Origin of the sequence: Pseudomonas sp. W2Aug9, assembly GCF_023127755.1 — a bacterium.
Lineage (GTDB): Bacteria > Pseudomonadota > Gammaproteobacteria > Pseudomonadales > Pseudomonadaceae > Aquipseudomonas > Aquipseudomonas synxantha_A.
Genome location: NZ_SPKL01000020.1, coordinates 472,373 through 530,043 on the forward strand (window position 1 = coordinate 472,373; position 57,671 = coordinate 530,043).

Sequence of the window (57,671 nt, forward strand, 5' to 3'; positions counted from 1 at the left end):
GGGTTTCTTTCTGCTGAACCACGACATAATCAATCTCCCGAGGCCTCAGCCCTTCTCGCCAATCTGCATGATCAGCGCCACGGCCTTGGAGATCACCGCGTTGGAAATCTGATTCATCGCCTGCTGGCTGTTGACCGCGTTCTGCAACGACAGGCCCGCCGCACTGCTGGCCACCTGGTACAGCGACGCGATGGCCTGGGCCGGCGCCTCGGCCACCACCTTGACGTTGGTTTGAGTGACCGCGTCGGTGATCTGGCTGTTGACCTCTGTCATACATCTCTCCTTGATGGCATTCACCCAGGTTTGGGTGTGGATAGCGGCGGCGTGCTGCGCTCATATCACTAGAACGCCCCACGCCAACGTCTGTGAATCACCTTCAGCGCAAAGCACTGCGCAGCAGTTGCACACGCTTGCGCACCAGCGGCAGCTTGACGTGCAACTCGGCGGCGATTTGCGGGTAAGGCAGGTCGTCGACAAAACGCATCTCGAACAAGCGCTGCTGCAACAGCGGTAACCGTGCGACGTGCGCCTCGATCTGCTCCAGGCGCTCATAACATTCCACCCGCTCCAGCACCGAAGCGCAGGGCGCGGCGAGCGCGGCCAGGTGATCGTGTTCAAGATCCACCGAATCATCGAACAGCCGCCCCTCGCGCTTGCTGCGCCGCAAGCTGTCGAGAAACACATGATCGAGCACCAGAAACAGAAACCCCTCAGGGTCACGAATGCGCTCCGGCGAACGCCGAAAAAACAGCAGGGCCTTGATCGCCGTGGCCGACAACCACTCCTGGCCCTGATCCAGATTGCCCTTGGCCCGCCGCAACGCCCGGCGCTTTAGCTCGTCCTGCACGGCGCGCCAACTCGCTTCGAACAAACGGTCATCGGCGGCCCATTGATCCTTGAACTCAACAGTCATCCCCATCGCCAGCACTCCTGTGCATCCTTGATGAAGGGCCAGTCTGCGAGGGCTCGACGGGGGTACGCTGTTACCTGGGGAACACTGCGGCAACTAATTCAAGGCAAACGCCTTGCGCCGCAAATGCTCAAGATCGTTGATCACCATGCGCTCCAGATTGCCGCTGATCACGCCATTGCGGCGCCACACTTGCAGTTGCACATTCAGCTTGGGGCGGCTGGTATTCAGCATCGACGCCAACACCCCTTGGCTTGCGGGCAGCGACACACTGGGCAAAGCCAACGCCAGGTCGATCTCGCCCAGGTTGGCCAACAGAAACCGCGCCAACCGCGACTCCAGCCGATGCAGGCACACCAACTCCAGCAACTCGATGGCCTGCAGCAAACGCAGCATCATCAGCATCAACAAACGCCGCAGAAACGCCGGCTCCTCAAACAACACACCAAAATGCCGACTGCCCAACTGCAACAAGCGCGTAGGGCCACTGGCGAAGGTGGAAGACTCGCGCCCATGATCCTTGATCAACGCCGTCTCCCCCACCACCTGCCCGGCCCCGGTGCTGCCGATGATCTGCTCGCGCCCATCCGGCCCATGCACCACCGAATAAATCCGGCCCTCCACCACCAGCGCAATGAATTCGAGGGTGTCGTCCTTGAAATACAACAGCTCACGATCATCCAGCACACGCTCCACCATATGGGTGGCCACGTAGCGCAAGAGGTGCTCCGGCATACCTCGAAACAAATCGGAGCGAGCCAGCAGGGTTTGTCTGAGCGGGAGATCGAGCATCACGGTTCCTTTGGAATGCATGCGTTCACCTGGGGAATTGCGGCGTGGAAGCGGGTTAAAGCCACAAGAGCAAAGCAAACAAAGGGACGTGCGGCGCGGTGAGTTGTGAATGAGGGTGGCGATTAGCCATTTTTTGTCGGAAATGGACGACAGGGGGCGGGGCAAATGCCGGAATGGACGCATCAGGTCGACATGGGTATGATGTCGCCCGCACAAGCATCCGTAGCTCAGCTGGATAGAGTACTGCCCTCCGAAGGCAGGGGTCGTGGGTTCGAATCCCGCCGGGTGCACCAGATATCAAATGAAAAAGCCTCAGGTTGAGAGATCTGGGGCTTTTTTGTGGGTGGTGATTCAGTGCCTATGCAATACCTCAAACCGAGCGAACAAATCCTCGTTCGGAAAGCGCTTAGGCAGCGCCAGTAGCTTCTCATCGGCTGCCTTGGTTTACCCGCCTTACGAGGCTTCACGACGACATATGATTTCTTCTCCAACGGTCGCAATGCAACCGGCCCCCTAAGTTCCGCCAGGCAAATACATCAATACCTCCGCAATATCAGCCTATGAGAGAAATCTGTAACATTTTCCTTTTTGGCTAGGCTTGTCAGAGCCACGTGTAGCTTGACCTCGGCAAAAGATCTGCTATTCATGCATAATGCTGCCCACAGAATAGGCTGCTCACGTGAGGAGTAACGACGTTTGCTTTGACCTCTTCACTCGAAACCCACGGGGTAGCCAAGGATTTGTTGTAATGAGCATGACCCTTAAGACTTTCGATAATAGCCAACAGTCTGCAATTGCAAGACTATTCTCCGCTGCTGTTTTACGGGAGCTTGCGACTAAAGGTCGCTCTCCTATTTTTTCCCGTCTACTGCTCGAAAGTCGATTACTAGAAGATCTTAAGCTTTCGGACTCCGTGAGTACTGCATTTGAAGCAGCCTTTAATGTTCTCAGAAAAAAAAACTATAGAACTGAATACTCGTACAAATCTGCGATAACTAATAAATTATTGCTAGGGCGGCATTCTTTAAAGACAGCATCACTGCTAACAGAGTTCAGAGTTGAAACATGCAAAGTCGATGTGGCAATTTTTAACGGCACTGCTACAGCATATGAAATCAAGTCCGAAAGAGACCGACTTGACCGGCTAGCAAACCAAGTAACCTCATATCGAAAAGTATTTTCAAAAGTTTATGTGGTCACTGGAGAGAATCATGCTGACGAAGTCATGAAGAGAACCGGAGACGAAATAGGCGTTCTATTACTAAGTGACAGGTTTACCATCTCCACCGTACGAGAGGCCGTAGACAGGCCAGACCTAGTTCGACCTGAAGTAATATTTGATTCTTTAAAAATTGGAGAAGCTGTTAGCCTGCTCTCGGAGTTAGGAGTGGCAGCCCCTAACGTCCCCAATACTGAAATACATAGCGCGCTACGAAATATATTCAGCGAGCTAGATCCATACGAAGTTCATACAAAAATGGTCAATGTCATGAGGCATTCCAGAAGCTCACATACGTTGGCAAATTTCTTATCACAACTTCCGCAATCGTTAGTAGCGGCCATTTTTTCTGCACCTATAAAAGAAAAGGACCAGCCCAAGCTATTAAGGGCTATCAACACTCAAATTGGGGAGGCCCTAGCCTGGGCATAACTGAATGTACTATCCATATTTCAGGGGCAAGCAATTTGATCTACTAGCTATTCGCGAGTGCGCGGATATTTTTTCAGAAAGTAATTTTACACCTATAATTGAGCCAGTTAGAGAATCCCTCAACGGGCTAAAACGAGCAGTCGACCAACTCAGTCAAGCAAAGGCCAACGCGATATTAATCGCCAACCCAACCTATGGCGACCATACGGAAAAGGCGGATGCCATTGACTCCTTCATTAAGGGAGAACTGAAATCCAGCCAAAACATATCTGTCGGTGTGCTTCTAAATTCCTCCAGTACTACCTGGATGGCTATTGAGCTGGCAGAAAAATTTAAGGGACGCCAACTCAGCTTTATTCATGCTGGTTTTTCCGACCCTAAAGATCTTTCGATCGCTATAAACAACGAAAACATTCACGCAGATCATATCTTCTTTGAAGCCCATTGCGGAAAACTTTATCGCAGGCATTTTGAATCACCAAACCGAATTCTGCTACGAGATGGATTTAGAAAACAAGCAAATAGCAAATACCCTGACACAGAGCCTTTCTCAGATTTGCATGTAACCTTTGCAGAGGAAGGAATGAATGGTTTTGGCGACTTCTTAATCGTCGGGGATGAATATTCAGAAACTGGGGGACCAGCTTATGCCGTGGCTATCCACCTAACATTTATCGATCCAGAAATGGATGATGCTATGTTTATTCATCACTTCAAATCCGATAGACAGGACACCCCAACAGACCCTGCGGGAAAGTTTTACGAAGCTCTCACAAAACTTGTCAATGAAGTAGAAAAGCCTGACACAAAAATCTTTCGAAGCTCCGCTGTTGAAGAATTCCTCCAGCTTCATAGAGAGAAACACTTTCCTGGCTTAGGGTCTATTAAAAAAATCTCCATGAAGCACCACATAGAAACTCTCGCGCAATATTTCAGGGGCTGACTCATGCCGAAATGTTGCTCGTTGTGTTTTGAAGACCGGCAAATCTCTCGAGAAATTGCTGCTAAAGCCTCAGAGACAGGGACCTGTTCCTTTTGCAAGGCAGAAAATGTACCTTTAATCGCCCCTATACTTTTAAGGGAATTTTTTGAGCAACTGCAGGGAAGTTACATAGTAACGGAGGACGGCGGAAAAAACCTAGCTGAGTGGTTTAAATTAGATTGGAGGCTATGTGACTCTCTTTCCATTTTACAAACCAAAGAGTTGCTAGGAGAAATCTTTGATGATGCAAATCTTCTCAGAACAAACTTTGTCCCAATTTCTCAGCCCACATCCACCAACCTTAACTTATGGGCTCGACTCAGAACGGAGTTAATGGAGGAAAACCGATTCTTTCCTAAAGGCACAATTAGTGACGAGCGTATGCATTTCTTAGCAACTCAGTTAATTTTGCAGAATGCTGATATACCAGCTGTGTGGTATCGTGCACGAATACAGGAAACATCCGTTCCATATACTGCCGATCAGATGGGCCCTCCTCCCAAGGAAAAAGCAACTCACGGCAGGGCGAACCCGGCAGGCATTTCCTATCTTTATATTGCCTCGGATCTAAATACAGCCATTTCGGAAATCAGGCCCCACACAGGGGAGCTAGTTACGGTTGCTGAGTTTGAACTAACTGAGCAAGTTAATCTGGTTGATCTTCGATTCCCAAGGAAACTAGTTACTCCATTCATCTGCGAAAATGAGAGTGACATTATCCAGCTGCGGGGCGATGTAGAATTTTTAGAGCGCCTTGGAGAGGAGCTAACACGACCTGTTCTACCAAGGGCAGCAGCAATTGACTACATCCCCAGTCAATATTTATGCGAAATGATTAAAAAATTTGGCTTTGATGGAGTTATTTACAGAAGCTCTGTAGGAAGTGAGATGAATATGGCACTTTTTTATCCGCACAAGGCGCGTGCGAGAGGCGCATCGATGCACTATGTTTCTAAAGTAGAGGTTCAAGCAGTGCTGGCGGATGTGGCCGGCCTTCGTTGACCGCCATGTGTCCCGATGTGTATCCCAGCAAAAACAAATAGCAATTTTTACCTTTAAAATCATGAATCTAAAGGCCTAATTCTAGGCCCGCCAGGCACCAGATATGAATGAAAAAGCCCCAGATCGAGAGATCTAGGGCTTTTTTGTAGGCCAAAGGCACGCGCAATTTCAGTTGCTACGAACAGCTGAGCTTCTATATCTCGATGGGTTGGATATCAAGAAAACCTCGATGAGCTCCTAAAATGCTACTTTTCCAAGCTCGATATTTCGTCCCGCAACACCCCCTCCAACACCCCAAAAAACCCCTGAATATGCCCCTGCCTCAACGCCTGCGGCCGCGTCACCAAATAAACCTCCATCGCCGGCAGTTCCATCTCTGGAAAAACCTCACTCAACCCCGTCGCCAAAATACGCGGCAACACCGCCACCCCCATCCCCCGCCTCACCGATTCAAGCTGCACCGCAAACGAACTCACCCTGATCGGCGCATGGTCCAGCCCCGCAGCTTTCGCGGCGCGCATTTGCGGTAGCAGGTCCAGCGGTGGCAGCAAGGCGATACTTGCGGCATTGGCTGGCGTTAGCGCAGGAAACCGTTGCAGGTATTCGGCGGTTGCGAACACGCCGTAAGCGAGTTTGCCGAGCCCTCTGTAGATCAGGGAAGGTTCGCCCAGGTGTGCGGTGCGTATGGCGATGTCGGCCACGCCTCGTACGATTTTGTGGAAGTCGGTGGTGACCTGGAGTTCTACGGAGCAGCCTGGGTGCTGCGCTGTGAAGCGGCTGGCGGCTTCGAGCACGCTGGCAGAAAACCCTTCGCCGGCACTCACCAACACGGTGCCGCTGAGGGTTGCTGGCGCGCCGTCGACGGGGGCCTGGCGTCGCAGGCCGGATTCGGCTGCCAGGGCGACGTCCACCAGCGCTTGGCCTCGGGAGGTGAGTCGGCAGCCTTCCACGCCGCGCTCCACCAGTGGCTCGCCCAAGGCGGTTTCCAGTTGGGTGAGGCGGCGGGAGACGGTAGAGGCCGCGATACCGAGCAACTGGCCTGCCTGTAAAAAGCTGCCGCGCCGTGAGACTGCCAGCAGCAGTCGAAGATCGTCCCAATTTGCCTGCAATGCCATATCTCCGCGCTTCCCTGGTGTGCAGATGTGCAAAGCCATTATGCCGCAGGCGCTGTTTTTGCGGCGCGGGCTGACCGGTATATCTACTGGCCTTCTCAACAAATGGAATGGCCTGTATGAACACGAACCCCAATCGCTTGCGCAGCACCTTTGTGACCGGTGCCACGGGCTTGCTGGGCAACAACCTGGTACGGGAGCTGGTCGCACGGGGGTATGCGGTGAAGGCGCTGGTGCGCTCGGCGGCCAAGGGTGCGCAGCAGTTCGGCGATTTGCCGGGTGTGGAGCAGGTGGTGGGGGACATGGCTGATGTGGATGCCTTCGCGGCGGCGTTGCAAGGCTGCGATACGGTGTTTCACTGCGCGGCGTTTTTTCGGGATAACTACAAGGGCGGCAGCCATTGGGAGGAGCTGGAAAAGATCAATGTCGTCGGTACGCGGGCCCTGCTGCAACAGGCCTATGACGCCGGTGTGCGACGGTTTGTGCATACCTCGTCGATTGCCGTGCTCGACGGTGCCCCCGGTATGCCGATCGACGAGACGTGCCTGCGGGCCGAAGCCGATGCGGATGACTACTACCGCAGCAAGATCCTGGCTGAGCGGGAGGTGTTGAGGTTTCTTGAAAGCCATCCGCAGATGCACGCCTGCATGGTCTTGCCCGGTTGGATGTGGGGGCCGGGTGACCGTGGCCCGACGTCTTCGGGGCAGTTGGTCAGGGACGTTATCAACGGCAAGTTGCCGGGGCTGATTCCTGGCAGCTTTTCTCTGGTCGATGCCCGCGATGTGGCCTGGGCGCACATTGCCGCCGCCCAAAACGGGCGACGGGGCGAGCGTTATCTCGCGGCCGGTCGCAACTTGACCATGCGCCAGCTGATGCCGGTGCTGGGGCGTATTGCCGGGGTCAAGGTGCCCTCGCGCCAACTGCCGCTGCCCGCGCTGTACCTGTTGGCAGCGGTGCAAGAGGCCTACGCCTACCTGACCGGCAAGCCTATCTTGCTGAGCATGGCGACGTTGCGGCTGTTGATACGCGAGGAGCACCGTACCCGCTTCGACCACCGTAAAAGTGAAGAGGAACTGGGGCTGAGCTTTCGCGTGCTGGAGCAGACCCTCACGGACACGGTGGCGTGGTCCCGAGCCTACGGCGGGTTGTAATAAAAAGCCCCAGGTCGACAGGCCTGGGGCTGGTTCGTGGCGTCAGGTTCAATGCTTTTGCAGCGCCTCTAGCCGTGCCGGCAAGTCCTCTTGGGGAAAGCGTTGGTACAGCGCCAGCAGTTTTTCATCCGCTGCCCTGGTTTCACCCGCTCGACGCAGGTTCACAATTTCCTGCAGACCTTCTTCCAACGTAGGCAGCGCCCGCTTGCTGAGTTTCGCCGCTGGCTGATCCGCCACTGCGCTTTCGGCTTGAACCGGCGCACTTTCAACCCGTGGCGCCATCGCCATGCGGGCCATTGGCGCGGGGGCGGAAAACGCTTGCGGCGCTGGCTGAGCGGCTTCTTCGTGGCGCAGCGCGGAGAATGTCGCCGTAGAGATTTCGGGTTGCGGCACGGGGGAGCGCATGAACACGCCGATCATCAGCGCCAACCCGGCGACGGTGGCGAATGCCATTTGCCAGCGCGGGCGTTGGCAGGCTTGCAGCCAGCGTTGCCACAAGCTGGGTTGCGGCTGCGGGGTTTCGCGGCGGGCGGCGTTGAGGATGAAGGCGTCGAGGGACGCGGGCGGTTCGCCGGTGCTGTGTTGACGGTAGTGCTGGAGCAGCGCGTCGTCCGGGGTGTGTCGGGGGTCAGTCATACAGGTACCTCCTCGGCCAGCAGGCGCCGCAATTTTTGTAGGGCGTAGCGCAAGCGGCTTTTTACGGTTTCCAGCGGGGCGCCGGTGAGGGTGGCGATTTGCGGCACTTCGAGGTCGCCATGCAGGCGTAACAAAAACACCTCGCGCTGGTCTTCGGGCAGTTCTTGCAGGGCGGCGTCGAGGCGCGCCTGGTCGCGGCTCAGGCTCAGTTGTTGCTCGGGGCCGGCGCTGTCGTCGGGTTGGGCGTGCAGCTGTTCGTCGTAGCTGTCGTGCAAGGGGTTGTGGATGCCGTGCTTGCGCCAGTGGTCGATCAGGCGGTTGCGGGCGATCTGGAACAGCCAGGTACGAAAACTCGCCCGGCCTTGTGGCTGGGTGGTGCTGCGGATCAGGCTGAGCCAGGTGTCCTGGTAGATTTCTTCGGCCAGTTCGGCTTTGTTGCACAGGGACACGAGAAAGCGGTACAGGCCCTGACGGTGGCGCGTGTAGAGGGCTTCAAATGCGCCAGCGTCGCCGGTTCGGTAGCGGGCCAGCAGCGATTCGTCGCTGGGTGGATCGTCTGGGACGGCCATGTAATGGGCGAACTCCTTTTGTCAGCCGAAGCAGGATTACTGTGGGAGGGGGCTTGCTCCCGATAGCAGTGGGTCATACAGCACATCGGATACTGACACACTGCCATCGGGAGCAAGCCCCCTCCCACATTTGAACATCGTTGTGGGCCAGATCAGGGTTTGAGGCTTTGGGCCAGTTCCACCAGTTGCACGAATTCGTTGCGCAGGCCGAACGGGTCATCGCCGCGGGCCGAGCGGGCAAGTTTGGCGGTGTCTTGCAAACTCATGTTGCCAGTGTAGCGGCCATCCCCCTTGAGCTGTTGGGCGAACGCGGCAACGGCAGAGGAGAAGCGCAGGTCGTCGCTGGCCGGGGTGGCCTGGTTGGCGATAGGGCGCTCGATCAATTGGCTGTTGCCGCCCGCAGCGGGCTTGTAGCGCACCCGTAGCATCGCCAGCTCGGCGGATTTGCCTTCGGTCGTAGGCGCGGCGGCATAGCGTAAAGGCTCCAACCAACCCTTCTCACCCTTGGGCACAATTTCATACAGCGCCGTCACTGTGTGCCCTGCGCCAATCTCGCCGGCATCGACCTTGTCGTTGTTGAAATCCTCACGCTTCAAGGCGCGGTTTTCATAGCCCAGCAGGCGGTATTCGCTGACCTGGGCGGGGTTGAATTCCACCTGCAATTTCACATCCCGTGCCACCACCGCCAGGGTCGAGCTGAGTTGCTCCACCAGCACCTTGCGCGCTTCACGCAGGTTGTCGATGTAGGCGTAATTACCGTCGCCCGCGTCGGCCAGTTGTTCCATCAGGTGTTCGTTGTAGTTATCCACACCGAAGCCGAGGGTGGTCAGGGACACGCCGCTTTTGCGTTGGGTCACCGCCATTTGCTTGAGGCTGTCGAAGTCGCTGATGCCCACGTTGAAGTCACCGTCGGTGGCCAGCAGGATGCGGTTGATACCCTTATCGATAAAGCCTTCGCGGGCCATCTGGTAGGCCAGTTCGATGCCGGACGCGCCTGCGGTGGAGCCACCGGCGGTGAGTTGGTCGATGGCGTTGCGGATCTTGTTTTTTTCAGCGCCCGAGGTGGGCTTGAGCACCACGCGGGATTCACCGGCGTACACCACCAGTGACACGCGGTCCTGATCGCGCAGTTGGTCTACCAGTAATTTCAACGTGCTTTTGACCAACGGTAAGCCTTCGCGGCGGTCCATGGAGCCGGACACGTCCACCAGGAAGACCAGGTTGGCGGGCGCCAATTCTGCCACGGCTTTATCGGAGGCCTTGATACCGATGCGCAGCAGTTTTGTACGCGGGTTCCAGGGCGTGGCGGCCAGCTCGGTAGTCACGCCAAATGGGGAGCCATCAGTGGGCAATGCATAGTTGTACGGGAAGTAGTTGACCATTTCCTCCAGTCGTACCGCACCTTCGGGTGGCAGGCGACCTTGGTTGAGGAAGCGTCTTACGTTGGCGTAGCTGCCGGTATCGACGTCGATGCTGAAGGTGGAGACCGGGGTTTCGGCGACGCGATGCACCGGGTTATCCGGCAGGTTGGCGTATTGCTCGCGGGGTTCGCTGCGGTAATCCATCGTCGCCATTTCTCGCACCGCCATCGGTGCCGGCATCGCCATTCGCTTGACCACTGCATTCTGGATCGGCGCGCTGTGAAGTTCGGCGAGAGGCGCCGCTTCAATCGGTTTGGCGACTTCAGGGGACGATGACAGCCCACACCCGGCCAGCGCCACCAGCAGGGTGACGGCAAAGCCTTGGGCAGCAGGACGCAGCAAGAGCACAGAGCGGGACATGGGCTGAACCTCGTGAATGAATGATCCGTTCAACAGCTCAGACGTAACGCAGCACCGGTACGGGTTAACCACGGATATTTCTTCGCCCAATTGCTGCGTCACACTTCGAGACACAACCGGGTGAACCTGCCATTACCACCAACCACATATCGAGAGTTCGCCTCCCTGTCAGAACAGCCTGTTTCTTGACGTCTTTGGAGCCTTTTTACATCAGAGAAATCGCGATGAACTCCGTAAAAAATAACCTAACACACCGCTATGAGCCGCCCTCATTCGCCGAACGCCCGAGCTATGCCGGGGCCGCTTCAGACAAGCTGTCCTACGCCACCGAACAAGCGGCAGAGCAAATCACTCGAACGGGCTATCGTTGGAAAGTGCAGAACCCAGACGGCACCACACCTATCGGCTACCGTTTTTTCACACCTTCACAAGCCACCTACAGCACACCCACCGGCGCTAACGAGTTCTCCCCGTCGCAAAAAGAGCAGGCCAGGCGCGCCATGCAGTCTTGGGCGGATGTCGCCAATATCTCCTTCACTGAGAATGCACCCGAGGCCAATGGGCAGCTGTTACTGGGTAATGACCCGAACCAGACCGGCCTGTCGGGCCATGCGTCTTATCCGGGCATCTACAGCGATGGCACCCAAGCCTGGTTCGCGTCAGACGGCATGAATCGACCCTTCACTCACGGTAGTTTCAGCCGGTACCTGCTGGCCCATGAGATCGGCCACACCTTGGGCCTCATGCATCCCGGCAAATACAACAATGGCGGCAGCTACGCTGAAAACGCCCGCTACGCCGAGGACAACCGCGCCTACAGCCTGATGAGTTACTGGTGGGCAGGTCATCTGGGCCATGATCACAACAAAAACCGCCAAACCCACTATGCCGGCGCGCCGCTGATGGACGACATCACCGCCATCCAAAAGCTCTACGGTGCCAATTACAAAACCCGCGACACCGACACGGTCTACGGCTTCAACTCCAATACCGGGCGCGACTTTCTCAGCCTCAACTCAGCGGACGACGCACCCGTGTTCAGCGTGTGGGATGGGGGCGGCAACGACACTCTGGATTTCTCGCGATTTCATCAGGACCAGACCATCAACCTGAAGGCTGAACACTTCTCCGATGTGGGCGGCATGAAAGGCAACGTCTCCATTGCCAAAGGCGTGACGCTGGAAAATGCCATTGGCGGCACGGGTGCTGATCGACTCATCGGCAACCACGCCGATAACCGCCTGACCGGTGGCCTGGGCCAGGACACCCTTACCGGCGGGCCGGGCAAGGATACCTTTGTGTATAACAACGCCAGCGAGTCGACCGCGCAACGCCCCGACCTGATCACCGATTTCACCAGCGGGCAGGACAAGATCGATGTGGCTGCCGCGCTGCAGGCCGCGGGTATCAAGGACCTGCAGTTTGTGCGCCGCTTCAGTGGCCGGCCGGGCGAGGCGTTGCTTGGTTATGAGCCGAACACGCGCCAGCACAGCCTGGCGATTGACCTGGATGGCTCGGGCCAAGCCGACCTGTATATCAAGAGCCAAGGGCCAATCAAGCCAGACGACGTGATCAGCCGAGCTTCCCAGCCGAACCGTTTGCCAACCCCACCCGCCCGAGTTACGCCGCAACCGCCAACAACTCCGCAACCGCCGACGCCAGCGCAGACAGCACCGTACAAACCCCGCCCCGAGCCAATGCTCGCCCCACAACAAGCGCCGTTCTCCTTGCAGAACTACGCCAACGCATCCCTTAAGGGCACGCCGATGCATACCGCGGCCAGGGCCGTGGGCAGTATCCGCGAAGTGACGGTCACACGGGACTCATGGGGCTATGAACGGGTGCATACCCGTTCGTTGGGTACCGGCTCGCTGATCAACGATGGCAACAGCGTACTGACCAACCAACATGTGCGCCACGCGCTGGCCAAAGGCAGCAAGCTCGAACTGTGGCTGGGGTATGAACAAGACAGCACCGGCCGGATGAAGGTAGAGCGCAAAGTGCCGCTGGACCCCACGCCACTCAGTGGCGACGCCCGGTTGGACTATGCCGAGCTGCGTGTCGACTTGCCCGCAGGCGAGAAAAAAGCCTTGGCCGAGCAGTTCCCGCCCCTGAAGCTGGCCTCCGGCCCCCAAGCATCGCCTGGGCAGAAAGTCTTTATGCCCAACCATGGGCAAGAGGCCCTCGGCATTTCATTTCTAAATACCAAGGGCCAACCCACCACACTCAAGGGATACGACCAGGACAGCCGTAATCAGGGCACGGTCTACCATGATGCCTTCAAGAAGCCCGGCACCTCCGGCTCACCGCTGATCAGCGTTGATACGGGCGAGATCGTTGCCTTGCACAACGGCTCCATCGGCACCAGTGTGAACGGGCAGCGCGACTCCATGGGCACGGCCACCCGCATCGACTTGATCCAACAGCACCGTCGTCAGAGGTGACGCGGTTCAGTCCGTGCCGTACTTCGGGTTACGCGGCCCATACAGAAGCCCGGTGCGTTGCCCCGCCGACAGCAGGCGCGCACTGGTGATACCGGCAATCGGATGCGCCGCATCGGTAGAGCTGTTGATCACCTGCTTGACCGCGGCCGTGATCAACATGCCCACCAGGCCGCCACCGTTGTTGTTGCCCTCTTCGCTCGACGCCCGCGCCGAACCGGTCCACAAGGTGGTGCCGGTGCGCAGGTCCACCAGTTTGGCCGAGGCCGTCACCGAGGTGTCGCTGGAGATCAGCATGTACTGGGTGCCGTACTCGCTGATGGTGATGTACAGCGCCGCGTCCGCACCAAAGATGTCATGCAGTTTGGCCGGCTGTACGGCCTGGATATCGTTGGCGGTGGTGAGGCCGTTCTGGCGGAAGGTTTCGTCCACCAGGGCAATCGGCAACACGTAGTAGCCGGCTTCGGCCAGCGGGTAGGTGACTTGCGACACCAGGCTGTAAGACGCCTGCACTTCCGGCGATTCATTGATCGGCGGCAGTACCAGGATCGACTTGGGCCGCGCCTGTTTGTACGCCGAATAATCAACTGTCTTGGGCGCGGCGCAACCGCCGAGCAACGCCAGGGCCAGCAAGGCGCCGGTGAGTTTTAACAGGCTCATTTGGTGGCGACTCCGGCTTTGGCGTTTTTCAACAGAAAGTCCATGTACGCAGCAGACTCAGGGAACAGGGCCTTCTCGGTGCGAAACTCCTGCACCATCTGGTCATCCTTGCCCATGTTCATGTACAGCATGCCCAGGTGCGCGTGGTAACCCGGCGGCGCTTTGCGGCCACTGGCGTTGATCTTCTGCAGATCGCGCTCCAGTGCTTCCACCTGCGCTTCCTTGGGCTCACCCTTGAAGTACTCGTAAACCTGCGGCTGGTAGCTCTCCCATTGATACAGGGGCTGGGGCGCCGTCTGGCACCCGGCTACCGTTGCGATTGCTGTCAGCATCAGCGCCAACTTCACTGCCTTGCTCATCCGTGTACTGCTCCTTGTGGTGTGGCTGATCAGTTACGCGGGTTCCAGGCGCCGGCGTTGATGCCGTCGACCAGGCGGTTGATCGCTTCGCGCATGGCCAGGTCCAGCACCTTGCCATTGAGGGTGGAGTCATAGCTGGCGGTGCCGCCGAAGCCGATCACTTCACGGTTGGACAGCGCGTACTCACCGGCGCCCTGGGTGGAATACACCACTTCGGAGGTGTTGATGTTGACGATATTCAACGCGACTTTGGCGTAGGCCACTTGGGTCTTGCCACGGCCGAGGATGCCGAACAGCTGGCGGTCGCCGGTTTCCTTGCGGCCGAATTCGGTCACATCGCCAGTCACCACATAGTCAGCGCCCTTGAGCTTCTGCACGGTGCCTTTGATTTTGGCTTCCTGGGAGATTTCGCCCATGTTGTCGCGGTCCAGCACGCTGAAGCGGTTGGTCTGCTGCAAGTGGGTGATGAGGATGGTCTTGGCCTGGCCGCCGAGACGGTCGACGCCATCGGAGAAGATGCCGCGCATGTAGCTGGAGCGGTTGTCGAACTTGCCCACGGCAATCGGCACACGCACGCCGGAATAGGCGACGTGGGCGCTGGCGACTTGCTCCACCGGCATCGCACGGTTGCTCTCGGTGGCGCAACCGGCCACGGTCAACAGCGCCGCGGCGGTGAGGCCCGACAGCAGGATTTTGGACAGTGTCTTCACAGGGTGCTCCTTGGGTGAGGAAAACAGCGTTGCCGGGTTTTCCAAGGAGATAGGCAGCCTGAAAGCGCGCTGGCCTGAATTCTTCCCTGAAAGACGGTGATGCAACGGCTGCGGCATTTTACGGGGTTGAGAGCGGTTCTCAAGTTGTTTCGGCCGTATGACTGCCGACCGCAATACTCAAAGCAACGAAGATCCAATGTGGGAGCTGGCTTGCCTGCGAAAGCGGTAGTGCAGCAACAGATGCAGCGACTAACCCACCGCCTTCGCGGGCAAGCCCAATGCCGATCAATTAAACGAACGCAATGCCCAAAGCAACGAAGATCAAATGTGGGAGCTGGCTTGCCTGCGAAAGCGGTAGTGCAGCAACAGATGCAGCGACTGACACACCGCCTTCGCGGGCAAGCCCGCTCCCACAGGGGAACTGCGCTTAACCCTGACTGGCATTAGTCCAAGCCCGCCCACCGACAGCAGCCAGCCTTCGCACAGTCCTACTTGAGCTCCTTCACCAGATACTGCGCAGAAATCTGCGTAATCCCTGTCAACGCCCGGCGCAAGGCTTCAGGGTCGGTGCGGTAAGTGAGCGGCGTGTAGCCATAGACGTTCTGGCCATTAAACGGCGTGACCGCCTCAAAGGTGCGCCAGATCATCTCATCGCCGCGATCCATCTGCGCCATCACGTTAAGGGTCGGATAAATCACACTGCTGAAACCCTGGGTCAGGCGAAAGCCCCACTCGGACACGGTCAGCTGAATCTGCGCATCGGCGGGCTCATCGTCGCCGACCACCTTGAGCGTCGAAGTCTTACCCAACTCATCGACAAAGCCCTGCTTGAGCAACACGCCTACATCGAGTTTTTCCGCCTCCATCACCGTCAGGATGGCCACCGGCGTCGGCATCTCGGCCAACTGCCCAAGCTTCATGCCCGCGGCAAACCCGGCGCCACTCAACGCCGCCGTACCCAGCTTGGACGCCCCGCTGGCCATGCCAACACCGGCGCCAACCCCGGCACCCAGGGCCGCGCCCCAGGCCTGTTCGCGGCCGAAGTACACCATGTTTTTTTCCCACTTCACGGGCAGGACTTTGACGGTCTTGATCTGAGCGCGGTTTTCGGGGGTGAGGGGGTGGCTGACGCAACCGCCGAGGATGAGGGTGGCGAAGAGAATGAGGAGGAGGTTTTTCACATTGGTCCTTTAATGTTTGGGGTGAAGCTTTCAGATTTGCATAGTCGTAGTGCGTTTGTTCGTGAGCAGTATGTCGGCAATGGGTGGCAAGACGTTAGTAGCTGCGTACACGCTCCGAAGCGGCGGCATTTTGATGCCTTGCGCGGGCTTGGTGGTGCGGCTTATAGTCCGGCCGTCACTCAAAAGGTGACCGGGTTTGGCGACCCGAAGAACGAGCCCTCAATAATCCAGAGAGCTTAATGATGAATCGATACATTCCCCTAACCGGCCACGACTGCACCGTCCCAGCCCTGATCATCGACACCCAGGCACCTCTCGACGTCCTTCACGACGCCGCCGTGCACCGCATTCGGGCCGTCACCCAACTGCTGGAAAACCTGGCCTTTCGCGAACAACTCAGCAGCGATGCCGTAGTACTTTCAGACTTCGCCCATTTGCTGGCCATTCCGCTGCGCGATGGGTGTGATTTGCTGGATGTCATCAGTCGCAGGCTTAATGCCGATCCGTCTTGAGTGAAAATCGGGCGGCCTTCGTGTCGCCCGCTTTGGCCTCGTGCGGGGAGGGTAAAGGCTAAATAAACCTGCCCTTTCGCACTGCTCCGCCTCGATGACCAAGCGTTTACAAAGAACCTTCACAATTCTTTTTGTTAAATTCAAATCGGCCAATTTCTTTTACATTTTTGCTACCAAAAACATAAACGTAAGTCCCGCCCAGCGAAAAAATGGATTGTTTTTCAAAATTTTGGGGATCACAAAAAATATTTACAACTGCTGACTTGGTAGCTTCCAAGTTAAAACTAGAGACATCAGAATCATAATTCAATAAAGAATAATAAACCGTTATAGTATGACTATTAGTCGCATCCATACGAACAAGCTCTGTATTTTCGTCAACCTTCCGATTACGCGCGTGCGTTCGCGCGGTGACGATTATCAAGTCACTAAGGAAGGTTGGTTTGCTAGGCTCAGGCGTTTCTTCTGTTGCTTGTTTTATCAAGACCGCTGCTATACCAACAAGCAACAGCACAAAACCCCAGCGCCAAAATCCTTTTTTTGTTTCATCAGTCATTATGTATGGCTCCCTTCAACCATTAATTGGTTTTTCTGCGATCTCGAATCAAAATAAATCTATGCCCTTTTCTTCTCTTTGCACCAGCTCAACTTTTTCCTTTGATATGATTTCGCCACGGGACGAGCAGTCCCCTTTTCTCGCGGCAAGGGCCGAGATCAGGAGAAATGGACACCCGAAGAAGGTTAAGTAAGTGCCATTCAAATCCGCCCCCTTTTCTCTTCCTTTTTCTCTCTCGTCCCCTTTTCTCTCTTTTTTCCCTTAAAACAGCAGTTAAAAGACATAACATCCTTTTACGTTAGAAGTTTCGTATCTCCATGACTTTATTAGCCGATCCGCAGCGACAAAAACCGAATATCGGCAATCTCTAATCCAAGTTATGTAATACCGCCTGCCTCCGTTTTCATCAACAACCTTATCAAAGGTCTTATTTTTATTTACAGGCGACCAATATGAGTCGCCACATCCTCGAGTGCAGTCTTTGTAAAGGTGGGAATCGAAATGAGTACCTACCCATAGATTCATTCCATTTTCCCAATTGGAATGGGAAGGTGCGCAGCCAGCCAAGGCCGACAATAATACTACCAAAAGCCATTTATTAATTTTCACGCTTTTTCTCCGACTCAATTGCTGGGCGGTACTTATCGTACAGTGCTCCATAATTTGCAAGCAGAGCAGGCGGCACGAACAAAAGGGGACAGATTTGTTTAATAGATTTTTCAACCCTAATTCAAATAAATCTGCTCCGAATGGCACTTCCTTAACAGCTAACCAGCTGATATGACTACAGAAAAATGAAAAAAGGCCGTCCTTGGTCTACGGTGATAGTTGCGAACACACACCACTCGAACAAGGACAGCCCGCGTGAATCGTAGACGTCAAATCGTCAGGCATCAACAGCAGCGCATTCAGCAGCACGCCAAAAACAGCAACGCCCATGCATTCTTTAAGCTGCTAGCCGATCCGGCGCTGCTACAGCGTGCCGAGTCAGTGATTCCCAAGCATCGTCAACGCTTATTCCCGCCGACTGAAACACTGTCGATGTTTCTGGCTCAGGCCATGAATGCCGACCGTTCTTGTCAGAAGGACGTGAATGATTTTTCGATCAAACGTTGCTGCGATGGGCTAAGCCCCAGCAGTGTCTACACCGGCGCTTATTGCAAAGCACGGGCGCGGTTACCGGTAGAGATGGTTTCAACATTGTTGCGCTCCACGGGATCCTCGATGAGTAACAACGTGCCACCGTCATGGCGCTGGATGGGCCGCCCGGTACGTCTCGTGGATGGCACCACAGTGACCATGCCAGACACTGCGGCCAATCAAGCTGCCTATCCGCAATCTCGTGGCCAGAAAGCAGGGTTGGGCTTTCCCATTTGTCGTTTGGTAGGAATCATTTGCCTGTCCAGTGGTGCCGTTTTAGACGCCTCACTGGGGCGCTTTCGAGGCAAAGGTGGCGATGAGCAGACGTTACTCAGAACGATGCTCGATACACTGAATCGAGGCGATATTGTGCTGGGCGATGCCTACTACGCGACATACTTTTTGCTGTGCGAACTGCGACGTCGCGGGATTGACGGCGTGTTTGAACAATACGGCGCCAGACGGCGCAGTACGGACTTTCGGCTCGGGCAATCGCTTGGGTCGGAGGATCATTTGGTTGAGCTGAAAAAGCCCAAGAAGCGACCTTCTTGGATGAGCCAGGCTTCTTACGAAGAAGCGCCTGAAACACTGACAGTACGTGAACTGAAAACCGATGGAAAAATCCTGGTAACCACTTTGAACTGCCCGCAACAAGTGCCTAAAGCCGGGCTAAAATCATTGTACAAAGACCGTTGGCATGTTGAATTGGATCTGCGCAATATCAAGACAACGCTGGGTCTTGAAACGCTGAGCTGCAAGACGCCTGGCATGGCTGTAAAAGAATTATGGGTGTATCTGCTAGCGCATAATTTGATTCGGATGATCATGGCCCAATCAGCGCTGTTAGCGGATTGTTTGCCACGCGAGCTTAGCTTTAAACATAGCCTCCAATTATGCCTTGCGATGCAGCAGTACGGTGCCGACGAACAAGACGATGGGGTACCGAATTTACTCAGGTTGATCGCCAGGAAACGTGTCGGAAACCGGCCGGGACGGATTGAGCCTCGCGCCATAAAACGAAGGCCCAAGCCTTACCCGATGCTGATGCAGACGCGCTCGACGGCTAGGGCCGAGGTCAGGAGAAATGGACACCCGAAGAAGGTTAAGTAAGTGCCATTCGGGACAGATTTATTTAATAGGTTTTTTACTGCCACCTAAAATAAATTCGTACCATTTTCAGCCCCCTTTTCTGTTCCAAATTCATTCCAACAAATTATAAACAAACAAATAAAATGTATCACATAACTTTTTAACACTCATATCTGCAGAGTCTATTTCCACTACAGCCCATTTATCATTTTTATCAAAACCGACACATCGTCCCTGCATATCATCGCCAAAAATCATGACACCTTCAAATTGCGCCGCAGTCTCCTCATCAAAAATATCACTTGCCTCTATAAGGCCGTTGTAGAGCATGAATCCGACTGTTTCAATTTCCCCACTTCCGAACTCCTGCAAAAACTCTAAGTAATCATCAGGAGCATTTTTCTGCCCTGCCCTTATTGCATTAAGACTCGCATCATCTACAGCAGCCAAGCCATCGAGCAAATGCTCTTCTTTCTTACTCTTTAAAAAAGCTTTAATATCCATCTTCACCCCCTACTTTTTGTCGGAAAAAATCTCTCTGGCCACACCTCCGGCACGGTGTATTCCACCCTGATGCTGATCCGGAAATCTGGCAGGATGCATATTCCACCATTCGTTAGGTCCGCCAAAGCTATTTTCAATAATATGATGTGCGTCAAACGGCTGTCCGGCTTTTCGCGAAATTGTCACCCCGTTTTTTGCGACAACATCCTCCGTGTAGCGCGGCCACACTTGCCCAGTATTTACCTCCCATTGATTTATCAGATCATTTTTTACCTTGTTAAATTCCTTCCTATTGATGTCAGATAACTCTGCAAAAGGGGACAGATTTATTTAATATGCTTTTCAATTCTAATTTAAATAAATCTGTCCCCTTTCCCCCTTTCCCTGAAAATAAATCCGCCCCCATTTCTCCGAAATTTTATCCCGCAGGAACCGCATCGATATCAAACGCACCTTGCTCGTCAATTTCGACGTCTGCTCTCAACACCTCAAAATCGCAGCCCCCTAAATTTAAATGGACATTTATTTCATACACTGCACTTGAGGAGGGTCTTATAAATTCGACCTGAAGAGAATAATCTCCTTCAGGCAGTTCTAGAGGAACCGTACTCGAAATACTACCAACCTCAATATTTCTATCTATTACCGAGAAGGGAACTTTAAAGGCCCGAACCACGTCTGCGCTTATAGCGGGCACTTGTTCGTTAATGAAAAAGCTAATTATATGATCCCCTTCGTCAATCAAAGCTCTAAAAGAGACACTCCCTAACCTCCACGCAAATCCTTGCGCATAACTACGATCACTCCAATCATTATACGGCTGATCAAGCGAACTCAAAAACACGCAAAATTGCGAATAAGACAAATATATACTTTCTCTAAACCTAGCCATTAGTCCACCACCTTAATTCTGACTTTCTCGCCATCGGGCAGTCCGCGACATGCATTACCTATACATGCGCCAGCCCCCATATTATCTTTCGGGCTTATTAGAAAAAGGGGACAGATTTGTTTAAAAGATTTTTCAACCCTAATTCAGATAAATCTGCTCCCTTTTTTCCCGCTCCCTTTTTTCACTTCTCTAGCAAAACAAAAAGGGGACAGATTTATTTAATAGATCCAAGCGCAAATTTAAATAAATCACCCCCCTTTTCTCGCGTCATTTAACGCAGCACACCTGATCATCAGAAAGATAATAAAGTCCCTCCAGCTTTCCGCAAATGGAAGGAAGACCGAAAACCGATTCCGAGGCATAAGAAATAGGCAGCTCGGATCTAATCGAACCGGCAAACTCTGAACTTTCCCACGCGGGAGTTACTATACCGCTCCAAAAATTTACGACGGCTCCCTTATCAGACAATACAACAGGCTTTAAGCATTCAATTGCGGAATTGGAGTTCCAATACAAATAGCCGCGATACACAGAGTGTCTTTCACCAAAAAAATCAGCTCGAACGATAATCTGAAAGTCTGAGCACGTTTCCTGCTCGGCGAGGGGGCGTACAGTTAACTCATCCTCCACGGTATCGTCCATCGGAAAAAACCAAACGCTGTAGCGATCAAGATCATCAATCGTTAGCTCATATACTTGTTTGTCCGACACAAATCGCCCCCCATGTAATTAAACATAACAAAAGGGGGGGGCAGATTTAATCAATGGCCTTTGCACTACCACCACGAATTAAGCAAATTCGCCGCCTTCCCCCAACTACCTGACTAACTAGGTAACGGTTTCTTGATCACCATTAACAGATTCAAACAGTACGCCGACAACACCAGCTGCCACAAGTCGCCGTTTCACTTCTTCACTTACTATGATCGCACCCAAATATTTTTTAAGTCTAAATATATGACTTGATCCGACCCTACCCGGGTCAACCACCAAATTGTAGAAAGCACGATAGTTGCCGGCCATATCTGGCCTAACAGGATCATCTACCTCAAACTTTTTATAGCGAGAGCGCTTTTCATCCACGCAATCGATTTGCGTTTCTATAATCATCAAAAAATAGCTCTGGCAAACCACTTTATTGTTTATCTTAACCGGCTCAAAAACGACATGCTGATAAAGTTCGTCTATCTCTGGCAAACCGGCGAGCGAATTTTTTGCCCTCTCGCTTAAAACAGGAACACTGGCGTATCCAGCGAGGGAATAATCAACTTCTTTACCGTCGAACCTTACATCGAGGGTATATGTGCCTGGCTCCGTAAAATTAACTGCAGGATCACTGAAATGCCAGTTATCTACATGATGTACATCTCCGAGCACCCACCTATCGCAGACAGTTACATCTTGTCGCATTAAGTAATATCTCATTTCAGTCCCTCGTAAGCCATTTATCAACTTCACTACCCACGATTACTGCTTCTGACTTAATCCCTTCCAATATTTTTGTCACGAATCAACGAAAAAAGGGGACTGTCTAGTCCTGAAATAGGTTTACACCTGCTTCAGGACTAAACAGCCTTTAAACTCTAGTCTAGATAAATCTGCCCTCTTTTCTTGTCCCTTTTCTTCAGCCCCCTTTTCTTAAACTTATTCATCATCCCAAAACTGCCCCGGCGGCGCATAGTTGCCATCTTCCAAGATGCTGCACCATCCAAAAAGCCTATAAAACATTTCAAGATCCAATATTTGGTAGATATCAATATCAACTTTTTTTAACGACACCCGACCGTGTGCATAGTGAGAGTATTGCCCACCTACCCCACCTATCGCTCTTTTTTCAAGTTCTGCACGATCCCACTCCAGAACGGTTCCTGCAGCTTCTGGCAAAGGGTCCAAAAATTCAATTTCAAACTCCGTTGCAATTTTGCAAATGCAAGGAATCAGCCTTTGCTCGAGCAGGCTGTGGGTTAACAAATTCTCGGGAAACTTAATGCTTAATTTCATTTCAGAGCATCCTTTGGAACAACAACATAACCTGAAAAATTCTTTTCAAAAGTAGTCGCGGGGCTAAAATACTGCTTACCATGAGGATCACGAATTGCTACGACAGAAATGCCATTTCTGGTCGTAATGCCGTCGACCACAACAAAATGGGAAAATCCGGTACCCGCTGCTTTATCCACCACTTGGACAATAACAGGCGTTCCGTTTGCTGTGTATCTTGCCAAATCAGCAACGTTACGGCTTGCATAAACTGCCGTGTTGACGCCCTCAGACTTCATCAAATTCGCAACGTCCTGAGGGAAAATCCCGTCTTTTCCGGGTGGAAGCTTTTCAATCAGATTTCCTATGTCTACTTTATGTCCCATGGTATCCAAAACCATGCCACATGAGTTGTGACCACATGTAGGTACGGGCCCTTGATTCACAACTAAACGATCACCGCTTCGGGGTAGCGAATCACCAAGAAGTGGATTTTTAGGACCTGCTCCTGAAGGTAAGCTCTTTGCTAGCTCTTCTACCAAATCCGCAGACTCAGCAACCTTTCCTTCCAAATACAGCTTTTTAGCCTTACCTAAAACTTTTTGTGCCGCATCCCCGGCGCCCGGGATGAGTCCAATACTCGCCATGGCATAGTCAAACGGATCCTCAGCCTCATAGAAGCCCTTTGCATCGCCGTAAACCGGAATGAAGTCTGAACCAAATTCAGCGAGCTGCTCAGCCAGGCGCTTTGTCTGAGCAAGCGCAATCGGGCTATCTACTTGCTTAATGCTTCGAAGCTCCGCCTCAATGGAATACGCCGCAAGCTCTTTATTCTGCTCAACTTGCTTAGCCTGCTCTTTAGCCTCAGGGCCAAATCTCGCAACCACAAGGCTTCGAGCAGCCTCCGAAGCTTCTCGCCGTAAAGAACGACAGGTAGCACCTGCACCATTCGCACTGCAGGCTGTGGTTAGCGCCAAATCTCGACTTTTATCTAGAGCATCCAGAGCGTCAGCACGCCCACACGCAGCACTATCTCCTCCCTGGCATTTCTTCTTGGCAGCCCAGCGCTCTTGGTTTTCTTCATGGTTGAGGTAGTTGTACTGTGTCGAACTGCCCGCCACCCATGCTCCAGTTTGCAAACTCTCACCGTCAGCATCACTGTCCACCGACGCCGCAAGCACACCAATCAACTGCGAGCTCATCACCAGCAAGCTCTTTCTCTTATCCTCCGGCATGCTGGCGTACTGTTTGGCGAGGCTGTCTACCAGGGCTTCGTTCACACCTGCTGCCAACGCACCAGTACGGAAATCGCCGCCAGCAGCTTCAGCTGCCAGCCCGCCCATCAACGCATGCAGCCCAATCTTGGTGATACCGCCGTCGGCGAACCGATTCTTGGAGACATCACCAATCATGTTGAAGCCATAGGCAGCAAATGCATTGGCAAGGCTGCTTTGCAATGCATCCCCGAAGCTGGCTTCTCCTCCCAGCGCTTTAGTCAGGATGGCCGATGTGCCGTTTTGCAGAACCTGATTCGCAGTAAATTGACCAACACCTTGCCAGGTACTCAATGGGCTCGCAGATGTCACTGCTCCCGAGTTAGGCAGCGCAGTAGTAGTGCCTGTCTGCGTGCTGGTCCAGTCGTCATAGAACCCTGCGGTCAGCCCCGCGGTAACACCCGAGACAACATAGCCTCGCATCGCATCGCTGGAGGTTACGTCCTTGACCACTGCGCCTAAATTGCCACGGTTATTGATTGTGCTGATAGCACCATTGCTGGCCATGCCGGCAAGCACAACGCTGCCCGCAGCATTGGCCCAGCCTGCGGCAGATGTGGCTGTGGCAGCAGCCGTCGCCCCAGCCATCGAGGTACCCGTCCCAGCGGCGGCAATTGCGCCGCTTGCTGCCCCCATCGTGAAGTAGGTAACAATGATCGCTATGACAATTTGCGCGCCGGCGCCCAGGCCGGAATTACTGTATTTGAAGCTGTCGTGCAGCTCTTTGACCTCGCGCCAGTCAACATCGCCACGCTGCTCCATTTGCTTGATCCAGGCGAGGCTTGGGTCCGCCTGGACCATCGCGTCGATGGTCTGGCTTACCGTGTTCTGGTTAACCTGCCTTACATCAATCTTCAAGCCGTCCACGGCCTTGATCGCCAGCTCGCCCTGCGCCACCAACTCACTCTGACGCAATGTCTCGTCGGTATTCCCCTTACCCTTGGCGCTGGTCCACGCCAGGTCACCCTTGCTCTTCTCGTGGCTCTCCTGGTGCAGGTCTTTGACCGCCTCGAAGGTGACTGCGCCGCCACTGGTGATGGCCAGGTCGTTACCACTCTCAAGCTTGGCCCGCTGATACAACTGATCACCGCCACTAACCAGCGACAGATCACCACCAGTCTTGATCTCAGTCCCCACATTCGTGACGTGGGTCACCTCATCACGTTTGGTCTTCTTCGCGCCCCAGCCCCCCTTCTCCTTCATGTCGTAAAGGCTGTAGGTGCTGTTCTGCGCCGCCAACAAACTCAACTTATCCCCGCTATACAGATAAGCCTCATTCCCCGCGCTGATCCTGCTCGCCACAATCGTGGTATCACGCCCCGCCTGGCTGACAAAATCCCCACCCGCCGTCAGTACGCTCGCCACTTGAGTAGTCTGGTCGTCCGAGGTCTTGATGCGTTTTTTGCCGTCCTTTTCCTTGCCCTCGATGTTGTGCATGTCGCTGACCGAGGCGACGTTGAGGTCGCGGCCGGCGGCGATGTTGAGGTCTTTGCCGGCGGTGGCATTGCTGCCGATGATGTTGACGTCTTGCCCGGCCTGCATGTTGAGGTTGCCGCCCGCCGTGACGCTGGCGGCGAGGTTTTTGACGTCGGTGGTGATGCTGGATTTCTCGCCGCCGTCGCGGCTCTCGTGTTTGACGCTGGTGTCGCTGGCGGCGATGAAGTTGAGGTCGCGGCCGGCGGTTAAATTAGCGTCGTTGCCAGCGGTGAGTGCGCCGCGGTTGGTGAGGTCGCGTCCGGCGTCGATGGCGAGGTTTTCGCGGGCGACGATGGTGCCAGCGCTGGTGTCGGTGAGGGTGCGCATACCGGCGCCGTCACGCACCTGGATGGCGGTGGTTTCGTTGGTGATATCGCCTTTGAGCGCCGTGAGGCTGACTTGTTTGCCGCGGATTTCGCCGGCCATGGCGTTGCGGATGCTGTCCTGGGCCAGCAGGCTGAGATTGTTGCCGGCTTCGACCAGGCCGCCGGTATAAATGCTGCCGCTACTGATGGCGGAGAGGTTGTTGCTGGCGCGCAGGGTGCCGACGTTGATCAGGTCGCCGCCGGTGACCAGGTTGAGGTCGCGGCCCTGGATAAGGCTGTTGCCGCGCACGTTGCGCGAGTCGGCCTGGGCCAGGTACAGCACCGGTACGAGCACGGTCTGGCCGTCGATGACGCGGTTTTCCATCCACACGATGTCGTGGGTCAGGGCGCCGACTTGCTGGTCGGTGAGGGCCACGCCCAGGCTCAGGCGCAGCGCGTCTTTGCTGGCAAGGCCGTTGTCCATCAGGTAGCGGAACTGGTCGGCGTCGCTGTACAGGCCGCCGGCGAGGAAGCGTTGGCCGGTTTGCGCGAGGACGGCGTCGCGGATCAGGCGGGTTTCGTACTGGCCGTCACCGAGGCGGCGCCAGGCATTGTCGGAATTGAAACCGAGTTTGCCGAGCATGTAGTCGGAGCTGAAGAAGCCCGACGCCGAGGTGAATTCGGGGTTGGTCTCGATCAGGTAGTGGCTGGTGGGGTCGGCGTTTTTGACGAACAGGCCGTACTCGCCCTTGGGCAGTTGGAAGGTCGGCGAGCTGGTGGGGTCGACCGGCGCGAAGGCGGTGCCGGTGTAGTCCACGGGCACGAAGCCGCCGCCAGGGGCCACACCGACTACGGGCAATACGCTGCCGGGCGCCTGGGCGCTCGGGTCGTTGGCGTGTTTGCTCAGGTTGATGTTGATGCCGCCGACGGGGATGCCGGTCTGGTCGTCGCCGAGGGTGCCGGTCAACTGGGCCAGGGTGTTGTTGTGCAGCGTGCCGTTTTGCAGGGTGCGGGCGACGTTGAGGTTGACCGTGCCGCCGGCTTGCAGGGTGGCGTCGTAGCCGGGGCCGCTGTTGTTGGTCCAGGTGGTGACGTCACTTGCGTAGGCGAACGGCAGGCTATTGGGTGAGCGGCTTTTGAGTTCTTCGAAGCGCGCCTTATCGAAATTCCCGGCCGCCGTGGCCGCATTGAACGCGGGCACGTCGACATATTGCATGCGTTCAAACAAATCGTCGGAGACGTGACCTGGCGTGCCGATGACAAGCTTGCGCTGGCCCGTGCGCGTGGCGGCGCCCTGGTTGAGCAGGTCACCGGCAGTGATGCTCAGGTCGCCATTGGCGGCCATCAGGCTGTAGCGGTTCTGCACATTGTCGCCTTGCAGCAGCATGTTTTTGCCAGCCACCAGGCGCGCCGCTACCGAGTCCTTGGTTGCCGCCTCAAGGTACGTCTCGTAGATGGTGATCTCGCCACGTTCCCAGTTGTCGCTCTCGCCGCAGTGCTGGCCACAGATCCAACTCAAGCTGCCGGTGGTCAGTGTCTGCCCGAGTTCGAATTCGTCTTTGGCGTTTTCGATAAAGCCCGCGTTGATGCCGATCGAACCTTCGCTTTCCACGGTGCCGGAGCGGTTGCTGAACAGCACGGCACGCCCGCCATCGCGGGCGGCGAAACTCAGGTTGCCTTTGCTGTAGACATCGCCATAGCTGTTGCTGAAGCCATTGCTGCGCAAGGTCATGTCACCCCCGCTGAACAGCAGCGTGTCGGCGGCATTGGTAATGCCGTTGACTGCGGTGAGGCTCACTGCGCCCTGGGCACCGAGGGTGCCACGGTTGTTGATTTGCGCGGCGGCGATATCCAGCTGCTGACGGGCCGTGAGGAACCCGAGGTTGTCCAGGGTGCCGCCCAGGGTCAGGCGCGTATTGGTGGCCGCCAGGCGGCCGCCGTTCTGGCTGAGGTTGTTGGCGGCGACGGTGAGTGTTTGCAGGGCCGAGACGCGGCCGCTGTTGGTGATATCGCCGGTGGTGATGCTGATGTCACCGTCGCTGAGCAGTTCGCCGCCGTTGTCCAGGCTGGCCACGTTGAGGATCAAGCCCTTGGCGCTGGCCATGCGGTCACCGGCCTTGAGGGCCAGCCCCTGGTCGCTCTTGTAGGTGAGCACGTCGTTGAGTTGCACACGGCCCAGGCCATCGACGTTGCCGAAGGCCCAGTCGGCGCTGCCCATGCCCTGGATATTGCCCTGGCTGCCGGAGAGGCTGGCGGTGTTGAGGTGGAACAGGCCGGTGCCGGCGTGTTGCAGCATCCCGTTCTGGTTGTTGAAGCTGGCCGCGTCAAGGCTGAAGGCCTGGCTGCCGAATTCGAGGGTGCCGTTCTGGTTGTTCAACGCACCGCTGAGGTTGACGCGGCTGCTGGCGCCGCCCAGGGCACGCAGTTGGCCGTTGGCGCTGTTATCGAGGTTGCCGCCAGTGAGGGCCAGGCCCTGGTTGGCTTCGACCAAACCGCCCTGGTTGGTGAGGGTGTCGCGTGAGGTCAGGTTGATCTGATTGCCGCTGATCTGGCCCGCGCTGTTGTCGAGGGTGGCGCCGCTGACGGTCACTTGTTCTTTGCCGAACAGTTTGCCGCCACGGTTGGCCAGGGCTTCGACGGTGAGTTGCAGGTTGCCGACCAGGCTTGCCATCAGGCCGCCGCTGGCGTTGTCGACGTTGTTCGCGGTGACGGTCAGGCTGTCGCCCTGCACGGTGCCGCCCTGGTTATCCAGGCGGGTGGTGTTCAGTTCGGTGAGGGCGCCGCCGCTGAGGATCAGGCCCTTGCGGTTGCTCACATCCTGGCCGCTGTAGCTCAGGCCTTCGGCGCCGGCCAGCAGTTGGCCGTTGTCATTGTTCAGGTGCTGGGCGGCGATGTCCAGGCGCTTGCCGCGCAGAGTGCCGCCGTCGTTGTTGAGGGTGGTGAGTTGCTTGACCAGCACGCTGCGTTCACCCGCGTCGATCTGGCCACCGACGTTGGTGAGCAGGTCGCTGACCTTGAACACCACATCACCGCCATCGCTGACCAGCGCGCCTTTGTTGCTGTTGTTGAAGGTCTGCGCGGTGACGTCGACGGTCTGCCCCAGCAGGATGCCGGCGCTGTTGTCGAAGCGCTCGCCTTGCAATTGCAGCAGGCCCTCGCTCTGGATGCGGCCTTGGGCGTTGAGCAGCTGGCCCGGGCCTTTGAGCAGCAGGCTTACGCCCTGGGCGCCACCGGCGAGCAGGCCGGCGTTGCGGTTGTCGAGGCCGGAAGCGCGTACGTCGAGTTGGTCGCCCAACACGCGCCCGGCGCGGTTGTCGATATCGCCGCCAGCCAGGTCGAGCAGCAGTTGCTTGCCGACAATCGTGCCGCTCTGGTTATCCAGGTGGGCGGCGTGCAGTTCGATATCGCCCTGCCCGGCCTGCAAGCGGCCCTGGGCGTTGTTGAGCTGTTGCGCGGCGGTGAGGGTGAGCTTGCCGGTGTCGGCGCTCAGTACGCCGCCTGCGTTGCTGCTGAGGGTACCGGCAGTAACGTTCAGATCGGTGCTGGCCTGGGCGAAACCCTGGTTGTTGTTGAAGGTGTTGGAAACGGCGAGGTTGAGTGCGCCACCGTCGGCCTGGATCAAGCCCTTGAGGCTGTTGTCGAGGTTGCTGGCAGTGACGGTCGCGGTTTTGCCCACCAACACGCCGTTCTGGTTGTTCAGGGTGCCGGCGTTGACGGTCAGGTCGTTGGCGATAACTTGCCCGCCGCTGTTGTTCAATTCGGCACTGGTGAGCACCAGGCTGCCGCCGGCCATTTCTATACGGCCCTGGCGGTTGTCCAGCGATGCGCTGTTGAGCGTGGCGACCTGGCCTTCGCCGAAGCGGATCAAGCCGCCGAGGTTGACGATGGCCGGCGAGTTGATCGCCAGGCTCTGCTCGCCGAACAGGCGGGCGCTGGCGCCCTGGTTAGTGAGTTTGGCGCTGCTGACCTCGACGGTCTTGGCCTGGATGATCGCGCCCTGGTTGGTCAGCGCTTGCGCGGCGGTGATCGCCAGTGCACGGCTGGCCAGCAGGTTGCCGCTGGCGGTGACGGTTTGCGCGTTCACCACCAGATCGCCCGTGGTGTTACGGCTGTTATCGGCGGCGACGCCGGCTTCGATGATGCCGGGGTTGTTTACGCTGGCCGCGTTGATCTCGATGCGCTGGCCGGCGGCGATGCTCTTGCGGTTGACCAAAGCCTGGGCGCTGGTGACCTGCACGTTGCCGTTGGCGTAGATCTTATCGGTGAGGTCGACGTTTTGCGCGGTGACCTTAACGTTACCGGTGGCCGCCGCCTGCGCCATGCTCAGGCGCCCGTTGGCGTCGAGCTGAATATCGCCACCACTGGCGGCCACGGTGCCGTCGAGCTTCACGCCCACACCGGCCTCGGTGCCCACCAGTTTGATCGCGCCGGCATACATGCCGCCCAGGGCCGAGGAGTCGATCGCCAGCTCCGGCTTGGGGCTGCCGTCATCGGCGCGGGCGGTGGTTTTCAGGCTTTGCGCGTCGACGTCGTTGCGCCCGGCGATCAGGTTGAGTTCGCGGGCGTTGATTTGTGCGTTGATCTTGGCCGAGCGGGTGATGATGTCGAAGCGTTCGACGTTGCTGGCGTTCAAGCCCTGGCCGTCGATGGTCACGGCGCCGCCGTCCACTTCATAGCGCTGCAACTGGCCGCTTGCGTCGAGCACCGGTTTGCCGGTGGTGAGGGTGACGTTGGGGGTGTTGATAAAGCCGCAACCGCTGCACGTCACGCCGTACGGGTTGGCCACGATGACCTTGGCCGACTGCCCCGCCACTTCGGTGTAGCCGCGCAACTGGCTGGGGCTGCCGCCGTTGACTTCGTTGAGGATGACGTTCGCCGCGCCGCCCTTGAGGTTGGGGTTGCCGACAATGATCCCGCCCAGTTGGGTGTTGACCATGGCGCCGTTGCCATTGTTGAGGATCACGCCGTTGGGGCCGACGTTGTAGTCCTTGAACTGGTTATGGGACAAGCCCGCGCCATTGGGGGTGGCGATGTTCACCACCGGCACGCCATTGCCCGCCGCGCCCACGGTGGTGCCCGGCGCACTGACCACAATGCCCTCGGCCTGGGCCAGCAGCGGCTGCCAGAACAATGCGTTGGCAAGGATCAACGCCAGCCCGCGCTTGGGCAGGCCGAAGAACGCGTCCCGGCGCTTCAGGGCGGCAGAAGGTTGGCGGGCCAGGAAGGCGAATTGGCGAACATCCATTGTCAGGCTCTCATGCAGCGGGGCGTTGAATTACAGGAAAAAATCCATGCGGAAGTAGATCGGCGCTTCGCGCTCGGTGACTACACCGGGTCTTTCTAACGAATGAGCAAAGGTCACGCTGGTGCTCACGTGTTTGCCACGGGCGAACAGCTCCAGGGAGTTGCTGGACACCCGGCCATGAACGTTGTCGTTATAGCGGTCGTTGCGGATCACGCCCTGGTCGTAACCGACGCTGGCGCCGTATTCGAAGAAGGCCGGGCGCATCCAGTCGAGGGTCACCGGGCGTGCCCAGCGCACTTCGTTGCGCCAGTAGCCGCCGCTGTCGCCGGTCAGCAATTGGTCCTTGAAACCGCGCACCGAGGCCGAGCCGCCGAGGCTCATACGCTGCGGCGAAAACAGCGGGTCTTCACTGCGCTGCCCGGTGGCCAGGCTGCTGAAGCTGAACGACTCGCCCCACAGGCTGAACGGTTGCAGGTAGCTGACCGTGGCGGTGTATTTGCGGTAGCGCGAGTTCGGTTGGCGACGGCCCGCAGGGTCACGCTCGTCTTGGGCCTGGGCGTCGAGCAGGCCGATGCCGCTTTGCATGCCCAGGTCCAGGTTGACGAAGGCACTGCCAATGCGCCGCCCGTGGTTGACGCCCAGTTGCAGTTCGCTGAGGCGGTTGCTGCTGGGCGCGGTGCGCACGTCGAGGATGTAGTTGTTGGTGCGCAGGTGCGCCAGGCCGACGTTGACCGAGGTCTTGCTGACGTCATCGCGGTGGATCACACGCTCGGCGCGCAGTTGGTGGTTCTGGTTGTCGCCGTCCTGCTTGTATTTGAAGCCGTCGGCGATGCCGTAGGTGCGGTAGTCGCTCTCGCTGTAGGTGTAGCTGAAGTTCCACCAGCCCCATGGCACGTTGTAGTAGAGCATGGTGTTTTTCGAGGTTTTCTGGTGGTCGCTGATGGCGTCGTGGCCGCCGCGCAGCATCAGTTGGTCGCCCAGGCCGAGTGGGCTGTCCCACTCCAGGCCAGCGCCCCATTGCTGTTCGCCGGTGCTTTTCTGCCCGTCGTTGTTGCGCGACAGGCTGGCGCGCCAGGGCTTTTGCGCGGTGTTCTTGACCACCACATCGCTGCCGCCGATCTGCTTGCCGGGGGTGAGCTCCATCTGCGCTTGTTTGGACGGCAGGCGGTTGAGCTGGTCCACCAATTGCTCGATTTCACGCAGGTTCAGCGCTTCACCGACCTTGCCGGGAAAGGCCATGGCCAGTTCGCGGTCGGTCACTGTGCTGCCTTCGGCGCTGCGCAAGGCTTCGAGTTTGCCTTCCACCACCAGCACTTGCAGGTGGCCGGTGGAAAGGTCCTGTTGCGGCAGGTAGGCACGGCTGGTAACGCGGCCTTTGCCGAGGTAGTAGTCGGTGATGGTTTTGAGCAAATCGTTAAGCTGCGACACGCCCAGGCATTGGCCGATGTAGGGCTTGAGCAGGCGCTCGCGCTCGGGCGCCGGCAGGCTGTCGGCACCTTTGAGTTCGATGGTTTTGATCGGGAAGCACCGAGTGTCGGCAGGGCTTGCCGGGGCTTGGGGCTTTTCCGCTTTGCCGGGCAGGTCCTGGAGTTCCTGCAGACGCCGCTGCTGCTCTTCGAGCAGGCGATTCTGCCGGTCGCGGATCAAGTCCTGATCGCCAGGCGTGGGGGCGGCGGATGCACTGTTCAGGCTCAGGCAGGTGAGCAGGAACGTGCAGAGAAGAAACCGAGTCCGTGGCAATAACGAAGACATGTTCGATCCATCGAAAATCAAGGGCCGCGAAACTAACATCGAACTTCCAGCTAGCCTAGAAACGGGCGAAGTTGGGCCGCTCGCTGAAATAGTCTTCAAGCTATTGATTAATAAAGATAAATTTTCATCAAAAGGGCCAAGCCTTTTCACCGGAAGTGATTATTCCGACAAGTGGCAGCGATTTTGATGGCAATTCGACGAAGGGTTTTTTGATTGCCATTATTTAGCCATCAAGTTTCGTCGAGTTAGGTTAGTACCGAGGAAAGGAGAAAAGTTCGCGGGGGTTTTGTGAATTGGATCCCATTTATCGGAATTCCAAGGAGAGGGTTGGACCACTGCAATCTAAACGGTGGGAAATAACCAATGTGGGAGGGGGCTTGCTCCCTCCCACATTGGGTACTCGCAACATTGAGGATGTCAGCCAATGCCCTTGTCTTTGTCAGTGCCGGGTACCAGAGCCAGGCCAGGGCGTTCGACATCGCGGGAGACGTGGGACTTCACTTCTTCGACGCCGCCCTCTTCATCGTTGTGGATCACCAGTACGCCAGGGCGGCGCAGTTGTTCCAGGTCGCCATCGCCCAGGTTGAAGCTTTCACTCAGGTGCTTGTCGCTCAGGGCATTGGCCTCTGCGCGGCGCTGGGCAAACTGGCGGCCGCGGCGCTGTTGATAGCGCGCCCAGCCGATCAGGATCAACGCGTTGAACAAGGCGATCCACAGGTAGATCTGCAAGGTGTTGAGCGCGGCAAAGATCGGCGCCTCGATGCGTGGGCCGCCATGGGTTTCGAGCATGGCGCCGATGCCACGTGCCAGCAGCCAGACCAGCCCGCCCCAGGCCAGCAGGGTCAGCAACACATCGATGATCCACATCACAGGGCTTTGGCGAGTTCTGACCAGTTTCATAGTCACGCCTCCTCTTGGGCAGGTTTGATACCACGGTCCGGGCTGACCCAGCGTGCGCGTTTTTGATGCTGGTTGAACAACACCTTGGGAAAGCTGACTAGGGTGGTGAACAGGCTCACCAGCCAGAACACCATCGGGTACCACACGGTCCAGAACAGGGTTTTCCACAGGTCTTTTTCGTAGCGCCGGTCAATCAGGATGCTGACCGCAAACTGCAGCAGGCACACCATCGCCAGCACCAGGCCGGTAAACGCGGGTGGCACCAACGAGTCCACGGTAATCGCCGCCGGCAGCGTGACGAATTTACCCACGGCCCAGAAGATCACCGACAGCAGGAAGGTGAAGGCCCAACCGGTGGACAGGCAGTATTCGAACAGCAGCGGCCACAGGTAGCGATGGCGCCATTGCCAGATGCCGCGAATATTCTTGAACAGCACTTCGGCGCCACCCTGGGCCCAGCGCAGGCGCTGTTTCCACAGGCCGCCGACGGTCTCGGGCATGAGAATCCAGCACAGGGCACGCGGCTCGTAGAAGATCGACCAATGATCCAGTTGCAGCTTCCAACTGACATCGATGTCTTCGGTGATCATGTCGGTGCTCCAGTAGTCGATGCGGTCCAGCGCCTTCTTGCGAAACGCCACCACCACACCCGAGACCGTGAAGATCCGTCCGAACACCCGCTGGGTGCGCTTGATCAAGCCGATGATCGAGGAGAACTCACCGACCTGCACCCGCCCGATCAGGGTGGAACGGGTACGGATGCGCGGGTTGCCGGTGACGGCGCCCAGGCGCGGGTTGTCGAGCATCGGCGCGACCATGTAGGCCGCCGCGTTCTTGTCGAGCAACGCATCGCCATCGATGCACACCAGGTATTCGCTGCGGGCGGCCACCGCCCCCATGCGCAGGGCCACGGCCTTGCCCTGGTTCTGCGCCAGGTGCAGCACGCGCAGGCGTGGGTGTTGCAGTGCCAGGGCATCGAGTACCGCTGCGGTGTTGTCGCTGGAGCCGTCGTTGACCGCGATCACTTCGATGTTTGTGTACACCTGGGCCAACGCGGCCGCCATGGTGTCAGCGACGTTATCGCCTTCGTTGTAGCAAGGGATGATGATCGAAATCAGCGGGTTACCGGCCAGGGTCGGCGCCGGGGTGTCTTCCTCCCACGGCCAATGGCGCTCCCAGTGCAGCCAGAAGTACAGGCCGCCGGCGATCCACAGCGCCGACATGAACAGCGGGTAGAAGAACACGAAGTCCATCAGGAACTGCCCGGTGATCAGGAAGATCAGGCCCAGAGGCAAGCCCAATACCAGCGCCAACACGAATAGAGCCAGGATTCTGTCGAACATGATCAAGGATTCCATTGGTTGGAGAGGGCCGGACGTATCGTCTTCAAGTCCGGGGAGTTTTCCAGGAAGTTGTCCGGGTAGTAGCCGAAACTGGTGACGCCCTGGCGTTTGAGTACACCCATCCACTCTGCCAATTGCTCAGCGCTGATATCCGGCGCGGCTTGGGTGCGCCAGTCTTTGGCTTGCAGTTCGAAGACGGTCTTTTCAAGTGCGCCGGGGCGTGCCTTGACCGTGGCCACCAGCTTTTCCAGCCAGGCATTGGAGTCTTTCAGCGACTGGCCTTCCATCAGCGGCATGGCCATGGGCGCCGTCCAGTCGTAGGTCTTGAGGAAGTCATCGAGGTTCTGCGCAAACCAGGCTTCGCTGCCGGGGTTGAGCATCGGCTCGGCGAAGATATTGCGAGCGGTGAGGATCTGCGGGCCGCGAATGGCGCGCACCTTCACGGTCAGCTCGTTGGTGAAATCGGTCAGGTAGCGGCTCTTGAAGCGAGTCCAACGCTGCATCACCGCAGGGTCGGCACGCAACGCAGCGATATTGTCCGGCAAGCCCTGGGCAGCATAGGCCTTGAGTGCGGCGGGGCTGGCGTCTTCAAAGTCGCTTAGCAGCGCATCGTCGTGATACAGCACGCCGTCGATGGCACTGTTGCTGGTACGCGCCAGGTCTTCGTAGATCTCACCGATGAGCTGCCGCACTTTCGGATCAAAGGGCGACAGGCGCTTGTATTGATCCGGATCGGTAGCAACCTTGCCGGTCTGCGGGTCCCAGCGGGTCACGCGTGGCAGCTTGGCGTCGAGGGCAAAACTGAGCACCGGCATCCACGCAAACACGCTGGCGTGGGCACGGGTATGCAACTGCCAGGAAACGCGGTTGAACAGGTCGGCGCGCATCGGCAGGTGGCGGTTGGGGAAGTACACCGAATGCACCAGGCCATCACCCTTGGGGTCGGCGTAGGCTTGCAGAAACACCGTGACGGCGCCCATGTCCACCACGCGCTGCACCAGCACATCGAGGTTGTGCGCCTGTTGAACCGGGTCGGGGTCATAGACGTGATCCAGGTCCACATGCACGACGCGCAACGGAGCCTTGGCCTGAACCGAAACCATGCTGCTGGCGAAGTGTTCCCCATCCGGGTCGGAGGCCACCAAAAAGCGCGGGCTGTTCATCAGCTTGTTGGAATCATCCAACCCGTCGTCCAGCGTAAGCGCCATCTCATAGCCGTGTTCACCGACCACCGCCAGGGTGGTGCCATCGGCCGCGCCATACGGCCATACCCATACCCGTGGAGCCTTGCCAGTGACGGTACGAATTTTATTGGAAATGGCTGCTACGTCAGTACGCATCCGCGCCTGGAACTGCGCTTCGGTTTCATAGCGACCGGTCGCCGGGTCATAGCGGCGCGTGGTGGCCGCCGGTTCGAGGTTGCCCTGGGGATTGGCGAGTATGCCTTTGTGATTGGCGTCGGTATGGGCGGCGATTTCCACCAGGCCCGATCGGGACACTTCGCGAATCTGCTGCCAGGTCAGGAAGTCGCCCCGTGGGCGCGGTGTACCGGCGAAGTCCACCGGCTGGTTCAGCGGCGTGTCGATCCAACTGCCCACCGGCGCCAGCACGGCCGGCCAATTGTAGGCCCGCAAGATCGGCATCACGCGGGTGTAGAAGCTGGAATAGCCGTCATCGAAGCTGAGCATCACGGCCTTGGGCGGCAGTGTCGGCCCGCCCCGGCGCGCAGCAAGGACTTGATCCACGCTGACCGCCTGGTAACCGTTCTCGCGCAGCCAGGCCAATTGCTCGATCAAGCGCTCGGTACGCACCGCCACCACGGCCTGGTCAGGGTCGTTGTCCGAGACGTCGTGGTAGGCAATGCCCAGGAAATGGTTCTTCGGCCACGGCGCTTCGCTGGCCAGTGTCGGGCGCTCGGCAGGTGGAACGAATGGCGCGGGTTGCTGGGCGCATGCGGCGGCCAGCATTACACCCAGGACCAGAAAAAAACGGCTGAGGAGGGTCATGGTCGGGCTCTTCTAGAAACGGTAAGTGAGGTCCAGGAGCAGGCGCAAATCGCGTTCGCGCTCGCCGTCGTAAGGTCGGCTGACCAGGCTCAGGTTGGCGCCGGCTTCCAGCACGTCATTCCAGCGAAAGCGTTGGCCGTACCCGATCAAGCCGACGCCGCCGGTGGAGTAATCCTTTTGGCTATAGGTACCCGCACCGAGCTGGAACTGCTGACTCCACTGGGTTTCGTAGCGGTGATAAAGCACATGGTTGACGTTGACGGTGGGCAACACACTGAAGTCGGACTTGGGGTTGAAGTAGATCGTGTCTTCCTTGCTGTTGCGGCTGGCACCGACTTCCAGGCCCAGCTCTACTTGCACTTTGGGCGAGTTGTAGATGCCTTCGCGACCGGTGAGCAAGGCTTCGACGCGGTCGTTGCCATCGCTGAAATGCGACGGGCTGACGGCCAGTTTCCACTCCCGGCTTTCGTTGGCGCGCCAGCGGATAAAACCGCTGCCGCCGTTGGCCGTGACACCTTCATTCAACGCCCGCAACGGTGTGGTGTTAAGCAGGTAGCCAAGGCTGCCGCCGTATTGCCAGTGGTCGTTGATGTCGCGGGCGATCGACACGCTCGCGCCTTGTTTGGCGCCATCGCCATAGGAGTGGTTGGACACTTCGGCTTCGATGGTCATATCGCGGGTGCGCCGCTCCACGCCCACACGCTGCCAACGGTGATGGCCGGTACCTTCGGCGAAATCGGCAGTGCCATAACCGACACCGGCGAACAGGCGCCAGTCCTCGTCGATGGGTGGGGTGTAGATCACGCTTTCTATGCCCCAGTCACGGCTACCCGACACCGCGCCGGCCTCTTGGTTGTTGCCGCCACCGAAGCTTTTGCCGGTGTAGGCTTCCACCCGCACTTCGGCCATGTCGTGCACGTCGCGCAAGCGTTTGAGGCGCTGTACCTGGCGGTTGTCCGGGGCGCGGGCAACGACGTCATCGGTAAGCAGGTCCAGTTGCCGCCATTCCTGCAGGTCCAACGCGGTGAAGCCTTGGGACATTTCCACCCCGATGTCACGAGGGCTCTGGTTTTCGGTCTCCTTGAGGGAGTCTTCAGCGCGTCTGGGCCATTCACGGGCACGGTACATTTCTGCCTGTGCCAAACGTACACCGATGCTGCCGGGAGCTTTGCTCCCCAGGTCTTCCAGCGCTTGTTCGCTGGCATTCAGGTCGGCGCCATAGGTACCGGCCTGGGCCGCCAATTGCTGGGCGTCCATCCATTCGTCGTTAGGGTTGCCGATAGGCAAACCCTTGAGTTCAACCCGAGGTTTCTCGGTGCTGGCCAGCTGCGTGGCGACCGCACGCGCCTCATCCACCTGATCGTTTTCCAACAAGGCGTAGAACAGGGCGGTGCTGTCTTTGACATGATCACCGACGTCGGCATCCGCTGCAGTCAGCGCCTGGCGATACAGCGGCGCGGCTTTTTCCGGCAGGCGCTGGTCGAGGTAGGATGCGGCGACCCAGCGCACGGCGTAGGTCGGCAACTGCACGCCTTGGGCGGTGAGCACTTCGTATTCGCGAATCACCTCAGCGGTGCGTGCACGGGCCTTGAGTACCCCAAGCCGGTCGATACGCCAGCGCACGACGTCGTCGTGGGCAGTGGCGTCCGGAGCCCAGCGGCTGATCAGCTTGTCGTAATCCTGCAGGGCGCGATCGGCGATGACGTAGCGTTCTTTTTCGGTACGCGTAGCGAACTCGGCCATGCGCACACGCTCGGCGGCAAGGTCGCCTTCCAGGCGGCGCTGGGTGACCGCGTCCACCAGGCCCGGGCGCTTGGCCGACAGGCGCAGGGCGGCTTCGGGCAAGCGAGCCTTTTGCAGGGCGACGATGTATTCACGGGCCACTTCCGGTTTGTCGCCGGCACGGATAAAGGCTTGGTCGAACTCGAACAAGGCGTCGTAATTCAAGCCGGCGCGTGTCAGCGCATAACCCAGGGCCATGCGGCGGTTCGGGTCATTGGGTTGCGCCGCCACCATCGTGCGCAAGCGTTGCACCGCTTCGTTGGCCTTGCCGCCATCGGCCTGGGTCAGGGCCTGGCCCAGTTGCAAGTCGACGTTATTCGGTTCACGCAGCAGAGCCTGGCGATAGACCGCTTCGGCCTGAGCCCATTGTTTTTGATTGCGATAGGTGCGCGCCACCGTGGCAAGTGCCTGGGTGGTGAGGTTGCGGTGCTTGCCTTGTGCTTCGTACACCTTGAGCACTTCGTCGTCTTGCCCGGCCCAACCGGCAATCACCAGGTGGTCACTGACCTGGCCTGGGGTTTGGCGTTCGGCAGACAGTTGGCGCAGTTGCGTCAACGCCGGCGTGAAGTGACCGTTGCGGGCCTGGATGATCAGGGCATCGTAGGCGGGATCGGCAAATGCGAGGCCAGGAACCAGCAATTGGCTGCACAGGGCGGCCCCGATAAGCAGACGCAACCGGCCTGAAGCACTGTAGGGGAGGTTTCGCAGCATATCGTGAGCTTCCTTACACACGGAAAGCCCTAACGATAGATGGTCCTGAGCGAAACGCATCAGGGTGTCGGCGTCTCGGGACCCGACCTAGCTTTCCTGTAAGAACTATCTCTTAGCGAAGTAGGGGGAAGTACAATTCAGAACAATTGTTCAGAATTGTGCGATCGCGATTTTTTGCCCTCACACAAAACGAATGTGGGAGCCGGGTTTGTGTGGGAGCCGGGCTTGCCCGCGATGCAGGCACCGCGGTCGTTCAGCCAGACCGGGGCGATGCTATCGCAGGCAAGCCAGCTCCCACACAAGCCTGCTCCCACATTTTTTTACCGCATTTTCAGCGCTTACTGGGCGCCGCTCACCGCACCGACTTTCGACATCACAAAGCCAATGAACTGCTCAACGGTCATCTTCTGGCCGTTGAAGGTCACTTCGTTGTTGGCGTAGTGCAGCTTGGAAACCACATCGGTGCCCACCAGGGTTGCCAGTTGCGTGCCGACTGCCATGCCGCTGACCATCTCGGCCGCCATCTGCGATTGCTGCTCGATGGCTTTGGGGTCAGTCACACCACCGACCTGGGCTTGCAGGGCGGCTACGTCGCTGATCATTGGCTTGGACAGGGTCAGGTTGGCATCCAGCAGCGCAATCATCTGCTTGCCCAGTTCAACCGGCGGCAGCTCCATGGACGTCGGCTTGGCCAGGTCCACAACCAGGTTGAACTTGCTTTCGCCGTGGGTGGTTTTAAGCGACAGGTTTTCCACCGCCAGTTGCGGCTTGGCAGCCAGTACCTGGTTGACGTTGGCTTCGGCCAGGGCCTGCTCGGCTTCGGTCAATTGCAGTTCCGGCACCGGTTGGCCGGCAGCAGCCGCGGCTTGCACCGGTTGCATCTTGTCCTGGTAGAGCTTGGTCAGCACCAGCATCGCCGGGATATCGACGTTCTTCATGCTCACGGCCATGGCGGCCGAGCCGACCGGTTTGCCCTGATAACCGATCTCGTCGATCTTGTAGTCGACGCGGCCGGCCAGGTTGTTGTCCTTGGCTTGGGTGGAGTCTTTCTGCTCGAAGCCCTTGAGGGTCAGCACGGCTTTCTGCGGGCCGAAGGTGACCTTGGTATCGGTCAGTTCCACGGTGTTCTGGCCGGTGTAGAAGCCAAAGGTGGATTTCTCCAGGTTGCTGGCAACAGTCAGGCCAGCCAGTTCCGCTTCGAACGGTGCGCCATTGGCATCGATCGCCGCGACCTTGAGGCTGTTCATGAAGCCATCAGCCTTGACCTTCTGGCCTTCGGCGCTGCTGTCGAATTCCAGGTTGGCGCCGGAGAAGCTCACCGAGGAGGTGTCGTCCTTGAACTCCAGCGGCAGCAATTCGATGTTGCCGCTGACCGAACGGCTGTAGCCGATGTTCGCCACGCCTTTGAGCGGCGACACGTCTTTGCTGGCGGCGAACCATTTTTCAGTGGTGGGGTTCTTTTCCAGTTCGTAGTGACTGGTGGCCATGACCGGCAACCACTTGAGGGTCACCAGGCGCGAGAACGGCAGCGGGCCGTGCTCGATATGGTCGACGAACAGCAATTCGGGGTTCGGGTTGTCTTCGCCGAACACGCTGCCCTGGCCCTTGAGGCGATAGTGCGCCGTGCTGCTGAACACGCCACGGTCCAGAGACACCAGCTCCAGAGCCACGGTGCCGTCGACGCCGGCCATAGAGGTCTGCAACTCTTTGTTGGCGTTCTGGATCGCGGTTTGCAGGACCGGCTCCAGTTGTTTACCGGTGTACCAGGCGCCGCCCGCACTGACGGCGCCGATGGCGACAACAAAACCCAAGAAAACAACTGCTGGCTTATTCATGAAGTGACCTGATCAAATCCTGTGAGAAGTGGGCTGTCTTCCTTGAACCCCGAAGGGGTTGGCTCAAGCCCGCCGAAAACGGGGGAAGATTAGCACTGGCGAGCGCAAACGGCCCAGCCTTTCAGAGGGATCAGTTCAGCAGGAGTTCAGGAGTACTCCTGTTCGACTTCATCCAACTGGTGATCAAAACTCTTCAAGCGAGCGGTCCAGGTGTACACCAGCACCTCGAACTCTCGGTGGATCACGGCATTGCCGGGGGTGTCGGCCTTGGGGTCGCAAAAATCCAACTGGTAGCGCTCGCGGGCCATTTGCGTGGCCACGTCGGACAATTCCCGCGCGTTATCGAGCCAGTGCCTACCGTCTGCGACCTGTCGATCCAGCAGCACGCATTGTTTTTTCAGGACTTCGAGGCTTTTTTCCAGCGGCGTGCCGGTGAGGTCGCCCATGACCTCCTGGAAGGTGCGCCCGGGCTGCCAGTAGCTGCCCCAGAAATAGCGGTCGAATACGGTTTCGACGCGGCGCAGGGCAACCTTGGTGTCCCAGATCGCGACGCGGGTCTTGCCTTGCTCGAGGAGCTTTTTCTTCACTCGCTGGTTTTGATAAGACGCCCAGGCCACCACGCCGATGGACAAGGTGCCGATCACCAGGCAGGCGCTGTCCAGGAACACCATGGCCTTGTCGAGTTGATGGGCGAGCATGACACCGTAGAAATACGCGGCCGATAACAATACCAGTGCGAAGAGCACGCACCAGAAAGCGGGAGCATAAGGGTTTTTCATTATTGGAATCCCCATGAGCAAACGCGAGCTTTGTCGGGTGAGACGTCACGGCGCCTCACCTGACAAAGCATAGCAATCACCTCACGGTTTGCCGGGTTTTACCCCTTGCGTTCGTCCGCTTTCCCAGCCGCCGCCCAGGGCCAGGAACAGATCGATCTGGCTCATGGCAACCTGGGTGTTGGCCGCCGCCAGTTGCGCACGCATATCGGTGTAGGTGCGCGTGGCTTGCAGGTCGGCCAGGAACGATTCGCGGCCGGCCTGGAAGAAGCGATGGGTCTGGCCGGCAGCTTCTCGCGCCGACTGTTCGGCTTCGGCCAGGGCGTCGCGGCGCTGCAACACCGCAGTGTATTGCGCCAGGCCGGTCTGGGTTTCGCGGATGGCATTGAGCACCACGCCGTCGAAGTGCGCCAAAGCGCCCTGGGTCGCAGCTTCGGCTTCATGGATACGCGCACGGGCGCCGTTGGTCGGCACGGTCCAACTGATCATCGGGCCAAAGCCCCAGCGGTTGGTGGCCGGTGTGCCGAGGTTTTCCAGCAGGCCCACGGTGCCTACCGTGGCGCCGATGCTGATATCCGGATACAGCGCGCCGGTGGCCACGCCGATACGTGCGGTCGCGGCAGCCAACTGGCGCTCAGCCTGGCGCACATCAGGGCGACGTTTGAGCAGCGTGGCACCGTCGCCCACCGGCAGCAACTGGGCGATGTGTGGCAGCTCGGCGCAGGTGCCAGTGCCGGCCGGCAGTTGGTCTACGGGCTTGGCCAGCAGCATCGACAGGCGGAACAGTGCGGCCTGGCGCGAGGCTTCATAGCGCGGAATGTCGGCGCGCAGGGATTTGTATTGGGTTTGCGAGCGGGTCACCTGGGTTTCGTCGCCGCGCCCGGCATCCCGCAGGCGCTGAGTCAGCTTGGTGCTCTGCGCTTGCAGGTCGAGGGATTCGTTGGCAATCGCCAGCTCTTCGTTGGCCGCGCACACCTGGGTGTAGGAACGCACCACATCGGCCACCAGGGTGATGCGAGCGATATCCGCCGCCGCCTGGGTTGCATCGGCGCTGGCCTTGGCGCTTTCGATGCCGCGCTGCAAGGTGCCGAACAGGTCGAACTGATAGGACGTGGTGATGCCGACGCTGCCGATGTTGCCGACCGGGACTTTGTCCGGCAGCAAAAATGCTTCGCCAGATTCCTGCAAGCGCTGGGCCTCGGCCTTGGCGCCGGCACTCCAGCCGCCGGCGGATTCAGCCTGCTGCACCTGGTAACGCGAACGCTGCAAGTTGGCGGCGGCCACGCGCAGATCGGTGTTGGAGGCCATGGCCTGCTGCACCAGCTGGTCCAGGCGCGGGTCGTTATACAGCTTCCACCAATCGGCCGGAACCGGCGCCGAGACCACGTTGCTGCCCTCGCCCATGATCGGTCCTTGCAGGTCGCCACGGTTGACTGCGGCCTGCTCCGGCAGTTTGTAATCCGGGCCCACTACTTGGCAGGCCGACAGCAACAACCCCAGGGAAGCGGTTGCCAGAAGCCGCTTCATGGTTTGTCCCCGTCTTTAACCTTGTCGTCGATGATCGACACCGTCGCCGTGCGCCCGGCGATCATGCGAAAGTCCGCCGGCACATCGTCAAAGGCAATGCGCACGGGGATCCGCTGGGCCAGGCGCACCCAGCTGAACGCCGGGTTGACGTTGGGCAGCAGGTTGGAGCCGCTGCTGCGGTCGCGGTCTTCGATACCGGCGACGATGCTCTGCACATGCCCGTGCAGTCGAGCGTTGTCGCCGATCACGCGGATGTCCACGCCCATACCGACGTGAATGCCGTCGAGCTTGGTTTCTTCGAAGTAGCCGTCGATGTGGAAGGAATTGCTGTCCACCACCGACAGCACCGGGCGCCCGGCAGTGACGAACTCCTGGGTGCGCGGTGCGCGGTCGTTGACGTAGCCGTCCACGGGGCTGCGGATCACCGAGCGGTCGAGGTTGAGTTGGGCAGAGTCCACCGTCACCTGGGCTTCGGCCAGGGCCGATTGGGCGCGGGCCACGCGGGACTGGCTTTCTTCCAACTGCTCGCTGGGCACCAGGTTGCCGAGGCCACGGTTACGCTTGTACTCGCGCTGGGCCTGGGCCAGGGTTTCCTGGCGGTCAGCCACGGCGGCCTGGGCTTGGCGCAGGGCCAGCTTGAAGCGGTCCTGGTCGACGGCAAAGAGCACCTGGCCCTTGGTCACCAATTGGTTGTCGCGCACGTCCACCCGCTGGATCAGCCCGGAGACGTCCGGGGCGATCTGCACGATGTCGGCGCGGATGTGGCCGTCACGGGTCCAGGGGGCAAACATGTAGTACATGACCATGCGCCACACAACGACGACCGCGAAACTCACGATCAACAACGTCAGGACGACACGGCCGATAGTCAAAAAAGGTTTTTTCATGTCATCAAATATCGACTGAGTGAGTCCACCGCGCCCAGCAACAGCGCGTACAGCCCCACATTGAACAATGCCCGGTGCCAGACCAGGCGATAGAAGTGCATGCGCGTCAACAGCCCGTGCACCACCAGAAACAACACATAGGTAATGCCCATCAGCACCAGCAGCGTAGGCAGGAACACCCCGCTGATATCCAGATCACCGATCATAAAGGCGCTCCATCGGGTAGCGGCGCTTCCATTTCCGTGCCGCCAATGAATTCCACACCGGGCAACAACGCCAGGCGCAGGCCGGCCAAGGCGTGCAGCAGGTGCAGGCGGGTGTCGTCTTCGTCTTGCAGGCCCTGGCCGTTGAGGGCGCGGCGCGTACGGTCCAGGGTCATCAGCAGACCGCTGGGTGCGGGCAAGCGTTCACCGGCCTTGAGGCACGCTTTGAAGTAACCGCCCACCCCTTCCACCACCTGGTTGAGCAACACCCGTGGCACACCGAGGATGCGCGGCGAGTAGGCCAGCAGGTCGAGCAGGTTCAGCGCTACGCGCAGGTCGCGCAGGGCGCTGCCGGTGTCTTGGCCGGTAAGGGCCAGGCGCGGCAGGTGTTGCATCAGGCGGTCGAGCATTTGTGCGGCCATGTGCCGGTGTTCGTTCAGGGTTGCGGGCTCGGTCAGGCCAACGATGTCACGCCAGCTGAAACGGGTCAGGCGCTTGGCCGCCAGTTCGGCGCCGAAGGGCCGGGCGATCAAGGTCCACACAAATGCGAACAGCAGGCCCACGGGCCCAGCCAGGTTGACGTTGGCGAAGTTGAGAAAATCCGCGTCATAGGCGCCCTGGATGCTGATGAACGACGAGGTGTTGACCAGCGTCAGCAACATGCCCAGGTAGAATCGTGGCTGTACCGTGAGGGTGCCGATACAGATAAACGGCACGGCAAAAGCCAGCACCAGCATGGGGAAGTCATGCAGGTTGGGCAGCACCAGAAACAGATACAGGCTGGCGAACAGCACCGACATGGCGGTCCAGAAAAAGAACCGGTAGATCTGCGGCGCCGGGTCGTCCATCGAAGCGAAGAAGCTGCAGGCGACGGCGGCCAGGATCACGGCGCTGCCGCCATCGGTCCAGCCCAGCAGGATCCACAGCACCGAGGCGACGATGATCGCGGTAACGGTGGAAAACGCCGAGTAGAACATCAGCCCACGGTCGAGAAATGGCGTGAGCCGGCCCAGGCGCCAGTGGCGGTAGACGGCGCGCCAGGTGTCCTGGCTTTCGCACTGAATGGCGGCTTGCAGGCTGCGACAGTCTTGCCACAGGTCGACCCATTCGCCCAGGCGGTACAGGGCGTTGGAGAACAGCAACGTGTGGCGGTCATCCAGCGCTTCGCCTTGGGGTTGGGCGGCATCGATCTGGTCACGCAGCACACGCCAGCGGTCCAGGGGCGCTTGTTCAGTGGTGCTTTGCAGCCAGGCGTTGGCTTCCTCCAGCAACGGTTTGAGCCGGTCGAGAAACTCCGGTGCGCGATGCTCGATGGCGTACACCGCGTCATCCAGCGCGTCGATTACCGGCAGCAGATGAATCATGCGCCCGCGCAGTTCTTTGGTGTTGCGCACCGTTTGCGGCCGCGCGCCTTCGTGGGGCAACTGGCCGATCATCAACTCAAGGGTGTTGAAGGTGGCAACCATGCCGCCGCGCAGGTTGCTGACCGCTTCAGGGTCAATCTGGCGGGTGAGGAAGCGTTGGCTATAGACCTGAGCATCGCTGAACCACTTGGCCACCGAGCCATCGAACACCGGCATCAGGCGCCGTGGCCAGAACATTGCGCCCACCACCGCTGCGACCGCGATGCCAAGGAAGATTTCTTCGGTACGCGCTTCAGCCACGTCCCACACCGCCAGGGGGTTATCCACCACTGGCAGGGCGATCAGCGGCAAGGTATAGCCGGCCAGCATCAGGGCGTAATTATTGGCCGTGCGCAGGTGCATGGAGAGGAACAGCAAGGTGCCCGTCCATAACGCGATCACCACCACCAACAGGTAAGGCGACTGCACGAACATCGGCACAAACAGCACCGCCGCCGCTGCCCCCATAAAGGTGCCAATGGCGCGGTACAAAGCCTTGGAACTGGTGGGCCCGACAAACGGGCTGGAGACGATATACACGGTAGCCATCGCCCAGTACGGACGCGGCATTTGCATCAGCATGGCGATGTACAGCGCAATCATCGACGCGGCGAACGTGCGGACCCCGTAGAACCAGTCGCGGGCGGGCGGGAAGCCGGTAAAAAATCCGTTCAAGGCGCCACAGCCTCGGCCGCTTCGAAGGCGCGCAGCACGCGCAGTGCGGCTTCCAGGTCGGTGGGCGCGATATCCACAAGGACTTCCTTGCGCAGGCGAACCAGTTGGGCTTCTACCGCCTGCACCAGTTCACGGCCGCGCTCGGTGAGGCTCAGGGCCTTGGCGCGGCGGTCGTGGATGTCTTCGGTGCGGCATACGTAGCCGTCGCCGCACAGCCGATCGAGCAGGCGCACCAATGACGGGCTTTCCATACCGGAGGCCTGGGCTACTTTGACCTGGTGCACACCGTCACCCAAGCGACCGATCATCAACAACGGCACGGCGCAGGCTTCGGAGATGCCATAGCTGACCAGCGTGGTCTGGCAGATTTTGCGCCAGTTACGGGCGCCCACCACCATGCTGCTGCTCAGGTTCATCTGAAGTTGTTCGAGGGATTGGGACACTGGATAGTTCGCATACAGTTAGTTTGCTAACTATTAATATGGTGGAGGGAGGAAGAGCCGTCAAGTTTTGAAACAATTTCTCGATGGATGGAGCGATTCAGCGGCCACACCGCCGGGCGAATGTGGGAGGGGGCTTGCTCCCGATGGCGAGGGGTCAGCCACTGATGCATTTACTGACACGCCCTCATCGGGAGCAAGCCCCCTCCCACATTTGGATCAGCGTCGGATGCCCGGGCTATTTTTCAGCCTGACCATCGAGGCGACGCTGGATCTCGCCCAGCATGTCCAGGCCATCGCGCAGTGAAACCAATGCGGCAGTGACCAAGTGATGGAGGTTTGGGTTGTCGCTTGTTGAGACGAGGGTCTCCAAAAGCTCAGTGCCGATACGTATGCGGCTTCGCGCCGTTTCGTGGAGCAGGTGCGATGGGGCAAAGGTGTTGAAAGCCAGGACGGGAACGCCGGTGGGGTTGGTTTGAAGCGGCTTGTATTGGTCCATCGATAAACCTCACAGATAAGGATTTGAACCACCTTCTCCCGTCGCCAAACGAATAAGGGTGGCAGCTGTACGCAGGTTGGCGAACCGGTTATCTGTGAAACCCGGCAGATCCGAAGATCTCCCGCGCACAGCCGCCATAGAACCCAATGCCTTCATCCAAGGAAAAACGCACGGGGTAGGAACGCTGTAACGCGTCACAGAATTTCGGATCGCCAAATCCGATCGCCGATGTGCGGCGACGGGGCGAGCTATAGGGGGGATGGTTGAGGCTGTGCAACCAACATATTGATCTCTACCGTCAGTCATCTCAGCTTTTTCCAAACGCCATTCGGTAATGACGATGTATATACTTTGTGCATACCATTGCGGAGGAATCGCTGATGTCCAAATTAGCCGTTTTTACAATGAAGCTTGAACCAGAGCTTCGCGACCAGTTCATGGCTGAATGCGAAGCCTCCCATCGTCCTGCATCGCAAATCGTACGCGAAATGATGCGTGAATTCGTTCAGGCCCAGCAGCATTCGCGAGAGTACGATGAGTTTTTGCAACGCAAAGTTGATGCTTCTCGTGCATCCATTCGCGCAGGCCGAGAGGTTTCCAATGAAGATTTGGAAGCTGAATTCGCAGCCAGGCGCGCTCAAGTAGATAGTCAGGGATGAGGGTCGCGTGGACGCCCGAGGCAGGGCAGGATCGTAGAGATATCTGGGATTTTCTGTTTGAGAAAAATCCACAAGCCGCAGCCGACATGGACCGGCGCTTCAGCATGGCAGCACTTGGATTAGCACATAACCCCGAAATTGGCCCAATAGGCCGGATTGCGGGAACACGCGAAATCATTCCGCACCCGAGCTACCGCCTTGTTTATCAAGTTGAGCCCGAAGTAGTGAGGATTGTGGCTCTGGTGCATACAGCTCGCCACTGGCCACCAGAAAGTTAAATCCCACATTGATGCCTCAGATCGGCGAGGGCTGATTGCCACATTCCTCAATCACCCGCCCCACCTCCTCCTCAATAAACCCAAACACCTCCTCCGCCACGCTGTACTGAAACTGTTTGCGCCGATGCTTGGAAAGCTTGCCCTCGTTATCCAGGCACATCATCACCAGCTTCGACAAATCACTGCCACGCACGTCGTAGCGTTGATTCACGGCCTTGATCACGCGGTCGTAGCGGTCGAGGAATTCGGTTTCTTCGCGCAGTTCGACTTCCAGTGCGCGGCGGGCCATTTGCAGGGTGAATTCGACGCAGCGGGTGGCGTCCCAGTAGCGGTAGATCGAGGGGTGGCCGATGAAGTCGAACGCCATGTGGTCGCCGTCCAGCCAAGTAACGTTCCAGAATTCCCGCGTCGGCTGGGAGAAGGTCTTGAGCGCCTCCAGATAGGCTTGTTCCTCGTGCTTCATGGCGACGGAGACTGGTAGCAACAAGCCATTTCCCAGTGCGCCGTAATGACAAAGCGTCTGGTGGATCAGGAAGCGAGACAGGCGGCCATTACCGTCCATGAACGGGTGCAGGAACACGAAGCCGAAAGCAGTGACGGCAGCCGCGACCAAGGGATCAACGTCTCGCACGGGCTGGTTGGCGAAGGCCATCAGTTCTTCCATCAGCTCCTGGCACAGCGCGGGAGCTGGCGGGACGTAGCTCACACCGGCGGCGCCGCGCAGGCCGTTGTGCAGATGATTTTGTTCGTGGCGAAACGCGACGGCTTTGTCGAAGGGGTTGGAGACGGTGCTGTTTTGCAACTCGACCAAGTAGTCCTCGGTGAGCAAGCGGCCTTCGTGGGCCTGGCGCAGTAGTTGGACGAAACGGCGGGATTTTTCTTCGCTGGGTTGTTCTTTTTCGATGGCAAATGAATCGCGGGTTTCGTGCAGGTACGCCCATTGAATGGCGCGGTCCATCATTTCGGGTGGGAGGGTGGCCATGAAGGATTTCGCACGGCCCAGGACATCGAGGCTCATCAAGGCATCAATTTCCTGCGTACGCTCAACAGTCGCACAGTAGGCCAAAGAACCCAAACCGTTGAAGTCGATCCGCCAGCGGGAATTACGCGTAGAAGGCCCGGTTACGTAGCGTTGCGGATCAAACAGAGGGGAAACGCGGCTGTTGATTGGCTTGCTGTAGTCCAACCGTTGGAGGGTCAGGCCCTCCCATAAATAACAGGCTTTGCGGATGAATACGCCGTTGGGTGCTTTATCCAGCTCTTGCAGCAGTTGGTCCGCGCTGACCGCTTCAAGTGCCTGGGCAAGGATGCCGAGGTTGATGCCTTCGTGTTTGAGGGCAAAGAGAATATGGTCGAGCACTGAATCGGCAGCAGGCGCCACTCCATGGGGAACGGCCAGGCAATCGCCAATCATCGAAATCCGCGTGACAGGCTTGACCATTGCGGTACGGGCAGGCGCAATGGCTTTCAGCCCGAGGGTCTGATGGAGATGGGCATAACCGACCAAAGACATCGCGTAACCTCAGAAAAAGTTCACTGACGCGATTAAAGCCCAGATTTTTTCAACCCTCACCAGATTTTTTCAAGTTTTAGCGTAACGGCTAAGTTTTTTACACCCCTCGCCCACCGCGCAACATCAGGTTCAGTTCATCCACCACCTCCGCCCAATCCGCATCTTCGAGAATCTCCTCACGCAAAAATGCTTTTTGGCTGGCCGTCCAGAAAAACGCATCCGCCAGTTTCAATTCGGGCTTGAGCGGCGAATGAGCGGCCACAAACTGATCGATGCTGACCGGGTCATCTTCCAACCCAAGCTGTTTGAACAATGACGGCAAGCTATGCACTGGCGATTCCATGATGAACTCCTGAGGGTGAAGGGTTAACCGAGTCTAGCGGCAACCCTCGGGCTGCGGTGCGGGCACGTTGCACAACACGAACAATCGCGCCCGCGCGCCACCGCCGTCCTGGCGACTGAGTTCGTGCCAGCCTTGCGGCAGCGGGGCAAAGTCGTCGGGGGCTTCGTTGCTGCTGATCAGCCATACGCGCCGGGTGGTGGCCGGCAACGCCGATAGACGGTCGAGATAGATTCGCCCGCCATCCTGATCCACCAGCGTGCCGAAGCCATAGGCATTCGGTCGTGTCGAGGTGCCGTCGGGTTTGGGCGGTGTGTAGAGCTGAAGTTGCGCGTCGGTCTGGTCGTAATACACGTAGCTCAGATACCACATCATATCGCTGAGGACGATGCGGTCGTCTTCCTGGTAATTGCGATTGACGAACTCCACCGGCACGTTGAATTGGTCGTGCTCATCCACCTCGAAGTTGTTCTTCAGGCCCAGCAGTTCCATGCCCACAAACAGCACCCACAGCGCTGCGCCCAGCCATGACAAGCGTGACGGCAAGCGGTCGATGGCAAGCGCCAGGACGATCGGCAAACCCAGGGCATACACCGTAAGGTAGCGCTCGATAAAGACCGGCGAGATAAACGACACGCCATACACCAACAGCAACGGCAACAAGAAAAACAACGCCGGCAAACGAGCTCCCGGGTGGCGCCAGGCCGTCATCCACACCACCGCAATCAGCAGCAGCGGAAATATCCAGAACAGCGGCGTCCACAAATCATCGCCGGCATCCTGCAACACGAACTGCCAGATCATCGAGGGCACAGACAGCAGGTTGACCGGCTCTTCCCAGCCGATGTCGCCGCCCACCTTGAGCTGGTCGACATGCTGCACCAGGTCCAACAGGTTCGGCAGCCAAGGCAGGTACAACAACACGATCACCACGTTGGCCGCCCACCATGCAGGCCGCGTTATCAAACGTTGGCCTGGCGCCTGCATCCCCAGATAAGCCCAATGCACCAGCACGCACAGCGCGGTGAAGTAATGCGTGTAGAAACCGGCACTCATCAACAGCACATACGCGGCCAAATAGCGCGTGCGTTCGGGCTGACGCATCCAGTACACCAGCGCCAGCGTGGCGCCCAGCAGCCACACGCCCAGCAGCGAATACATGCGCACTTCCTGGCTGTAGCGCACCGCCGTCGGCAACAGCGCCAGCAGGATGCCCGCCAGCACCGCCGCGCGCCGAGTAGACAGTTGCCGCGTCAGCCAGATGCCCAAGCCAACCACGGCTACGCCTGGCAGCGCGCTCATGCTGCGAATGGACCCGATGCTGTCGCCGAACACTTCGATCCAGCCGCGCAGCAGGAAGAAATACAGCGGCGGATGCACATCATGGGCCGCGTTAAACCACAGGTCGGCCACGGCGTATTCACTGAGCAACAGGCTCGACCCTTCATCGCCCCAGATCGCCGCCGAGGTGAGGTGGTAAAACCGCAGGGCCATGGCCAGCGCCAGGATCGGTACCCACCAGAGACGGCTGAGTCGACCAGCACCTTGCCAGGTCAGGCGCTGCAAGGCTGGCAGCGCTCCGGCTTTTTCGTTTTGCTCAACCACAGACCGACGCACTTCAATACCCCTGGCATTAGCTCGCTTGCCTGAGCGCAAACACCGCCACTCTAGGACAAAAGCCCAGGCTTCGCCGCTGGAATCGGACAAATCGGTATTTTGCGTAGGACCTCACCGAAGCACAGCTCAGAACAGGCTATTATTGGGGCCCTCCAAGGACTCAGGATCAAGGACACGTCATGCGCATCGGTTTTTTGTCACCTCTGGCACTGGCTCTCCTGGCCGGTATTTCCCTACAGGCTCAGGCCAGCTCCGACGATTCATGCTACCCCGACTGGCGTGTCTCGCGTGACAGCCTCGAACCGTGCAGCAACCAGCCCTTTCTCAGCCCGGGCAACGACAGCCGGGTCAACCTGCGCCTGTTGCTGGCCGACAAAAAAGCCGCGCCGCTGACGCCCAATGCCTTGGGCGAAGACGATTTGGCCCAGGGTTTCGGCCCGGTGCCGTTTCCGGTGTATCGCCTGGTGCCGGTGCCGGCCGCGAATGATGAGCCCGATAACAAAGCGGACGATTCACGCACGGCCGAACTCGACACCCTGCTCCAACCGCTGGGCATCAAGCGCGAGGAATACAAGACTGCCGGTGAAGCGTTCCTGAATGGCGAAGGCAGCCGCTGCCGCAGCAACAGCGATGACAGCGCCACGGCGTTTATCAGTCAGGTGATCAAAGCCGATATGCCGCCAGCCGAGCGTGACTTGCTGGTGAAAGCGCGATTGCAGTTGCTGACCACCTGTGACTTCACAGGCCAGGTGGTGGACGCGCAGTTGACGCCCTCGGCCAATGCCCAGCTGTTTCGCACCTACCTGCAGGCCGCCGCCGATTTCTACGGCGGTCGCTTCGTTTACGCCGAGCGCGGTTTCGCCGCCGCCGCGACCAGCGATCTGCCTTGGCTGAAAGAGACCGCGCTGTACATGACCGCACGTACCTCGTTGAACCGGGCCCAGGCCGAGGCCTTCGATGAGTACGGTATGCCGCAACGCGAGCATGTGGATAAGTCTGCCTTGAGCGACGCCGAAGAAGGCTTTCTCGGTTACCTGAAACATTATCCACAAGGCGATTACGTTGCGTCCGCCCGTGGCCTGTTGCGCCGCGTGCATTGGCTGGCGAACGACGACGCCAAGCTCGCCGAAGACTTCACCTGGCAATTCACCGAGGCCACTGACGCCCAGCGTAACGTGAGCGTCGACGAGTTGGTCGAAGAAGCCGACCTCAAGTTGCTCATGGTCGGCAACAACTCGGCAAACAGCCCGATGCTGCAAGTGGTCAGCGACCTGATGGCGATGCGCGCCCATACGCCGCCGCTGTTGAGCCGCGAAGACCTCGACAAGCAAAAGAGCACATTCGCCAACGAACCGGCATTGTTCGACTACCTGCAAGCGGCGTATGCCCTGTACGTTGAGCATCAACCTGATGCTGCCCTCAAGCATTTGCCTGCGGATATGCCGTCGAACCTCGACTACTTTGCCTTCAGCCAGCAGACCTTGCGCGCCTTGGCACTGGAGGCCAAGCAAGATTGGAAGGGCGCCGAGAGCCTGTGGCTGCAAATGCTACCGCTGGCCAAGCAACCGCTGCAACGCGACCAACTGGAGTTGGCCCTGGCGATGAACTATGAGCGCAGCGGCCAACTGGCCAAGGTGTTCGCAACCGATTCGCCGATCAGCGCCAAGCAAGTGCGCTACATCCTGCTGCGCAACGTCGCCGGGGCCGACCTGCTGCGCCAGCAGATCGCCAACGCCAGCGACCCGACCGAACGCCAGAGCGCGCAATTCGTGCTGCTCTACAAAGACCTGCTGCACCGCCAGTTCGCGACCTTTGCCGATGACCTCAAGCAGGCCTCGCTCTCTGATGACAAGCTCGGCACCAGCCTGGGCTACACCTACACCAGCGGCCAGACCTTGAAGCTGTTCCAGTGGAATGGTGACAAGGCCGAATCCGGCTACGCCTGCCCAAGCATCGCGCAAACCGCCGCGACCTTGCAGGAAGAGGCCAAAAACCCCCACGCCTTGAACTGCTTCGGTGAGTTCATCCTGCGCAACGGCCTGGACGGCATGCCACTGGAACAACCCCGCGCCGCCGGCAGCCTGGGCAGCACCGAATCGCAGTTCAAGGGTGAAACCTTCTCGCGGCTGGACGGCTACAAACAGGTGATCGCCAACGCCAAAGCACCGAAAACCGACAAGGCGTACGCGTTGTTCCGCGCCATCAACTGCTACGCGCCGGCCGGTTACAACAGCTGCGGGGGTGAAGACGTTGCGCCAGCGGTGCGCAAAGCCTGGTTCCGCCAACTCAAGACCGGTTTTGCCGATACCCAGTGGGGCAAGTCGCTGCAGTACTACTGGTGAAGTCGCTGTGGCTGGGCTTGTTGTTGCTGGCAAGCCCGGCTTTCGGCGCCGTCGACGCTCGCGACTATGACGCTTTCTGGCTGTGGAGTGGTGTCACGCCTCAGCCTGTGATCAAGCAGGCAAAAACCCTGTACATCCTGCAAGGCCAAATCAACTCCACCCGCCGCGCGCCCCAGCGCGGCGTGCAATTGATCGCCCAAGGCATCAGCGTGCCACGCATTAGCCAAGGCGAAATCTGGGTGGTCTATCGCGCCCACACCTTGCACTGGCCGGAACAGGTCTACACCCAACTGCTCGGCCAGGTGCAACGCTGGCGCGACGCGGGTAACCCTGTGATCGGCATCCAGATCGACTTCGACGCCCGCACCCAGTACCTGCACGAATACGCCGATTTTCTGCGCGACCTGCGCCGGCGTCTGCCTGCCGACCTGCGGTTAAGCATCACCGGCCTGATGGACTGGAGCAGCAACGCCGACCCGGCCGCCATCGCCCAGCTCAAAGGCGTGGTGGATGAAGTGGTGGTGCAGACGTATCAAGGGCGGCACAGCATCCCGGATTACGCGGCGTACCTGCCACGGATGAACCGAATGGGAGTTCCGTTCAAGATCGGTTTGATTCAAGGCGGCGAGTGGGAGGCGCCAGGGTATTTGCAAGGGAATGAGTGGTTTCGGGGGTATGTGGTGTTTTTGCAGAACCCTTGAATCTTCCAAACATGGAAAAAAACCGTCTATCAAACCGGTTTTTTTTGCGTGTGGCCTTAGCAAGTTGAATGATATAAGTTGCCCTTACTGCTTTAAGGGGTGATATATCATGCATGAAAAAGGCAAGCCATACCCCCACAAAGGGTATATCTCAGAGAGAAGCGCTGAACTGATGAGAGGTATCGGGAACGGTATCGAAATAGCCCGTATTCGTCGCCGTTTGAAAATCTCGACCATATGCAGCCGGGCGGGCATTACACGACAGACGTATCAGCGGCTGAGACAGGGAGAAGCAGGCGTATCCCTCGGCGTGCTGATGAATGTGCTTAGCGCGATGGACCTGGAAGAAGGTATGGCGAGCATTGCGTCACCAGAACTTGACCAGGTTGGGATTACCATGAGCCTCGCCCGTGAGCCCGACCGAATTCGCACAGAAGGGGAACCTGATGTCTTGGAAGCCGATTGGTAACGCATTCGTTTTTTCAGCTCACTCAGTCGGTGATCCGGTCCCTGTTGGTGAGGTGGCCATGCACGCAAGCGGATTCGTTTTTCGCTACGCCAACAGCTGGCTTGCGCGCCCCAACGCATTTGCGATTGACCCGCTTAGCCTGCCACTGACCCCTAACCAGTATTCCTCGACACGCATGTTTGGTGTGCTCGACGACGCAACGCCCGACAATTGGGGTCGGCGTGTTCTACTGGCGACCCACAAACAGCATCCACAAAACGAAGTTGAATGGCTCCTTGCTTCGCGGGGTGCGGGAGTGGGCTGCCTGCTGTTCAGTGCGTCAAGAAACCTGTTGCCGACTCTGCACCAACCTCCGCGATTTGAAGACCTTGAGAAAATCATGGTGGGCCTCGATCAAGTCGAAAAAGGTAATGTCGACCTGCCTGCGGAAATCGCACGACTATTCGAATTCGGCAGTTCCATGGGCGGCGCCAGGCCGAAGGTCACCGTGACTCACGAAGGTAAGGAATGGATTGCTAAATTCGGCCGTAGCGACGATGTTTTCGATCAACCACGGGCGGAATTCGCCAGCCTTCAAATGGCGAACGCGGCAGGCCTACCCGCAGCGGGGCACAAGTTGGTGGAGGTAGGCGGCAAACCGGTCTTGATGGTCGAACGTTTTGACCGGCATGAGGGGGCTGGACGCGAGCACTATGTCAGCTGCAATTCGTTGGTCAGCACTGAGAAGCCGCGAATGCGAGTTGACGCGGTTGAGAGTGCCGTTTCCTATTCCAGGATCGCCGACGTGTTGAAGAAGGTCTGCGACGATGCCACCTTTGACATGCGTGAGCTTTACAAGCGTATGGCCTTCAATGTGCTGATCGGCAATAGCGACGACCACCTGAAACAAACCGGGCTTCTGCTGACCAGCGCCTCGGGCTATTCCCTTGCGCCAGTATTTGACGTGTTGCCCCACCCCACGCAACTAGGCTTGCAGGCGTTGATCATCGGGAATGAGGGCAGGGTATCGTCTGTCAGCAATTTGCTGAGTACGCCTGAACGCTTTGGGTTGGGGGCGGATGAAGCAAGGTCCATCGTCACGGATATGTATGCCGTCGTGCGAGAAGCCTCGGGCTTTTTCGAAGCGGCAGGCTGTAGCGGTGCCGATGTGCGCATGCTTTCCAATGTGTGTACCCGGTTTGCAGCAGACCTCGCTTAGGATCAAGGATCTCGGGCTGCAACAAAGCGCACCCTCATTACTGAGCGACTGGCAACGGATACACCGACTCCCACCCTCCTCCCAGCGCCTTGTACAACCCGACCATGGCCAATGACACGCCGGTGGAGCTTTCCACCCACTGTTCTTGAGTTGCCAGCAATGCGCTTTGCACGGTGAGTACATTGACGAAATCCGCCACACCTTCGACGTACTGGTGTTGCGCGGTGGTCAGCGCGATCTGGTTCTGGCGCACCGCTTCGGCCAGGCTGTCGCGACGCAATTGGCTGGCGTTGTAGCGGGTCAGTTGGTCGTCGATTTCATGCCAGGCGCGCAGCACGGTTTGCTGGTAGGCAAGGGCCGCTTCCTGTTGCTGGGCTTCGCGCAAATCCACCATGCCTTGCAGGCGCCCACCGTTGAACAGTGGCAGGCTTAATTGCGGGCCGAGGGCAAATGCGCGGGAGCCCCAGGAGCCGAAGTCCGACAGTTGCATGGCTTGGGAGCCGAGGCTGCCGGACAGGGTGATGCGCGGGTAAAAGTCGCCCTTGGCCACGCCGATGCTGGCAGTGGCGGCGTGCAAGCGCGCTTCTGCCTGGCGGATGTCGGGACGGCGTTCGGCCAGCTCCGAGGGCAGGCCAATGGCGACCTGACGCTGGGTTTGCGGCACGGCGGCGTCCTTGGACAGCTGCGCGTGCAAGGCCTGGGGCGGTTCGCCCATCAGCAGGCTCAGGGCGTTGATCAGTTGGTCCTGGCGTTGCTGCAAATCCGGCAGACGCGCTTCGATGGCCGCGACCTGGGCGGCGGCTTCGGCCACGTCGAGGTCAGTCGCTACGCCATCAGCCAGACGCAGTTGCGAGAGCTTGAGGCTGTGGCGGGCGACGTCGAGGTTTTGCTCGGTGACGGCGCGG

The 57,671-nt window shown here is 58.3% G+C and carries 49 protein-coding genes and 1 tRNA gene (1 of these 50 cut by a window edge); 15 read left to right on the forward strand and 35 right to left on the reverse strand.

Annotated elements, in window-relative coordinates:
• Positions 1 to 45: 45 nt before the first annotated feature.
• The 3 genes from E3O56_RS15785 to E3O56_RS15795 form a co-directional block, all read right to left on the reverse strand.
• Positions 46 to 273 (reverse strand): RebB family R body protein, encoded by a 228-nt coding sequence (locus E3O56_RS15785; RefSeq protein WP_003187543.1) that lies wholly within the window; start codon positions 271 to 273, stop codon positions 46 to 48.
• Between the two features lie 103 nt (positions 274 to 376).
• Positions 377 to 919 carry a sigma factor-like helix-turn-helix DNA-binding protein gene (locus tag E3O56_RS15790; RefSeq protein WP_187432806.1) on the reverse strand — a complete coding sequence of 181 codons (543 nt, stop codon included), beginning with the start codon at positions 917 to 919 and terminating at the stop codon, positions 377 to 379.
• A gap of 87 nt (positions 920 to 1,006) precedes the next feature.
• Positions 1,007 to 1,723 carry a Crp/Fnr family transcriptional regulator gene (locus E3O56_RS15795; protein ID WP_248128523.1) on the reverse strand — a complete coding sequence of 239 codons (717 nt, stop codon included), beginning with the start codon at positions 1,721 to 1,723 and terminating at the stop codon, positions 1,007 to 1,009.
• A 195-nt stretch (positions 1,724 to 1,918) separates the two neighbouring features.
• On the opposite strand from E3O56_RS15795, the gene E3O56_RS15800 reads away from it, so the two are divergent.
• The 4 genes from E3O56_RS15800 to E3O56_RS15815 all read left to right on the forward strand — a co-directional run bounded on the left by E3O56_RS15800 (position 1,919) and on the right by E3O56_RS15815 (position 5,337).
• Positions 1,919 to 1,995, forward strand: a tRNA-Arg gene (locus E3O56_RS15800).
• Between the two features lie 455 nt (positions 1,996 to 2,450).
• Positions 2,451 to 3,353: a sce7726 family protein gene (locus E3O56_RS15805; protein ID WP_248128524.1), complete on the forward strand. Its 903-nt coding sequence runs from the start codon at positions 2,451 to 2,453 to the stop codon at positions 3,351 to 3,353.
• Positions 3,354 to 3,357: 4 nt separating this feature from the next.
• The gene (locus E3O56_RS15810; protein ID WP_248128525.1) at positions 3,358 to 4,296 is read left to right on the forward strand and encodes a sce7725 family protein; all 939 of its coding nucleotides are present in this window, start codon (positions 3,358 to 3,360) and stop codon (positions 4,294 to 4,296) included.
• Between the two features lie 21 nt (positions 4,297 to 4,317).
• Positions 4,318 to 5,337 (forward strand): RES family NAD+ phosphorylase, encoded by a 1,020-nt coding sequence (locus tag E3O56_RS15815; RefSeq protein ID WP_248128526.1) that lies wholly within the window; start codon positions 4,318 to 4,320, stop codon positions 5,335 to 5,337.
• Between the two features lie 245 nt (positions 5,338 to 5,582).
• Here E3O56_RS15815 and E3O56_RS15820 read toward each other — a convergent pair whose 3' ends face one another.
• The gene (locus E3O56_RS15820; RefSeq protein WP_248128527.1) at positions 5,583 to 6,452 is read right to left on the reverse strand and encodes a LysR family transcriptional regulator; all 870 of its coding nucleotides are present in this window, start codon (positions 6,450 to 6,452) and stop codon (positions 5,583 to 5,585) included.
• Positions 6,453 to 6,568: 116 nt separating this feature from the next.
• Here E3O56_RS15820 and E3O56_RS15825 point away from each other — a divergent pair, with 116 nt between their 5' ends.
• The gene (locus E3O56_RS15825; protein ID WP_248128528.1) at positions 6,569 to 7,600 is read left to right on the forward strand and encodes an SDR family oxidoreductase; all 1,032 of its coding nucleotides are present in this window, start codon (positions 6,569 to 6,571) and stop codon (positions 7,598 to 7,600) included.
• Positions 7,601 to 7,648: 48 nt separating this feature from the next.
• Here E3O56_RS15825 and E3O56_RS15830 read toward each other — a convergent pair whose 3' ends face one another.
• The 3 genes from E3O56_RS15830 to E3O56_RS15840 form a co-directional block, all read right to left on the reverse strand.
• Entirely contained in the window at positions 7,649 to 8,236 is a 588-nt protein-coding gene (locus E3O56_RS15830) for a hypothetical protein (protein ID WP_248128529.1), read from the reverse strand.
• A complete protein-coding gene (locus E3O56_RS15835; protein ID WP_032878478.1) occupies positions 8,233 to 8,805 on the reverse strand; it encodes an RNA polymerase sigma factor in 573 nt (190 codons plus the stop codon). Before E3O56_RS15835 ends, E3O56_RS15830 begins: the two co-directional genes overlap by 4 nt.
• Positions 8,806 to 8,957: 152 nt before the next feature.
• Entirely contained in the window at positions 8,958 to 10,586 is a 1,629-nt protein-coding gene (locus E3O56_RS15840) for a VWA domain-containing protein (protein ID WP_248128530.1), read from the reverse strand.
• Positions 10,587 to 10,810: 224 nt separating this feature from the next.
• Here E3O56_RS15840 and E3O56_RS15845 point away from each other — a divergent pair, with 224 nt between their 5' ends.
• Positions 10,811 to 13,030, forward strand: coding sequence for a M10 family metallopeptidase C-terminal domain-containing protein (locus tag E3O56_RS15845; RefSeq protein WP_248128531.1), 2,220 nt, complete (start codon positions 10,811 to 10,813; stop codon positions 13,028 to 13,030).
• Between the two features lie 6 nt (positions 13,031 to 13,036).
• Here E3O56_RS15845 and E3O56_RS15850 read toward each other — a convergent pair whose 3' ends face one another.
• The 4 genes from E3O56_RS15850 to E3O56_RS15865 all read right to left on the reverse strand — a co-directional run bounded on the left by E3O56_RS15850 (position 13,037) and on the right by E3O56_RS15865 (position 15,937).
• Complete coding sequence (locus E3O56_RS15850) at positions 13,037 to 13,687, reverse strand: DUF799 domain-containing protein (RefSeq protein WP_043049149.1); 651 nt, start codon at positions 13,685 to 13,687, stop codon at positions 13,037 to 13,039.
• A complete protein-coding gene (locus tag E3O56_RS15855; protein ID WP_046070345.1) occupies positions 13,684 to 14,046 on the reverse strand; it encodes a DUF4810 domain-containing protein in 363 nt (120 codons plus the stop codon). Before E3O56_RS15855 ends, E3O56_RS15850 begins: the two co-directional genes overlap by 4 nt.
• A gap of 29 nt (positions 14,047 to 14,075) precedes the next feature.
• The gene (locus tag E3O56_RS15860; RefSeq protein ID WP_005783620.1) at positions 14,076 to 14,756 is read right to left on the reverse strand and encodes a CsgG/HfaB family protein; all 681 of its coding nucleotides are present in this window, start codon (positions 14,754 to 14,756) and stop codon (positions 14,076 to 14,078) included.
• 488 nt (positions 14,757 to 15,244) lie between these two features.
• Entirely contained in the window at positions 15,245 to 15,937 is a 693-nt protein-coding gene (locus E3O56_RS15865) for a hypothetical protein (RefSeq protein ID WP_148854225.1), read from the reverse strand.
• A 254-nt stretch (positions 15,938 to 16,191) separates the two neighbouring features.
• On the opposite strand from E3O56_RS15865, the gene E3O56_RS15870 reads away from it, so the two are divergent.
• On the forward strand, positions 16,192 to 16,449 hold the full coding sequence (locus E3O56_RS15870) for a hypothetical protein (RefSeq protein WP_005783616.1): 258 nt from the start codon (positions 16,192 to 16,194) through the stop codon (positions 16,447 to 16,449).
• A gap of 106 nt (positions 16,450 to 16,555) precedes the next feature.
• Here E3O56_RS15870 and E3O56_RS15875 read toward each other — a convergent pair whose 3' ends face one another.
• Positions 16,556 to 17,005: a hypothetical protein gene (locus E3O56_RS15875; RefSeq protein ID WP_248128532.1), complete on the reverse strand. Its 450-nt coding sequence runs from the start codon at positions 17,003 to 17,005 to the stop codon at positions 16,556 to 16,558.
• Between the two features lie 864 nt (positions 17,006 to 17,869).
• On the opposite strand from E3O56_RS15875, the gene E3O56_RS15880 reads away from it, so the two are divergent.
• A complete protein-coding gene (locus E3O56_RS15880; protein WP_248128533.1) occupies positions 17,870 to 19,255 on the forward strand; it encodes an IS4 family transposase in 1,386 nt (461 codons plus the stop codon).
• Between the two features lie 90 nt (positions 19,256 to 19,345).
• Here the strand turns inward: E3O56_RS15880 and E3O56_RS15885 are convergent, their stop codons facing one another.
• The 7 genes from E3O56_RS15885 to E3O56_RS15915 all read right to left on the reverse strand — a co-directional run bounded on the left by E3O56_RS15885 (position 19,346) and on the right by E3O56_RS15915 (position 32,662).
• Positions 19,346 to 19,738, reverse strand: coding sequence for an SMI1/KNR4 family protein (locus E3O56_RS15885; RefSeq protein WP_177464438.1), 393 nt, complete (start codon positions 19,736 to 19,738; stop codon positions 19,346 to 19,348).
• A 418-nt stretch (positions 19,739 to 20,156) separates the two neighbouring features.
• Positions 20,157 to 20,630, reverse strand: a complete 474-nt coding sequence (comJ, locus tag E3O56_RS15890) for a competence protein ComJ (RefSeq protein WP_103734044.1) — start codon at positions 20,628 to 20,630, stop codon at positions 20,157 to 20,159.
• Between the two features lie 267 nt (positions 20,631 to 20,897).
• Positions 20,898 to 21,341, reverse strand: coding sequence for a hypothetical protein (locus tag E3O56_RS15895; protein WP_087945075.1), 444 nt, complete (start codon positions 21,339 to 21,341; stop codon positions 20,898 to 20,900).
• 117 nt (positions 21,342 to 21,458) lie between these two features.
• Positions 21,459 to 22,040: a DUF1629 domain-containing protein gene (locus tag E3O56_RS15900; protein WP_242462635.1), complete on the reverse strand. Its 582-nt coding sequence runs from the start codon at positions 22,038 to 22,040 to the stop codon at positions 21,459 to 21,461.
• A 234-nt stretch (positions 22,041 to 22,274) separates the two neighbouring features.
• Positions 22,275 to 22,631 carry a hypothetical protein gene (locus tag E3O56_RS15905; RefSeq protein WP_003187492.1) on the reverse strand — a complete coding sequence of 119 codons (357 nt, stop codon included), beginning with the start codon at positions 22,629 to 22,631 and terminating at the stop codon, positions 22,275 to 22,277.
• On the reverse strand, positions 22,628 to 30,910 hold the full coding sequence (locus tag E3O56_RS15910; RefSeq protein WP_248128534.1) for a DUF637 domain-containing protein: 8,283 nt from the start codon (positions 30,908 to 30,910) through the stop codon (positions 22,628 to 22,630). Before E3O56_RS15910 ends, E3O56_RS15905 begins: the two co-directional genes overlap by 4 nt.
• Before the next feature lie 30 nt (positions 30,911 to 30,940).
• Positions 30,941 to 32,662 carry a ShlB/FhaC/HecB family hemolysin secretion/activation protein gene (locus E3O56_RS15915; protein WP_005783598.1) on the reverse strand — a complete coding sequence of 574 codons (1,722 nt, stop codon included), beginning with the start codon at positions 32,660 to 32,662 and terminating at the stop codon, positions 30,941 to 30,943.
• Here E3O56_RS15915 and E3O56_RS15920 point away from each other — a divergent pair.
• Entirely contained in the window at positions 32,661 to 32,849 is a 189-nt protein-coding gene (locus E3O56_RS15920) for a hypothetical protein (RefSeq protein WP_248128535.1), read from the forward strand. The genes E3O56_RS15915 and E3O56_RS15920 overlap by 2 nt on opposite strands.
• A gap of 230 nt (positions 32,850 to 33,079) precedes the next feature.
• Here E3O56_RS15920 and pgaD read toward each other — a convergent pair whose 3' ends face one another.
• The 12 genes from pgaD to E3O56_RS15980 all read right to left on the reverse strand — a co-directional run bounded on the left by pgaD (position 33,080) and on the right by E3O56_RS15980 (position 47,649).
• Entirely contained in the window at positions 33,080 to 33,562 is a 483-nt protein-coding gene (gene pgaD / locus E3O56_RS15925; RefSeq protein WP_248128536.1) for a poly-beta-1,6-N-acetyl-D-glucosamine biosynthesis protein PgaD, read from the reverse strand.
• Positions 33,563 to 33,564: 2 nt separating this feature from the next.
• Positions 33,565 to 34,905, reverse strand: coding sequence for a poly-beta-1,6-N-acetyl-D-glucosamine synthase (gene pgaC, locus E3O56_RS15930; protein WP_216090544.1), 1,341 nt, complete (start codon positions 34,903 to 34,905; stop codon positions 33,565 to 33,567).
• Positions 34,906 to 34,907: 2 nt separating this feature from the next.
• Positions 34,908 to 36,911, reverse strand: a complete 2,004-nt coding sequence (pgaB, locus tag E3O56_RS15935; protein WP_032878493.1) for a poly-beta-1,6-N-acetyl-D-glucosamine N-deacetylase PgaB — start codon at positions 36,909 to 36,911, stop codon at positions 34,908 to 34,910.
• A 12-nt stretch (positions 36,912 to 36,923) separates the two neighbouring features.
• Entirely contained in the window at positions 36,924 to 39,404 is a 2,481-nt protein-coding gene (pgaA, locus tag E3O56_RS15940; RefSeq protein WP_248128537.1) for a poly-beta-1,6 N-acetyl-D-glucosamine export porin PgaA, read from the reverse strand.
• 338 nt (positions 39,405 to 39,742) lie between these two features.
• Positions 39,743 to 41,239 (reverse strand): YdgA family protein, encoded by a 1,497-nt coding sequence (locus tag E3O56_RS15945; RefSeq protein WP_248128538.1) that lies wholly within the window; start codon positions 41,237 to 41,239, stop codon positions 39,743 to 39,745.
• 146 nt (positions 41,240 to 41,385) lie between these two features.
• Positions 41,386 to 42,018, reverse strand: a complete 633-nt coding sequence (locus E3O56_RS15950) for a hypothetical protein (protein WP_019819550.1) — start codon at positions 42,016 to 42,018, stop codon at positions 41,386 to 41,388.
• 81 nt (positions 42,019 to 42,099) lie between these two features.
• Positions 42,100 to 43,542: an efflux transporter outer membrane subunit gene (locus tag E3O56_RS15955; protein ID WP_122734895.1), complete on the reverse strand. Its 1,443-nt coding sequence runs from the start codon at positions 43,540 to 43,542 to the stop codon at positions 42,100 to 42,102.
• Positions 43,539 to 44,429 carry an efflux RND transporter periplasmic adaptor subunit gene (locus E3O56_RS15960; RefSeq protein ID WP_032878498.1) on the reverse strand — a complete coding sequence of 297 codons (891 nt, stop codon included), beginning with the start codon at positions 44,427 to 44,429 and terminating at the stop codon, positions 43,539 to 43,541. Before E3O56_RS15960 ends, E3O56_RS15955 begins: the two co-directional genes overlap by 4 nt.
• Complete coding sequence (locus tag E3O56_RS15965; protein WP_003187469.1) at positions 44,426 to 44,635, reverse strand: DUF1656 domain-containing protein; 210 nt, start codon at positions 44,633 to 44,635, stop codon at positions 44,426 to 44,428. Before E3O56_RS15965 ends, E3O56_RS15960 begins: the two co-directional genes overlap by 4 nt.
• Positions 44,632 to 46,710: an FUSC family protein gene (locus tag E3O56_RS15970; RefSeq protein ID WP_223018060.1), complete on the reverse strand. Its 2,079-nt coding sequence runs from the start codon at positions 46,708 to 46,710 to the stop codon at positions 44,632 to 44,634. The genes E3O56_RS15965 and E3O56_RS15970 overlap by 4 nt, the downstream gene beginning before the upstream one ends.
• Complete coding sequence (locus E3O56_RS15975; RefSeq protein WP_005783580.1) at positions 46,707 to 47,126, reverse strand: MarR family transcriptional regulator; 420 nt, start codon at positions 47,124 to 47,126, stop codon at positions 46,707 to 46,709. The genes E3O56_RS15970 and E3O56_RS15975 overlap by 4 nt, the downstream gene beginning before the upstream one ends.
• A gap of 262 nt (positions 47,127 to 47,388) precedes the next feature.
• A complete protein-coding gene (locus E3O56_RS15980; RefSeq protein WP_103734050.1) occupies positions 47,389 to 47,649 on the reverse strand; it encodes a short-chain dehydrogenase in 261 nt (86 codons plus the stop codon).
• 380 nt (positions 47,650 to 48,029) lie between these two features.
• On the opposite strand from E3O56_RS15980, the gene E3O56_RS15985 reads away from it, so the two are divergent.
• Together E3O56_RS15985 and E3O56_RS15990 are read left to right on the forward strand one after the other, a co-directional pair.
• A complete protein-coding gene (locus E3O56_RS15985) occupies positions 48,030 to 48,308 on the forward strand; it encodes an antitoxin (RefSeq protein WP_032878500.1) in 279 nt (92 codons plus the stop codon).
• Positions 48,305 to 48,586, forward strand: coding sequence for a type II toxin-antitoxin system RelE/ParE family toxin (locus E3O56_RS15990; protein WP_103734051.1), 282 nt, complete (start codon positions 48,305 to 48,307; stop codon positions 48,584 to 48,586). The genes E3O56_RS15985 and E3O56_RS15990 overlap by 4 nt, the downstream gene beginning before the upstream one ends.
• 16 nt (positions 48,587 to 48,602) lie before the next feature.
• Here the strand turns inward: E3O56_RS15990 and E3O56_RS15995 are convergent, their stop codons facing one another.
• The 3 genes from E3O56_RS15995 to E3O56_RS16005 all read right to left on the reverse strand — a co-directional run bounded on the left by E3O56_RS15995 (position 48,603) and on the right by E3O56_RS16005 (position 52,056).
• A complete protein-coding gene (locus tag E3O56_RS15995) occupies positions 48,603 to 50,099 on the reverse strand; it encodes a Fic family protein (protein ID WP_248128539.1) in 1,497 nt (498 codons plus the stop codon).
• A gap of 97 nt (positions 50,100 to 50,196) precedes the next feature.
• Positions 50,197 to 50,442 (reverse strand): DUF2789 domain-containing protein, encoded by a 246-nt coding sequence (locus E3O56_RS16000; protein ID WP_103734053.1) that lies wholly within the window; start codon positions 50,440 to 50,442, stop codon positions 50,197 to 50,199.
• A 33-nt stretch (positions 50,443 to 50,475) separates the two neighbouring features.
• Entirely contained in the window at positions 50,476 to 52,056 is a 1,581-nt protein-coding gene (locus E3O56_RS16005; RefSeq protein WP_103734054.1) for a glycosyltransferase family 39 protein, read from the reverse strand.
• 179 nt (positions 52,057 to 52,235) lie between these two features.
• On the opposite strand from E3O56_RS16005, the gene E3O56_RS16010 reads away from it, so the two are divergent.
• The 4 genes from E3O56_RS16010 (at position 52,236) to E3O56_RS16025 (ending at position 56,766) form a co-directional block, all read left to right on the forward strand.
• A complete protein-coding gene (locus E3O56_RS16010; protein WP_248128540.1) occupies positions 52,236 to 54,398 on the forward strand; it encodes an outer membrane assembly lipoprotein YfiO in 2,163 nt (720 codons plus the stop codon).
• Positions 54,395 to 55,099, forward strand: coding sequence for a DUF3142 domain-containing protein (locus tag E3O56_RS16015; RefSeq protein ID WP_103734056.1), 705 nt, complete (start codon positions 54,395 to 54,397; stop codon positions 55,097 to 55,099). The genes E3O56_RS16010 and E3O56_RS16015 overlap by 4 nt, the downstream gene beginning before the upstream one ends.
• A 109-nt stretch (positions 55,100 to 55,208) precedes the next feature.
• Positions 55,209 to 55,568, forward strand: a complete 360-nt coding sequence (locus E3O56_RS16020; protein WP_103734057.1) for a helix-turn-helix transcriptional regulator — start codon at positions 55,209 to 55,211, stop codon at positions 55,566 to 55,568.
• Positions 55,510 to 56,766, forward strand: coding sequence for a type II toxin-antitoxin system HipA family toxin (locus E3O56_RS16025; protein ID WP_248128541.1), 1,257 nt, complete (start codon positions 55,510 to 55,512; stop codon positions 56,764 to 56,766). Before E3O56_RS16020 ends, E3O56_RS16025 begins: the two co-directional genes overlap by 59 nt.
• 37 nt (positions 56,767 to 56,803) lie before the next feature.
• Here the strand turns inward: E3O56_RS16025 and E3O56_RS16030 are convergent, their stop codons facing one another.
• A protein-coding gene (locus tag E3O56_RS16030) for an efflux transporter outer membrane subunit (RefSeq protein WP_032878510.1) crosses the window boundary here: on the reverse strand, positions 56,804 to 57,671 show its 3' portion. Its footprint extends 575 nt past the window's final position; 868 of the gene's 1,443 nt are visible here — the last part of the coding sequence; its start codon lies off the right edge, out of view; it ends in the stop codon at positions 56,804 to 56,806.

Coding starts and splice junctions, on each gene's coding strand:
- E3O56_RS15915 (WP_005783598.1), bottom strand. CDS start 32,662: ATGTCTTCGTTATTGCCACGGACTCGGTTTCTTCTCTGCACGTTCCTG.
- E3O56_RS15905 (WP_003187492.1), bottom strand. CDS start 22,631: ATGAAATTAAGCATTAAGTTTCCCGAGAATTTGTTAACCCACAGCCTG.
- comJ (WP_103734044.1), bottom strand. CDS start 20,630: ATGGCTAGGTTTAGAGAAAGTATATATTTGTCTTATTCGCAATTTTGC.
- E3O56_RS15855 (WP_046070345.1), bottom strand. CDS start 14,046: ATGAGCAAGGCAGTGAAGTTGGCGCTGATGCTGACAGCAATCGCAACG.
- E3O56_RS15790 (WP_187432806.1), bottom strand. CDS start 919: ATGGGGATGACTGTTGAGTTCAAGGATCAATGGGCCGCCGATGACCGT.
- E3O56_RS15975 (WP_005783580.1), bottom strand. CDS start 47,126: ATGAACCTGAGCAGCAGCATGGTGGTGGGCGCCCGTAACTGGCGCAAA.
- pgaD (WP_248128536.1), bottom strand. CDS start 33,562: ATGAAACTGGTCAGAACTCGCCAAAGCCCTGTGATGTGGATCATCGAT.
- E3O56_RS15820 (WP_248128527.1), bottom strand. CDS start 6,452: ATGGCATTGCAGGCAAATTGGGACGATCTTCGACTGCTGCTGGCAGTC.
- E3O56_RS15885 (WP_177464438.1), bottom strand. CDS start 19,738: ATGGATATTAAAGCTTTTTTAAAGAGTAAGAAAGAAGAGCATTTGCTC.
- E3O56_RS15830 (WP_248128529.1), bottom strand. CDS start 8,236: ATGACTGACCCCCGACACACCCCGGACGACGCGCTGCTCCAGCACTAC.
- E3O56_RS15875 (WP_248128532.1), bottom strand. CDS start 17,005: ATGACTGATGAAACAAAAAAAGGATTTTGGCGCTGGGGTTTTGTGCTG.
- E3O56_RS15840 (WP_248128530.1), bottom strand. CDS start 10,586: ATGTCCCGCTCTGTGCTCTTGCTGCGTCCTGCTGCCCAAGGCTTTGCC.
- E3O56_RS15850 (WP_043049149.1), bottom strand. CDS start 13,687: ATGAGCCTGTTAAAACTCACCGGCGCCTTGCTGGCCCTGGCGTTGCTC.
- E3O56_RS15995 (WP_248128539.1), bottom strand. CDS start 50,099: ATGTCTTTGGTCGGTTATGCCCATCTCCATCAGACCCTCGGGCTGAAA.
- E3O56_RS15985 (WP_032878500.1), top strand. CDS start 48,030: ATGTCCAAATTAGCCGTTTTTACAATGAAGCTTGAACCAGAGCTTCGC.
- pgaC (WP_216090544.1), bottom strand. CDS start 34,905: ATGTTCGACAGAATCCTGGCTCTATTCGTGTTGGCGCTGGTATTGGGC.
- pgaB (WP_032878493.1), bottom strand. CDS start 36,911: ATGACCCTCCTCAGCCGTTTTTTTCTGGTCCTGGGTGTAATGCTGGCC.
- E3O56_RS15980 (WP_103734050.1), bottom strand. CDS start 47,649: ATGGACCAATACAAGCCGCTTCAAACCAACCCCACCGGCGTTCCCGTC.
- E3O56_RS15845 (WP_248128531.1), top strand. CDS start 10,811: ATGAACTCCGTAAAAAATAACCTAACACACCGCTATGAGCCGCCCTCA.
- E3O56_RS16020 (WP_103734057.1), top strand. CDS start 55,209: ATGCATGAAAAAGGCAAGCCATACCCCCACAAAGGGTATATCTCAGAG.
- E3O56_RS15805 (WP_248128524.1), top strand. CDS start 2,451: ATGAGCATGACCCTTAAGACTTTCGATAATAGCCAACAGTCTGCAATT.
- pgaA (WP_248128537.1), bottom strand. CDS start 39,404: ATGCTGCGAAACCTCCCCTACAGTGCTTCAGGCCGGTTGCGTCTGCTT.
- E3O56_RS15920 (WP_248128535.1), top strand. CDS start 32,661: ATGTTCGATCCATCGAAAATCAAGGGCCGCGAAACTAACATCGAACTT.
- E3O56_RS15950 (WP_019819550.1), bottom strand. CDS start 42,018: ATGAAAAACCCTTATGCTCCCGCTTTCTGGTGCGTGCTCTTCGCACTG.
- E3O56_RS15785 (WP_003187543.1), bottom strand. CDS start 273: ATGACAGAGGTCAACAGCCAGATCACCGACGCGGTCACTCAAACCAAC.
- E3O56_RS16000 (WP_103734053.1), bottom strand. CDS start 50,442: ATGGAATCGCCAGTGCATAGCTTGCCGTCATTGTTCAAACAGCTTGGG.
- E3O56_RS15990 (WP_103734051.1), top strand. CDS start 48,305: ATGAGGGTCGCGTGGACGCCCGAGGCAGGGCAGGATCGTAGAGATATC.
- E3O56_RS15795 (WP_248128523.1), bottom strand. CDS start 1,723: ATGCATTCCAAAGGAACCGTGATGCTCGATCTCCCGCTCAGACAAACC.
- E3O56_RS15810 (WP_248128525.1), top strand. CDS start 3,358: ATGTACTATCCATATTTCAGGGGCAAGCAATTTGATCTACTAGCTATT.
- E3O56_RS15955 (WP_122734895.1), bottom strand. CDS start 43,542: ATGAAGCGGCTTCTGGCAACCGCTTCCCTGGGGTTGTTGCTGTCGGCC.
- E3O56_RS15965 (WP_003187469.1), bottom strand. CDS start 44,635: ATGATCGGTGATCTGGATATCAGCGGGGTGTTCCTGCCTACGCTGCTG.
- E3O56_RS15910 (WP_248128534.1), bottom strand. CDS start 30,910: ATGGATGTTCGCCAATTCGCCTTCCTGGCCCGCCAACCTTCTGCCGCC.
- E3O56_RS15900 (WP_242462635.1), bottom strand. CDS start 22,040: ATGCGACAAGATGTAACTGTCTGCGATAGGTGGGTGCTCGGAGATGTA.
- E3O56_RS15960 (WP_032878498.1), bottom strand. CDS start 44,429: ATGAAAAAACCTTTTTTGACTATCGGCCGTGTCGTCCTGACGTTGTTG.
- E3O56_RS16010 (WP_248128540.1), top strand. CDS start 52,236: ATGCGCATCGGTTTTTTGTCACCTCTGGCACTGGCTCTCCTGGCCGGT.
- E3O56_RS15825 (WP_248128528.1), top strand. CDS start 6,569: ATGAACACGAACCCCAATCGCTTGCGCAGCACCTTTGTGACCGGTGCC.
- E3O56_RS15945 (WP_248128538.1), bottom strand. CDS start 41,239: ATGAATAAGCCAGCAGTTGTTTTCTTGGGTTTTGTTGTCGCCATCGGC.
- E3O56_RS15835 (WP_032878478.1), bottom strand. CDS start 8,805: ATGGCCGTCCCAGACGATCCACCCAGCGACGAATCGCTGCTGGCCCGC.